57 protein-coding genes and 3 riboswitches (2 of these 60 only partly in view) are annotated in these 56,845 nt (G+C 51.3%); of the genes, 30 read left to right on the top strand and 27 right to left on the bottom strand.

What is annotated here, in order from left to right; genetic code table 11:
- Positions 1–731, top strand: partial view of an MBL fold metallo-hydrolase gene (locus tag OEL90_RS01890; protein ID WP_291402196.1) — the 3' portion only. The gene continues 94 nt to the left of window position 1, outside the view; 731 of the gene's 825 nt are visible here — the last part of the coding sequence; the start codon falls outside the window, past its left edge; its stop codon occupies positions 729–731.
- 100 nt (positions 732–831) lie between these two features.
- On the opposite strand, the gene OEL90_RS01885 is transcribed toward OEL90_RS01890, so the two are convergent.
- The 7 genes from OEL90_RS01885 to OEL90_RS01855 all read right to left on the bottom strand — a co-directional run bounded on the left by OEL90_RS01885 (position 832) and on the right by OEL90_RS01855 (position 7,030).
- Positions 832–1,608, bottom strand: a complete 777-nt coding sequence (locus tag OEL90_RS01885) for a UPF0280 family protein (protein WP_300686870.1) — start codon at positions 1,606–1,608, stop codon at positions 832–834.
- Between the two features lie 3 nt (positions 1,609–1,611).
- Positions 1,612–2,031: an NIL domain-containing protein gene (locus OEL90_RS01880; protein ID WP_291402200.1), complete on the bottom strand. Its 420-nt coding sequence runs from the start codon at positions 2,029–2,031 to the stop codon at positions 1,612–1,614.
- Positions 2,031–3,209 carry a homocysteine biosynthesis protein gene (locus tag OEL90_RS01875; RefSeq protein WP_300686868.1) on the bottom strand — a complete coding sequence of 393 codons (1,179 nt, stop codon included), beginning with the start codon at positions 3,207–3,209 and terminating at the stop codon, positions 2,031–2,033. Before OEL90_RS01875 ends, OEL90_RS01880 begins: the two co-directional genes overlap by 1 nt.
- 140 nt (positions 3,210–3,349) lie before the next feature.
- Positions 3,350–3,449, bottom strand: a riboswitch (SAM riboswitch).
- Positions 3,450–3,525: 76 nt separating this feature from the next.
- Positions 3,526–4,491, bottom strand: coding sequence for a hydroxymethylglutaryl-CoA lyase (locus OEL90_RS01870; RefSeq protein ID WP_291402204.1), 966 nt, complete (start codon positions 4,489–4,491; stop codon positions 3,526–3,528).
- A gap of 156 nt (positions 4,492–4,647) precedes the next feature.
- Entirely contained in the window at positions 4,648–5,625 is a 978-nt protein-coding gene (locus OEL90_RS01865) for a Gfo/Idh/MocA family protein (RefSeq protein ID WP_300686865.1), read from the bottom strand.
- A 210-nt stretch (positions 5,626–5,835) separates the two neighbouring features.
- Positions 5,836–6,678, bottom strand: a complete 843-nt coding sequence (kduI, locus tag OEL90_RS01860) for a 5-dehydro-4-deoxy-D-glucuronate isomerase (RefSeq protein WP_300686861.1) — start codon at positions 6,676–6,678, stop codon at positions 5,836–5,838.
- Between the two features lie 121 nt (positions 6,679–6,799).
- Complete coding sequence (locus OEL90_RS01855; RefSeq protein WP_291402210.1) at positions 6,800–7,030, bottom strand: hypothetical protein; 231 nt, start codon at positions 7,028–7,030, stop codon at positions 6,800–6,802.
- A 338-nt stretch (positions 7,031–7,368) separates the two neighbouring features.
- Between OEL90_RS01855 and OEL90_RS15275 the strand changes: the two genes are divergently transcribed.
- From OEL90_RS15275 to OEL90_RS01780, 16 genes are all read left to right on the top strand, one after another.
- Entirely contained in the window at positions 7,369–7,557 is a 189-nt protein-coding gene (locus tag OEL90_RS15275; protein WP_422652873.1) for a transposase, read from the top strand.
- A gap of 172 nt (positions 7,558–7,729) precedes the next feature.
- Entirely contained in the window at positions 7,730–8,122 is a 393-nt protein-coding gene (locus tag OEL90_RS01850) for a hypothetical protein (protein WP_291402212.1), read from the top strand.
- 402 nt (positions 8,123–8,524) lie between these two features.
- Positions 8,525–9,205, top strand: a complete 681-nt coding sequence (locus OEL90_RS01845; RefSeq protein WP_291402214.1) for a GntR family transcriptional regulator — start codon at positions 8,525–8,527, stop codon at positions 9,203–9,205.
- Between the two features lie 180 nt (positions 9,206–9,385).
- The gene (locus OEL90_RS01840; protein ID WP_300686857.1) at positions 9,386–10,564 is read left to right on the top strand and encodes a M24 family metallopeptidase; all 1,179 of its coding nucleotides are present in this window, start codon (positions 9,386–9,388) and stop codon (positions 10,562–10,564) included.
- Between the two features lie 45 nt (positions 10,565–10,609).
- Positions 10,610–11,152, top strand: coding sequence for a TRAP transporter small permease (locus tag OEL90_RS01835; protein WP_291402219.1), 543 nt, complete (start codon positions 10,610–10,612; stop codon positions 11,150–11,152).
- Positions 11,153–11,235: 83 nt separating this feature from the next.
- The gene (locus OEL90_RS01830; protein WP_291402221.1) at positions 11,236–12,504 is read left to right on the top strand and encodes a TRAP transporter large permease; all 1,269 of its coding nucleotides are present in this window, start codon (positions 11,236–11,238) and stop codon (positions 12,502–12,504) included.
- A gap of 26 nt (positions 12,505–12,530) precedes the next feature.
- The gene (locus tag OEL90_RS01825) at positions 12,531–13,721 is read left to right on the top strand and encodes a M20 metallopeptidase family protein (RefSeq protein ID WP_300686852.1); all 1,191 of its coding nucleotides are present in this window, start codon (positions 12,531–12,533) and stop codon (positions 13,719–13,721) included.
- 120 nt (positions 13,722–13,841) lie between these two features.
- Positions 13,842–14,891, top strand: a complete 1,050-nt coding sequence (locus OEL90_RS01820) for a DctP family TRAP transporter solute-binding subunit (protein ID WP_300686849.1) — start codon at positions 13,842–13,844, stop codon at positions 14,889–14,891.
- A gap of 195 nt (positions 14,892–15,086) precedes the next feature.
- Positions 15,087–16,976 (top strand): aldehyde ferredoxin oxidoreductase family protein, encoded by a 1,890-nt coding sequence (locus tag OEL90_RS01815; RefSeq protein ID WP_300686848.1) that lies wholly within the window; start codon positions 15,087–15,089, stop codon positions 16,974–16,976.
- A gap of 36 nt (positions 16,977–17,012) precedes the next feature.
- Entirely contained in the window at positions 17,013–17,228 is a 216-nt protein-coding gene (gene thiS, locus OEL90_RS01810; RefSeq protein WP_300686846.1) for a sulfur carrier protein ThiS, read from the top strand.
- Positions 17,229–17,311: 83 nt separating this feature from the next.
- A complete protein-coding gene (glyA, locus tag OEL90_RS01805) occupies positions 17,312–18,535 on the top strand; it encodes a serine hydroxymethyltransferase (RefSeq protein ID WP_300686844.1) in 1,224 nt (407 codons plus the stop codon).
- A 587-nt stretch (positions 18,536–19,122) separates the two neighbouring features.
- Positions 19,123–20,295, top strand: a complete 1,173-nt coding sequence (locus OEL90_RS01800) for an ATP-grasp domain-containing protein (protein WP_300686842.1) — start codon at positions 19,123–19,125, stop codon at positions 20,293–20,295.
- 138 nt (positions 20,296–20,433) lie between these two features.
- Positions 20,434–21,189: an esterase family protein gene (locus OEL90_RS01795; RefSeq protein ID WP_300686840.1), complete on the top strand. Its 756-nt coding sequence runs from the start codon at positions 20,434–20,436 to the stop codon at positions 21,187–21,189.
- A gap of 222 nt (positions 21,190–21,411) precedes the next feature.
- A complete protein-coding gene (locus OEL90_RS01790; RefSeq protein WP_291402238.1) occupies positions 21,412–21,870 on the top strand; it encodes a GyrI-like domain-containing protein in 459 nt (152 codons plus the stop codon).
- An 80-nt stretch (positions 21,871–21,950) separates the two neighbouring features.
- Positions 21,951–22,457, top strand: a complete 507-nt coding sequence (locus OEL90_RS01785; RefSeq protein ID WP_300686839.1) for a nucleotide triphosphate diphosphatase NUDT15 — start codon at positions 21,951–21,953, stop codon at positions 22,455–22,457.
- An 81-nt stretch (positions 22,458–22,538) separates the two neighbouring features.
- Positions 22,539–23,327: an SDR family oxidoreductase gene (locus tag OEL90_RS01780; protein ID WP_307730777.1), complete on the top strand. Its 789-nt coding sequence runs from the start codon at positions 22,539–22,541 to the stop codon at positions 23,325–23,327.
- Between the two features lie 254 nt (positions 23,328–23,581).
- Here the strand turns inward: OEL90_RS01780 and wrbA are convergent, their stop codons facing one another.
- Entirely contained in the window at positions 23,582–24,193 is a 612-nt protein-coding gene (gene wrbA, locus OEL90_RS01775) for an NAD(P)H:quinone oxidoreductase (RefSeq protein ID WP_300686837.1), read from the bottom strand.
- A 332-nt stretch (positions 24,194–24,525) separates the two neighbouring features.
- Here wrbA and OEL90_RS01770 point away from each other — a divergent pair, with 332 nt between their 5' ends.
- Positions 24,526–24,828: a hypothetical protein gene (locus tag OEL90_RS01770; RefSeq protein ID WP_291402246.1), complete on the top strand. Its 303-nt coding sequence runs from the start codon at positions 24,526–24,528 to the stop codon at positions 24,826–24,828.
- A 182-nt stretch (positions 24,829–25,010) separates the two neighbouring features.
- On the opposite strand, the gene OEL90_RS01765 is transcribed toward OEL90_RS01770, so the two are convergent.
- A complete protein-coding gene (locus OEL90_RS01765) occupies positions 25,011–25,346 on the bottom strand; it encodes a hypothetical protein (RefSeq protein ID WP_291402248.1) in 336 nt (111 codons plus the stop codon).
- Between the two features lie 280 nt (positions 25,347–25,626).
- Positions 25,627–25,824, bottom strand: coding sequence for a 4Fe-4S binding protein (locus tag OEL90_RS01760; protein WP_291402249.1), 198 nt, complete (start codon positions 25,822–25,824; stop codon positions 25,627–25,629).
- 386 nt (positions 25,825–26,210) lie between these two features.
- Between OEL90_RS01760 and OEL90_RS01755 the strand changes: the two genes are divergently transcribed.
- Positions 26,211–26,549, top strand: coding sequence for an arsenate reductase family protein (locus OEL90_RS01755; protein WP_291402251.1), 339 nt, complete (start codon positions 26,211–26,213; stop codon positions 26,547–26,549).
- Positions 26,550–27,079: 530 nt separating this feature from the next.
- A riboswitch (cyclic di-GMP riboswitch) is annotated at positions 27,080–27,170 on the top strand.
- Positions 27,171–27,243: 73 nt separating this feature from the next.
- Positions 27,244–28,122: a copper amine oxidase N-terminal domain-containing protein gene (locus OEL90_RS01750; protein ID WP_291402253.1), complete on the top strand. Its 879-nt coding sequence runs from the start codon at positions 27,244–27,246 to the stop codon at positions 28,120–28,122.
- A gap of 408 nt (positions 28,123–28,530) precedes the next feature.
- Here OEL90_RS01750 and OEL90_RS01745 read toward each other — a convergent pair whose 3' ends face one another.
- The 10 genes from OEL90_RS01745 to aroF all read right to left on the bottom strand — a co-directional run bounded on the left by OEL90_RS01745 (position 28,531) and on the right by aroF (position 39,325).
- Entirely contained in the window at positions 28,531–29,628 is a 1,098-nt protein-coding gene (locus OEL90_RS01745) for a spermidine/putrescine ABC transporter substrate-binding protein (protein ID WP_331488091.1), read from the bottom strand.
- Positions 29,629–29,635: 7 nt separating this feature from the next.
- Positions 29,636–30,382 (bottom strand): ABC transporter permease, encoded by a 747-nt coding sequence (locus tag OEL90_RS01740; protein ID WP_334305964.1) that lies wholly within the window; start codon positions 30,380–30,382, stop codon positions 29,636–29,638.
- 56 nt (positions 30,383–30,438) lie between these two features.
- Positions 30,439–31,263, bottom strand: coding sequence for an ABC transporter permease (locus tag OEL90_RS01735; RefSeq protein WP_300686831.1), 825 nt, complete (start codon positions 31,261–31,263; stop codon positions 30,439–30,441).
- Positions 31,256–32,353, bottom strand: coding sequence for a spermidine/putrescine ABC transporter ATP-binding protein (gene potA, locus OEL90_RS01730; RefSeq protein WP_300686829.1), 1,098 nt, complete (start codon positions 32,351–32,353; stop codon positions 31,256–31,258). Before potA ends, OEL90_RS01735 begins: the two co-directional genes overlap by 8 nt.
- Before the next feature lie 289 nt (positions 32,354–32,642).
- Entirely contained in the window at positions 32,643–33,413 is a 771-nt protein-coding gene (aroD, locus tag OEL90_RS01725; RefSeq protein ID WP_300686827.1) for a type I 3-dehydroquinate dehydratase, read from the bottom strand.
- A gap of 18 nt (positions 33,414–33,431) precedes the next feature.
- On the bottom strand, positions 33,432–34,253 hold the full coding sequence (locus OEL90_RS01720) for a shikimate kinase (protein WP_300686826.1): 822 nt from the start codon (positions 34,251–34,253) through the stop codon (positions 33,432–33,434).
- Positions 34,254–34,367: 114 nt separating this feature from the next.
- Complete coding sequence (locus tag OEL90_RS01715) at positions 34,368–35,486, bottom strand: bifunctional chorismate mutase/prephenate dehydratase (protein ID WP_291402266.1); 1,119 nt, start codon at positions 35,484–35,486, stop codon at positions 34,368–34,370.
- A 99-nt stretch (positions 35,487–35,585) separates the two neighbouring features.
- Complete coding sequence (gene aroA, locus OEL90_RS01710; protein WP_300686825.1) at positions 35,586–36,848, bottom strand: 3-phosphoshikimate 1-carboxyvinyltransferase; 1,263 nt, start codon at positions 36,846–36,848, stop codon at positions 35,586–35,588.
- A gap of 229 nt (positions 36,849–37,077) precedes the next feature.
- Positions 37,078–38,232 carry a prephenate dehydrogenase/arogenate dehydrogenase family protein gene (locus OEL90_RS01705; RefSeq protein WP_300686824.1) on the bottom strand — a complete coding sequence of 385 codons (1,155 nt, stop codon included), beginning with the start codon at positions 38,230–38,232 and terminating at the stop codon, positions 37,078–37,080.
- Positions 38,216–39,325 carry a 3-deoxy-7-phosphoheptulonate synthase gene (aroF, locus tag OEL90_RS01700; protein WP_291402272.1) on the bottom strand — a complete coding sequence of 370 codons (1,110 nt, stop codon included), beginning with the start codon at positions 39,323–39,325 and terminating at the stop codon, positions 38,216–38,218. The genes OEL90_RS01705 and aroF overlap by 17 nt, the downstream gene beginning before the upstream one ends.
- Positions 39,326–39,969: 644 nt before the next feature.
- A riboswitch (FMN riboswitch) is annotated at positions 39,970–40,087 on the top strand.
- Between the two features lie 231 nt (positions 40,088–40,318).
- Between aroF and ribD the strand changes: the two genes are divergently transcribed.
- The 5 genes from ribD to OEL90_RS01675 all read left to right on the top strand — a co-directional run bounded on the left by ribD (position 40,319) and on the right by OEL90_RS01675 (position 44,473).
- The gene (gene ribD, locus OEL90_RS01695) at positions 40,319–41,419 is read left to right on the top strand and encodes a bifunctional diaminohydroxyphosphoribosylaminopyrimidine deaminase/5-amino-6-(5-phosphoribosylamino)uracil reductase RibD (protein WP_300686823.1); all 1,101 of its coding nucleotides are present in this window, start codon (positions 40,319–40,321) and stop codon (positions 41,417–41,419) included.
- Between the two features lie 36 nt (positions 41,420–41,455).
- Positions 41,456–42,100, top strand: coding sequence for a riboflavin synthase (locus OEL90_RS01690; protein WP_291400709.1), 645 nt, complete (start codon positions 41,456–41,458; stop codon positions 42,098–42,100).
- Positions 42,101–42,203: 103 nt separating this feature from the next.
- Positions 42,204–43,415 carry a bifunctional 3,4-dihydroxy-2-butanone-4-phosphate synthase/GTP cyclohydrolase II gene (locus tag OEL90_RS01685; RefSeq protein WP_291400707.1) on the top strand — a complete coding sequence of 404 codons (1,212 nt, stop codon included), beginning with the start codon at positions 42,204–42,206 and terminating at the stop codon, positions 43,413–43,415.
- Positions 43,412–43,876, top strand: coding sequence for a 6,7-dimethyl-8-ribityllumazine synthase (gene ribE / locus OEL90_RS01680; RefSeq protein WP_291400705.1), 465 nt, complete (start codon positions 43,412–43,414; stop codon positions 43,874–43,876). The genes OEL90_RS01685 and ribE overlap by 4 nt, the downstream gene beginning before the upstream one ends.
- Before the next feature lie 309 nt (positions 43,877–44,185).
- Positions 44,186–44,473: a nucleotidyltransferase family protein gene (locus OEL90_RS01675; RefSeq protein ID WP_291400704.1), complete on the top strand. Its 288-nt coding sequence runs from the start codon at positions 44,186–44,188 to the stop codon at positions 44,471–44,473.
- A gap of 184 nt (positions 44,474–44,657) precedes the next feature.
- On the opposite strand, the gene OEL90_RS01670 is transcribed toward OEL90_RS01675, so the two are convergent.
- From OEL90_RS01670 to OEL90_RS01660, 3 genes are read right to left on the bottom strand one after another with little or no spacing between them, the layout of a single operon-like run.
- Positions 44,658–45,536 (bottom strand): ABC transporter permease, encoded by an 879-nt coding sequence (locus tag OEL90_RS01670; protein ID WP_300686822.1) that lies wholly within the window; start codon positions 45,534–45,536, stop codon positions 44,658–44,660.
- Positions 45,523–46,251, bottom strand: a complete 729-nt coding sequence (locus OEL90_RS01665; RefSeq protein WP_291400698.1) for an ABC transporter ATP-binding protein — start codon at positions 46,249–46,251, stop codon at positions 45,523–45,525. The genes OEL90_RS01670 and OEL90_RS01665 overlap by 14 nt, the downstream gene beginning before the upstream one ends.
- The gene (locus tag OEL90_RS01660) at positions 46,248–47,213 is read right to left on the bottom strand and encodes an ABC transporter substrate-binding protein (RefSeq protein WP_300686820.1); all 966 of its coding nucleotides are present in this window, start codon (positions 47,211–47,213) and stop codon (positions 46,248–46,250) included. The genes OEL90_RS01665 and OEL90_RS01660 overlap by 4 nt, the downstream gene beginning before the upstream one ends.
- A 115-nt stretch (positions 47,214–47,328) precedes the next feature.
- On the opposite strand from OEL90_RS01660, the gene OEL90_RS01655 reads away from it, so the two are divergent.
- Positions 47,329–48,309, top strand: a complete 981-nt coding sequence (locus OEL90_RS01655) for a prenyltransferase (protein ID WP_300686819.1) — start codon at positions 47,329–47,331, stop codon at positions 48,307–48,309.
- An 87-nt stretch (positions 48,310–48,396) separates the two neighbouring features.
- Here the strand turns inward: OEL90_RS01655 and OEL90_RS01650 are convergent, their stop codons facing one another.
- Complete coding sequence (locus OEL90_RS01650; protein WP_300686818.1) at positions 48,397–50,016, bottom strand: hypothetical protein; 1,620 nt, start codon at positions 50,014–50,016, stop codon at positions 48,397–48,399.
- Positions 50,017–50,213: 197 nt separating this feature from the next.
- Between OEL90_RS01650 and OEL90_RS01645 the strand changes: the two genes are divergently transcribed.
- On the top strand, positions 50,214–50,528 hold the full coding sequence (locus OEL90_RS01645; RefSeq protein WP_291400693.1) for a hypothetical protein: 315 nt from the start codon (positions 50,214–50,216) through the stop codon (positions 50,526–50,528).
- 75 nt (positions 50,529–50,603) lie between these two features.
- On the opposite strand, the gene OEL90_RS01640 is transcribed toward OEL90_RS01645, so the two are convergent.
- A complete protein-coding gene (locus OEL90_RS01640) occupies positions 50,604–51,113 on the bottom strand; it encodes a flavin reductase family protein (RefSeq protein WP_300686817.1) in 510 nt (169 codons plus the stop codon).
- A gap of 330 nt (positions 51,114–51,443) precedes the next feature.
- Here OEL90_RS01640 and OEL90_RS01635 point away from each other — a divergent pair, with 330 nt between their 5' ends.
- Entirely contained in the window at positions 51,444–51,956 is a 513-nt protein-coding gene (locus OEL90_RS01635) for a 4Fe-4S binding protein (protein WP_291400691.1), read from the top strand.
- A complete protein-coding gene (locus OEL90_RS01630) occupies positions 51,953–53,701 on the top strand; it encodes an aldehyde ferredoxin oxidoreductase N-terminal domain-containing protein (protein WP_291400689.1) in 1,749 nt (582 codons plus the stop codon). Before OEL90_RS01635 ends, OEL90_RS01630 begins: the two co-directional genes overlap by 4 nt.
- A 113-nt stretch (positions 53,702–53,814) precedes the next feature.
- Here the strand turns inward: OEL90_RS01630 and glnA are convergent, their stop codons facing one another.
- A complete protein-coding gene (gene glnA, locus OEL90_RS01625; protein WP_291400686.1) occupies positions 53,815–55,254 on the bottom strand; it encodes a type I glutamate--ammonia ligase in 1,440 nt (479 codons plus the stop codon).
- Positions 55,255–55,469: 215 nt separating this feature from the next.
- On the opposite strand from glnA, the gene OEL90_RS01620 reads away from it, so the two are divergent.
- Positions 55,470–56,453 carry a D-2-hydroxyacid dehydrogenase gene (locus OEL90_RS01620; RefSeq protein ID WP_291400685.1) on the top strand — a complete coding sequence of 328 codons (984 nt, stop codon included), beginning with the start codon at positions 55,470–55,472 and terminating at the stop codon, positions 56,451–56,453.
- A gap of 126 nt (positions 56,454–56,579) precedes the next feature.
- Here the strand turns inward: OEL90_RS01620 and OEL90_RS01615 are convergent, their stop codons facing one another.
- Positions 56,580–56,845, bottom strand: the 3' portion of a protein-coding gene (locus OEL90_RS01615; protein ID WP_291400683.1) for a hypothetical protein. 232 nt of this gene lie beyond the right edge of the window; the window shows 266 of its 498 coding nt (coding positions 233–498); its start codon lies off the right edge, out of view; its stop codon occupies positions 56,580–56,582.

Raw genomic sequence — 56,845 nt, 5'->3', positions numbered from 1 at the left:
GCAATGTCCTATATTTGGACACCGAGCAGGCTGCGCGTGTGGCGCTGCTTACCAACGCTGCACCTTATGATCATGTGGATGTGGTGCTTGTGACCCATCACCACAGGGATCATTTTCACGCAGAAGGGATTCTGGCCTTGTTGGAGGCACAGCCAGGGGCGCATCTGGTGTCCAGTCCTGAGGTGATTCGGCGGCTGAAGGCCGCCTCTGTGTCGACTTTATCCGGGGAGGCCTTTGAGTCGGGCTCAAGCACAGTCCCGGGGAGCGACCGATGGACAGCGGTTGAACTAGAGCTTTACGAGCACACGGAATTGACCTGCAATGGCGTGACACTCCAAATCTTCAGGACGCTGCATGACGGCGAGGATTACGCTGATGTGACGAACCTGATGTTTGTCATAAAGTCGCCCTCCATGGTCGTGGCGCAGCTTGGCGACAGTGCGCCGGCGGACATAAATTTTGAAGGGATCCTTTCGAAAATTGGTTCACCGCTGGATGTGGTCATAGCCAACTTCCCCTACATTGCGATTCCCGCCGCGCGAAAGCTTGTGGAGCGCTGCTTGACACCTGCGTCCCTGGCGGTGCTCCATTTTCCGGATCCCACCGGGGAAGCTGCGAGATGGACTGAGGTAGCGAAAAAGAGTTTCGCCCGAGTCAAAGAAATTTATCTGCCCACGGTGTTGCTCGAGACCCTTGGAGAGACAGTATTTTTGCCGATGGTTGCGGATTAAGGAAAGAAACTCGGTGTCAGCGGCTTTGGCCTATCGACCCCGAGTTTCTTCATCAAAAAAAGAAGCCACTTGAGGACCTCAAGTGGCTTCTTTTCCTTTTTCACTTCTTCACCGGCTTAAGATCCAGCTCACCCCACATACCCAAATGCGCGTCCAGGATCACTAAGACGCCTTTAACGCCTGGGATGGCCGCGGCGAATTTCACTGCGGTGTCAATATCCTCGGGGGTGTTGACCCGGTTGGCGGTGGCGGTGGCGACGGCATCGGCTAAAGCGGTGTTTTGAGAGAGGATGACCGCGGCATGAGCTCGTCCAAAGCTGAGGGAATGTCCAAAGCGGCCGGAGGAGGTGCAGATGCCAAGTGGGGTCTCCTCGGGTTTGATGTGGAGGGCCAGACGGCCTGAGAGGGGAGAGTCTCCGGCATAAATCAGGACGCGGCGCGCGGTGGAGAGATCCAGGTAGAGATCGCCGCCATTTTCTACGATAACGTCCGCATTCCGCTGGCGCAGAGAAGAACCAACGACCTCGGCCACAGCGCCGGCGACGGCGGCCATGGGTCCCACACCGGCAGCTAAAGCGGCCTGTTTCATCTTCCGAATCATAGACGGATCCTCAGCCCGAGGCTCAAGAGGGTCCAGGCTATCCAGAAACTCAGGCTCTGACTCAATCTGTGAAACCAGAATGCTTCGGCACTCTGCCAGCACGTCCTCGACACCGTTGATCTCTGACGACACATAGAGGTCAAGGTCAGATTCCCCCTGGGTGACATTGAAGCGCCTGAGGGGATGCTGTTGCTGGCCGCTGGTCCAGTCCCTGTAGAAGCGGGGCTCGTAGGGAGGTTGGGTGATGTGACCATCGGCAGGGCCTTGGTTTTTCATTTTTTAGAGCACCGGCTCCGGCACCAGGCCTGAAATGGCGCGGGACGGGCAGACCGGGATGCAGTGGTTGCAGCCCACGCATTTGGCCGGATCGAAATTGAGCTTCCAGTCCGGCGCGGCAATAGTGAGCGCCTTGATGCCGCAGACGGAGGTGCACAGGCCGCAGTCCGTGCAGCGGTTCTCGTCAATGGTGATCACGGACGGGATCAGGTCCACGTTGAGGCCCAGATTCTGGAGATACTCAATGGCTTCCGAAATGGATTTGGACGGGCCTTCAATGTCGTAGAGGAGGGAGCCCATGAGGTTGAAATCTATGTTGGCCTTCAGGATGTTGAGCTTCAGGTCAAAGCGCTTGATGAGCTCGTAGGTCACCGGCGTGTTGGTGAGCGTGGCAGGGAATGTCATGTACATTTTCGTTTTCATTACTCCAGCACCTCCGCGTTGGCCATTTTTTTGACGCCTTGATTTTGGGTGAAGAGTTTCACTGGCGCCTGCAGCTCGAAGCTGCCGCTCTTTATTTTTTCCTTTAAGATGTCAGCGATTTCACGGGCCTTGCGCATGCTGGTGGTCGGGGAGGTCTTGACCATTTTGCCATTGATTTCAATCTGTCCGCTTTGGAGTTCCGCGTAGTTGACTTTTCTTACTGTTGGTCTTGACAGGTGCGGCACGGAATAATCGATGAGGTTCGTTTCGATGTCCTCATTGCGCACCGCGCAAAAGCGCAGCATCTCCCGGTCGAGGAGGGGAATCGGAATGCCAATGCCCACATTGAGGGAGGTGCCGTAGGCCTTGAAGACCGCGGGGCTGATGTACTTGGTGTCCATTTGTTTCAGGTCGCCAATGACCGCCAGCGTCGCGCCGGTGCCAATTGGGGTGCCGTTTGCGTTTCGTGTCGGAGCGGTGTTGCACTGGGTGCCGTTCCAGGACACGTAGCCGACCGCGCCGCCAACGAGAATCCTGGTCCCCATGCCGATGGTCCTGAGCTCCGGATCATTCAGCAGCGGGCTCAGGGCGCCTGAGGTCGCGTAGGTGACGTTGCCGTAGTTTGGAAGCAAGGTGCCCATGTAGGTGTAAACCGCTTTGCCGGAGCCGTTGGTGGCAGCGGCGTAGTTCTGGTAAGCGTTTCTAGGATTGAACAGATAGGCTTCATTTAGGTCTTCCAGCTTGACGGCGGCTTTAACTTTTTTGCCAGGGTAGCAGTCTGTCCCTTTGCTGGTGGCTTCGAGGACGACTTCTTTGCCGTCAATCAGGTCACAGATGACGTGGGCGCCGCCGTATTCATAGCCCTGGTCCTCGGATTCAGCGGTGGCGCCTATGTATGTATCCACAGCGGCCAGTCCGCCGTAGGCCTCGACCTTGTTGAGGGTCAGCTTTTCAAGGCGCGTTGGAGGATCGGAGTGCCCAAAGTTCAGGAAAGCGCCGGAGGAGCACATTGGTCCAAAGGTCGCGGTGGTGACCACGTCTACGGCCTCGAAGACCGCTTCTTCGCCGTCTCGGTCGATCATTTCCAGGATTTCTTCTGCCGTGCAGACGACAACTGTGCCGTTTCTGATTTTTTCATTGATCTCATCAAAGGTGCGTTTTTCTCTTTTGTCGCTCAAGGTGTGTCCCTCCGTCTCGGTTTGTGTTTCGATTTCGATTTCAATTTCAATTTGACTTTCTATTATATTGCTATTTCGCAATTGAAGAATCCGGCCATAAAAAAAGCCCCGCCGACGGCAGAGCTTACGTAATCACGCATTCCTCATCTTTCGGTTAAACCGCTGGATTTGGCACCACGCCTCAATGGGCAGGTTGCCGGACTTCATAGGGCCAGTTCCCTCCGTCTCTCTGGATAAGCGTCATCTCTATTAAGAGGTGACATATATTTAATTGAATTAATTATAGTGATCTGCCGATGGTCTGTCAAGTGACTTTTCATTTGTTGAGCTGCTTTCGCGCTGTTTCTGAGGTTAAATCCTCGCATCGGCCGCCCCTGAGGACTGCGCTGGCGCCGGGATGGCCAACTATAGCTTCCGCCAGGCGCGCGGTATCCATGGCCTTTGTCAGGTCGACGCCGGTGTCGATGCCCATTTCGTGCATCATGTGAATGACGTCCTCTGTGGCAATGTTGCCGGAGGCACCTGGGATGTACGGACAGCCGCCGAGCCCGGCAAATGCGCCATCGAAGGTTCTGAAGCCGGCCTGTAGGCCGGCGACAATATTAGCCATGGCCATGCCGCGAGTGTTGTGGAGGTGGAGCACCCAGCGGACTTCCGGGAAGGTTTCGATCATATGGCTGCCCAGCTCGAAGATAAGTCTTGGATTGGCCATGCCGGTGGCGTCGGAGAGGGAGAGCTCGGTGATGCCGAGGTTGAGATACTGACGGGTGATCTTTTCGAGCTGTTCGACGGGAATTTTCCCTTCAAAAGCGCAGCCCCAAGCCGAGGACATGGCCCCTGAGACTTCAATATTGTTTTTAGCCGCGAACTCAACGCAAGTCTCAAAGCCTTTCATCATTTCCAGCGGTGTTTGATTGAAGTTGTTGATGCAGTGGGACTCACTGACAGAGACTGTCAGCTTGGCTTTTGTCAGCCCGGCAGCATGAGCCCGTTCAAGGCCTTTTAAGTTGGGCACCAGGACGCGGTACTCCACGCCGGGAACTTTGGTCATGCGGGAAGCCAGCTCCTCGATGCCGGCCATTTGTGGGACCGCTTTGGGGTGGACAAAGGCGCCCAGCTCGACGATTTTAACACCGGAGTCGACCACAGCGTTTAGAAGCTGGAGCTTCTCATCTACGGTGAGGATTTTAGGCTCGTTTTGAAGTCCGTCTCTGAGCCCGACCTCGCAGATCGTGACTTTGTCTGGCCAGAGCAGGACGGGTTTGATTTGTGGGATTACCAAAGGGGATTCTCCTTTCGAGGCGAATTTGCGAATTGTGTCTGAATTGTAGTGAGTACCTGTTGCTCAGTTCAATCTTGTACCAGAGCTTGGTGTAAATTTACACCTTAGGGGAAGCGGTTGTCAGCGGCCTTTGGCCTATTGACCTAGGTTTCCCGATTACCGCATGCCAGCAGCTAAGTAAATTTTGTCGATCACACGCATGTTGAGAATCGCATCTTCAGCAGGGAGGATAGCCGATGGTCGCCCTTCCAGCACACATTCACTAAAGTGCTCAATTTGTGCAGCATAGGCGTTGGTTTGATACTCGAAGACGCTGGTGCTGATCTTGCCATTTTTAGTTATGCTGACTTTGGGGTGCTGGTAGGGAAACTCTATACGCATCAAGCCTTCGGTACCGGTGATTTCAATGGACTGGTTATAGCTGCCTGCGAAAGTACAATCAATTGTGGCGAGCCTGCCACCGGGAAATTTCATGGCAACAGCCATGGCTTGATCGACAGCGCCATTAGGTGTCATCTGAGGGATTGCTGCAACAGACTCCGGCTCCCCGCCCATAATCAATCGAATGCCTTGTATGCAATAGCATCCAATATCATAAAGGGCGCCTCCCCCATAAGCGGCGTTTAGCCGGATGTCATCTTCTTTAAGGACCTGAAAGGAATAGCGAGCGGAGACATTTTGGATGGATCCGATTTCACCTTGATTGAGCAGTTCGCGAATTTCCTGCCATTTTGGATGACAGCGGAATGCAAAAGCTTCCATAAAGAGCACGTTATGTTTCGCGGATACCTCAACCATTTGATGCGCCTCAGCTTCGCTTAGCGCCGCGGGTTTTTCACATAGGACATGTTTGCCAGCAGCTGCGGCTTTCTGTGTCCACTCGAGGTGCAGATGATTTGGTAGTGGAATATAGACGGCATCTATTTCTGAATCGTCGAGTAAAGTTTCATAAGAGCCGTAAGCCTTCGGAATGCTGTGGGCCTTTGCCATCCGGTCGGCTTTCTCCTGCGAGCGGCTGGCTATTGCGATGACTTCAGCATTTTCAGCTTTTTGAATGGCTGGTATGACGCGTTCATTGGCGATCCACGCCGCGCCCAGGATGCCCCATTTGACTTTGTTATCAATATTTTTCATAGGATAGCCACCTTGCGATCATGCAAATTGTTTGGAAATTGTAGTGAGTGCCTGTTGCTCAATTTGGATTGGTGCCAAAGCTTGGTGTAAATTTACACTTTGAGAAAACTGGGTGTCTGCGGCCTTTGGCCTATTGACCCCCAGTTTCACTTCCACAAAAAGAAACCGGTTCGCCGGTTTCTTCCTTTTTACGTCTGTTTCTCGTCCACCTTATCTCAAATCCATCACCTTAATATGATCCATGTCAGTGAACGTTCTATTTTCACCGGCCATAGCCCAGATAAAGCTGTAATTGCTGGTGCCGCAGCCAAAGTGGACGGACCAGCTCGGGGAGATGACGGCTTGCTCGTTCTGCATGGCGATGCTTCTCAGCTCCTGAGGCTGCCCCATGTAGTGGAAGACCAGGTTGTCTTCAGGAACATCGAAATAGAGGTAGACTTCCATGCGGCGTTCATGGGTGTGGCAAGGCATGGAATTCCAAACACAGCCGGTGTCCAGGATGGTGCAGCCCATGGAAAGCTGACAGGTCTCAAGAACTGCCGGATGGATCAGCTGGTAGATCACGCGCTTATTGGAGGTTTCGAGGCTGCCAAGCTCTACTTTGTTGGCGGTTTCGAGAGTGATCAATTTGGTTTCGAACCTGGTGTGGGCTGGGGCAGAGGTCATGTAATACTTTGCAGGTTGGGAAGGATCATCGCTTTTGAAGAGGACTTCACGGGTTTCCTTTCCAATATAAAGGGCATTGAGGCGGTTTAGGGGGTAGGCGTGACCATCGGCAATTACCGTTCCTGGTCCTCCCAAATTGATAATGCCCAGTTCACGGCGCTCCAGGAAAAAGCTGACACCCAGGTCCTTTTCAGGGTCAACGTTCTTCTGAAGGTCGAGGGTGGCGGTCAGGGGCATGGCACCCAAGGTCAGGACGCGGTCGATGTGGGAGTAAACCGCCGTCACGTCATCAGGGACGAAGACCTGCTCAAGGAGAAACTCAGTTCTAAGTTGGGTGGTGTCATAATGTTTGGCATCTTTTGGATTGGCGCCGTAGCGTACGTCCATTTGTAGACCTCCTTGCAAATAGGGGTTGTGATTGTCTGAGTCTATGCATGCAGAATGCCTCTGGCAGCGGGAGACCGCTGCACGGAGGCACTCAAGTTGAGTGTACGTAAGCAAGCTTTGGTTAATCAAAGATTTTTTCGCGTTCGAAGAGCTTTGGTTCTGCTTCATCTGTGGAGATAGGTCCTTCGTGCTCGACATTCCAGTGTTCAAGCACTTCCGGATCAGGGTCTGCAGAACTCTTATAGGCTTCTTTTGCAAGCCTGATGTCTTCCTCCAGCTGTTTTAGTTCCGCGAGCAGAGCTTTTCTTCGGTTGTTAAGGTCAGCGACTTTTTGGAGCATAGTTTCGCTCATTAGAACACCTCCTCATTTTAGCATTAAACTTATACCCTGAAAAGGACGGGAATCACACTTAAAGGATAGAAGTTAGGGAGGAAGTTTGGGAAAAGGATGCGGTTAATAATAAATGGCTCTGTTAGCTGTGTGTGTTGATAATGGAAAACGACATAATCGAATCCACATTCGGCTAAAATCAAGACAGTTATATCTAATCTCATTAAGAGGTGATAGATATGACTGCAAATGTAAATGAAATTAGAATACTGCTGAATTTGCTGTCATGAGAAGATTTAGAGCAAATAAATGCAGAAATTATAGATCAGTTAGAAGGCTATATTGGTCTTCCTGACTTTTTGAACAAGTGTGCAGAACAAAGATTTGCCGATGGATTAGTCTGTCCTAATTGTGGAAAGAAACATATTGTCAAGTTTGGTAATGCCAGAGGAAAGCAAAGATTTCGCTGCAAGGATTGTGACAGGACTTTTACTCCCTATACTAAAACTATCCTTGCCGACAGCAAACCAATACATAGGAAACTATAAGTATTGGTTTAATTGGTCGGAGAGAAACAGTAGGATCAGCAGATACAGACAAGTCAAATCCTTGTTCTATGAGAGCATTTCAAGTATGCTGATACTGACAAGAAAAGATATTAGAGAAACAAAACCGTTCGGTGTTATCAAATCATAAACTCGAATTAGGAGGTGTCATTATATGAAGAAGAAAAGTATTGTTATAATTGTAATCTCAGTAATAGTTGTTCTGACTTTCTCCTTTTTAGTTGGAACAGGCTTTACCGAAAGAGCTGATGTGATATTGCTCGACTATTATGTATCAGAGGAGGGCGCAAAATTGACTTTTAATACCACCATTCTATCGTCTATGGGTTATACAAGAGGTTTTGAAGATAAGAGTGGTGCATTAAAACCGCATTATCTTGTCTTTTATTCTACTTTTGGTGGCTTGAATAGTTCATTTAGGGCAAAAAGTGAGTTTGAACTAGTTTTGGGGGAGAATGACACAGAAATCTATTTCAATCGTGCAGACGGTGGGTATGAACTTGTCTTGCAAAAGAATATCGAGACAGGAGAATGGACAAGACCGTAAGATGGATTTTGCTTCATCAACACACAAGGCTAAAAGAGCCAAATAAATTACAGCAGATGATACACCGCTCCGCGCCAAACCTTGCTGTGCTCGGTTCAGGCTGCGCTGCATTTTAAGATAGATGTACTCTATGATCAATCGGTTGCTAAAGGTACAGTTTTGGTTGCCAGCCGTGCACCTCGCTCCGCTGCGCTGCGCTTCGGTCGCGGGCTGCGCCCTATACAAAGTCATATGATTTCACGCGCCAGAGAGCAAGCTCTCTAACGCGCAAAATCATATGACTTTGTGCACGGCTTTAGTTTTTCGCAATTATCTGAAAAAAAGGATTGTAGATTGTCGACAATCTGCTATAATAGGTTTATAGACAACAGAAAATTCTCCTTAGCAAAGGGGTCATGCCCAATGGCAGAAGCGATAACTGAATATCAACGGGACAATTTGTGTTCCGTTGTCTCCGATTATATTAAAGAGCTAATACTTGTGGGAAAGTACAAAGCCGGAGACCATGTGCTGGAAGCGTCAATTGCTAAAAATCTCGGAATCAGCCGTTCGCCGGTGAGAGAAGGGATCAAGGATCTCGAAAAGGAAGGTATTGTCGAAATTGTTCCCAGAAAAGGGACTTACGTTACAACTTTCAGCATTAAAGACGTCCATGAGGTCTTTGATATTCGAATTCTTCACGAATATGACATATTAAGGATCCTGATCCAAGAGAACAAATTAAACGATGAGGATTTTAGAATTTTGACCAGTCTGGTAGACCGCATGGTCTATATTGTTAAGAGTGATTTGAGCGATCAGGAAAAAGTCATTCAAATCAACAAAATGGATATGGATTTCCATATATATTTATGGAACAAATCTGACAGCAAGCGTCGGATCAAAATTCTGAAAGACATGTTTTTTCAGTTAAAAATGGCAATGATGTACGACACAAATGAAACAGGGGATTTGATGCAGACCGCTACGGATCACTATGAGATCATTGAGCATCTCAGGAACGGGGATCTGGAGAAGTGCAAGACAGCTTTCCTGAATCACATCAACAGTTATAAACAAGGCAACTTTGAGAATCCCTATTAAGGCTACCGACTAAAGAGGAGGTTGTCTCCTTTTTAATAACAATTGTCGACAATCGACACAAAATCTTACATTTAGGATTTGTCACAATGAAACACAATGAAATATCATCAACAGCACTAATTCACTAAGAAGTTAATGTTGTTCAGAAGTAGCAATCAAAGGACGGAGGTTGAAAGAGAAATGAGTAAGACGCTGTATTTCGAAGTATCGGAATATCAGGAAAGACTTAGCCGGACGCAGAAAAGCATGGCTGAGAAAGGGATTGACGCACTAATAGTCACAGATCCTGCCAACATGAATTATCTATCTGGATTTGACGGATGGTCCTTCTATGTCCATCAATGTCTGATCGTGTTTGTGGATCAAAACAAGATCATGTGGGTCGGACGCGGACAGGACGGTAACGCTGCCAGACTGACTACATGGTTGGAAGAAGAAGATATCCGGGCTTACACGGATGACTATGTTCAATCCCTTGTTAAGCATCCTATGGATTTCGTATCAGATATCCTTAAAGAGAAGGGCTACGACAAAAAAGTCGTCGGAACAGAAATGGATACATATTATTTCACGGCGAAATGTCAGGAGAGCCTGATGAAAAATTGCCCATCGGCAACTTTCATTGATGCTACTAACCTGGTGAACTGGGTTAAGATCATAAAATCCGACAACGAAATTGCTTACATGAGAAAAGCTGCACGTATTGCCGAGCACGTTATGGAAACTGCTTATGAAGCCGTGGATATTGGTGTCAGACAATGTGATGCTGCAGCCAAGGTTTCAGCGGCCCAGGTTTACGGGACAGAAGAATTTGGCGGGGACTATCCTTCCATTATTCCGCTCATGCCAAGCGGCATTCGAACCTCAACACCGCATCTCAGCTGGACAGATGAGCCTTACAAGGACGGCGACACGGTCATTCTCGAGCTCTCCGGTTGTTACAGACGCTACCACTGCCCACTCGCAAGAACTATGATCTTAGGCAAAGCGCCTCAAACGGTCATTGATTTGGGCAAAGTCGTGGTAGAAGGGATTAACGAAGCCTTAAGTGTCATCAAGCCAGGCATCTATGCTGAAGATGTGGAGCGCGCCTGGGCGAAGAGCATAGCCAAGAGCGGATTCATCAAAGACTCCCGCATTGGTTACTCCATGGGACTAAACTACCCGCCTGATTGGGGCGAGCACACTGCCAGCTTAAGACCTGGAGACAAGACCGTGCTTCAACCAAATATGACCTTCCACATGATCCCAGGCATCTGGTTGTCGGATTGCGGCGTTGATATCAGCGAATCATTCCGCGTCACAGAAACGGGTGTTGAGACCTTCACGAACTATCCGAGAAAACTGCTCGTGAAATAATCCAAAAGCGCGAGAAACTCGCGGTTTTGAAAGGAGTGAAACGGGTTGAAGAATATCTTTAAATTCATCACAAGATTTGAAGAGTTTGTGTTAAGCTATTCAATTTTGCTGATGGCATTTATCCTCATCGGCAGCGTGTTAAGCAGAACGTTCCTGAACTCCAGCTGGACCTTCGCAGAGGAAGTGGGGCAGAGCTTAACCATCATCGTCACGTTCATGGGCGTCGGGTATTGCGCAAAGAAAGCAAACCACATCACCATGTCAGCGGTTTTCGATCTGCTAAATCCTAAGTTCAAGAAAATTTTCATGATCGTCATCTCAGGTGTTTCTGCTGTCATGATGCTCTACATTGCCTTCATCAGTTTTCAGTACACAATGAAGGTTCTGGAGCTCGGCAGGGTTACCCCTTCACTGAGAATACCTATGTATCTGATCATTGCGATTGTACCAATAGGATTCATCCTGGGCGCAATCGAGTACGCCAGGACTTTTATCCTGAACGTGACAAGAAAACAGCTCTATCTTTCCACTGAAGTAGTGCTGGATACGGACCTTAAAATCATCCCGCCTTCAGATGCCAATGCGTGATGAGATTCCCAACTGACTGAATTTGGCTGGCGAAGGTTGGCAGTTAAAAGACTGCCGCCCGGTCTGGCCAGGGAGGTGTTGACTTGGTACTTTTATTAATGGCCATCATGGTGGCGCTCTTGCTGCTGAATTTTCCAATGTTGTTGACCATGATCGTGGCACCACTGACGATCTTGCTCAATTATTTTCCTAACGTCAATCCAATTCTGGCAATCCAGCAGGTTGTTGCCGGTGTACAGCCCTTCGTCCTGCTAGCGGTTCCAATGTTTATTTTGGCAGCGGACATCATGTCTGCCGGGCAAACTGCAAAACGGCTCCTGGACTTTGTTCAGACTTTTGTAGGGCACATCCACGGCGGTCTGGGAATCACGACCGCGGCAACCTGTACATTATTTGGCGCCATTTCCGGCTCTACTCAGGCTACAGTTGTCGCCATAGGGAAACCTATGAGAAACCGGATGCTGGAAAGTGGTTATCGCGATTCTGATACTATCGGCTTGATTATTTCATCAGCTATTATCGCGCTTTTAATCCCGCCTAGTATCTCCATGATTATGTACTGCGTCGTCACAGGCGCCTCCGTCGGAGACCTATTCATTGCAGGCGTCCTTCCGGGCTTATTGATTCTCGCCTTTTTCTCGGTCTTCATCTATTTCGATGCCCGAAGAAAAAACATACCCCTAAGCAACAGACTTACATTTAAAGAGCGTATGGTTTCTTTCAAAAAAGCGATCCTGCCGCTCGGTTTTCCGGTCATTATCTTTGCTGGGATCTACTCTGGGTTTTTCAGCCCGACTGAAGCTTCCGCCATTGCTGTGCTTTATGCGCTGATTTTGGAAATGCTGATTTTCAAGACGATCAAGCCTAGAGATTTGCCTAAGATTGCGCTGTCTACCGGTGCCGTCACGGCTTCAGTCTTTATTCTGGTCGCAGCTGGTTCACTCTTCTCCTGGGCGATTTCATACGCGAGAATTCCGCAGATCATAACTGCTGCTATTCTCGGTGTCGATCCAAGCGCGCTTAGAATCCTTATTACTGTGACTTTCGCTTACTTTATTGGATGTATGTTCGTCGACTCAATCGTTGTTATCATCATTTTGACGCCAATCTTTTTCCCGCTGGCAATGGCAGCTGGAATTCACCCAATCCACCTTGGCATCGTCGTCACACTTCAAGCCGCGATCGGTTCCATTTCTCCACCGTTTGGCTGCAACATCTTTACCGGTATAGCGATCTTTAACAGGCCGTTCCTTGAGGTCATAAAAGGACTTCCGCCTTACATCTTTATGCTGGTGATCATTTCGGTGCTGATCATTGCCTTCCCACAAATTTCGCTGCTGCTGGTGCCTTAAGACCTACGAGACAAGGAGTATGAAGGATGGACACTATTAAACAAGCTGTACTGGCGCTGGAGTCCGAACTGATTGAACTCAGACGGGATTTTCACCGGCATCCGGAGCTGGGTTATCAGGAATTCAGAACATCTGGCATAGTCAAGAATTACCTCGAAGCGCTTGGTATTGAGACCCAGGTTGTGACCGGCACTGGAGTTGTTGGCCTCTTAAAAGGCGAGAAGGACCCAGGCTCTGCCGATGGTCCCACAATCCTCCTCCGCGCCGACATGGACGCTCTTGCACAAGAGGAAAAAAGCGGTGTCGACTACACGTCACAAACGCCTGGCTTGATGCACGCCTGCGGACATGATGGTCATACTGCCATGCTCTTGGTTGCAGCAAAGATCCTCTCTGGTTATAAAGACCAACTTAAGGGCAACGTCAAATTTGTATTCCAACCTAACGAAGAGGAAGCAGGTGCCCTCAACATGATTGAGGCAGGTATCCTTGAGAATCCAAAGGTTGACGCGGCTTTCGGTGTTCACATCTGGACCCCGGTGCCGAGCGGAAAAATTGGACTCTCAAACGGACCAGTCATGGCAGCCACAGAAGAATTTGAGCTTGCCATTATTGGACAACCAGGGCATACTTCAACACCCCATACGGCAAAAGACCCAATTCTGGCGGCTTCAACGATTCTACAGCTGCTGCAAAGTATTCAAACCAGGGAAATAGATCCTTTAGTGCCTATCACCATCATGGTAGGCAAGATTAAAGGCGGCAGCGGTCGGAATATCATTGCAGACCGCGTCGAACTGGGGGGCACCATCCGATTCATGTTCGCCAATGAGCCTGTCGAGAAAAAGATCCTAATGGAGAAGTTCGAGCGACTGATCAAAGGAGTTTGTGAGGCCCAGGATGTGGGCTATGAGCTGAAGTACATTCCGAGCAATCCGACACTGATGAATGATGAGCGCATGGTTCAAGTGCTGAGGGAGGCGGTGGTCGAAACTATCGGCGGACCTGAGGGCATTATTGAGCATCGCTGCATGGCAGGTGAGGATTTCGCGGAGTTCACCCAGAAGGTACCCAGCGCGTTTTATTTCCTTGGAACGGGCAATGCGGAGGTGGGCAGCCAGTATCCGCACCACCATACCTGCTTCAACATTGATGAAAGCACACTCAAAACCGGCGTGGAGATTCACGTCAGAACTATTATGAATATGCTGAAGTAACACACTGTACCAACCCACTGTACCAACAGCGGACGGGCGAAGCGGCAATAGCCAGAAGCAGCTGCGAGCCCAAAAGCTGAGGTCATACACTAAGTTGAAGAGACTAAGGGAGGATTCATTGTGAAGAAGCTTATTACATTGTTAATGCTGATTGTACTCGTAGGGGCTGCGGCTGTCGGCTGCGGACAAAAACCTGTGGAGGCCCCTGCGGCAACCGGTGAAGAGACTTATAGCTGGCGTTTTGCCCACGAGGAAATCGACGGCAGCGTTCAGGATCTTTATGTCAAGAAGTTTAAAGAAATCATTGAAGAAAAGTCCGGCGGCAAGATCAACATCGAAATTTATCCTGTAGGCCAAATTGGCGATGCGCTCCAACAGGCTGAGATTCTTCAAAATGGCGGCATTGAGTTCGCAATTGTATCTCCGGGCAACACTGGTACCGTCGTTCCTGAGAACCAATTATTCTCACTCCACTTCCTCTTCTCAGATGATATGGACAAGAATGCTGAAATCTTCAAAAACAGTGTGGCTTTAAACGAAATGCTCAGCGCCAAATATCTTGAAAAGAACATTCAAGTCCTGGCTTACTGGACAGAAGGCGCAATGCAGTGGACTTCCAACAAACCGGTCACAACCCCGGCTGAATGGCAGGGCATGAAAATGCGTACCATGCAGTCTCCTATGATCGTCGCAGCCTACGAAGCATACGGTGCGAATCCTACGCCGGTTCCATACATGGAAGTTTACTCCGGTCTCCAGCTCAATATGATTGAAGGTCAGGAAAATCCACTCTTCGCGATTGAAGAAATGAAGTTCTACGAAGTTCAAAAGTACCTCACACTTGCCAGCTCCAACCTGTTCATGACAACAACGGCAACCAATCCAGATTTCTTTAACGGACTTCCTGCTGATATTCAACAAATGGTTCTCGACACAATTGATGAGCTTCGTCCTTACTCCTTTGAAATTCAGGCAGACCTCAATGGTGCTGCCCTCGATAAAATCAAAGAAGCGAGCGATATTGAAATTGTCGAACTTACACCTGAGCAACGCGAAGCTTTCCAAGCAGCCAGTGCTGCCGCGTATGACCGTTACGCAGCTGTCGTCGGCGCTGACGGCAAAGCGATCCTCGACAAACTGATCGAAGAAGTTGCGGAAATGACGAAGTAATAAAGTTAAAATTAATAGTTAAATAGGATGTGCCTGGAGTACGGCGCTCCAGGCGCATTTAAATTTAAGCTTAAGCCGGATACTTTAATGAACGTTGCAGGCAGTCCCAGTCTAATTGAAGAATGTCGACAACCTCAGAGTATCACAAGCGAAACGTGCGGGTGATACTATTTATCCCACTAAAGGAGGATGGAAATGGTAATTTTTCCAGAAGCTAAAATCCTGGAGATCGATCTCACATCCGGTACCATCAATAGAAAAACCCTTCCAGGCGAAATCTACCGTTTGTATCCAGGTGGCTCAGCTCTTGGGCTTTACCTGATGATGCAGGATTACATACCAGGCACGGAAGCACTCGATCCAGGCAATGTACTCGTTTTCAGCGTCTCACCTCTGACGGGGCTGCCAATCAGCGGCATCAGCAGAATGAACGTCACTGCCAGAAGTCCGCTCACCGGCACTGCAGGAGACAGCCAGTCCGGCGGCTTCATTGCCTCTTATCTGAAGATGAACGGCTGGGATGCCATCGTCTTTAAGGGCAAATCTCAGAAGCCGGTCTATCTCGTGATTGATGGCAACAAGGCTGAGCTGAAGGACGCGTCCCATCTGTGGGGCAAAGTGACCGGCGAAGTGGAGTCTTCTCTTCAGGACGAACTTGGAGACAAGAATATTGAAGTTGCTCAAATTGGCCCGGCGGGCGAGAATCTCGTCAAGTACGCCTGCATCATCAACAAATGCAGCAGGGCCAATGGCCGCAACGGTATGGGTGCCGTCATGGGCTCCAAGAATCTGAAAGCCATGGTCGTCAAAAAAGGCCGGCCGATGGTCGCAGCTGACACAGAGGCGTTCATGGCATTGGCGCGAAGCTCCCGGAAACGACTTGAAGAAAACGAAGGCGTCGCGGGACTGGGCCTGAATGGCACAGATGGCGATCTGGAAGGTTTCAGCGACTCGGGTTTCCTGCCGACGCGAAACTGGAAAACAGGTTACTTCCCTGAAGGTGCCACAAATATTACTGGAACGACCATGTATGAGACAGTACTAAAAGAGCGTGATACTTGTTATGCTTGCGCGGTGCGCTGCAAGCGCGTGGTCGAAATTCCAGGCCGGGTGGATCCTGTCTACGGCGGTCCTGAGTATGAAACCTGTGCAGCCCTGGGTTCGTATTGCGGCGTCACAGATCTGGCAGAGGTATGCGAAGCCAATATGCTCTGCAATATGTATGGGATGGATACCATCTCCTGTGGCGCGACAATTTCCTTTGCCATGGAGTGCTTTGAAGAAGGACTGTTGACTTCAGAGCAAGCAGAGGGCCTGGATCTGAAGTTTGGAAACGGTGCAGCGGTCAATGCGCTGATCAAGAAAATTGCTCTGCGCGAAGGCCTTGGGGATTTGCTTGCAGAAGGCAGTGCCCGCGCTTCTGAGAAGATAGGCGGCGGGTCTGAAAAGTTCAGCATGTCCGTCAAGAAGCAGGAGATGCCGGCCCATATGCCGCAGTATAAACCCGCTGTTGGCCTGGTTTACGCCGTCAATCCGTTTGGCGCAGATCACCAATCCAGTGAACATGACGTTTTCCTGGTTATGCCACCAGACAGTCGTGAGCGTGAGCGCCTCAGCAAGCTTGGAATCTGGAAGGGTTATGATAACCCTTATGAACTGGACGCAGAAAAGGTCCGTTTCGCGCTGGATACGCAAAAGTATTTCTCAGTGCTTGACTCCTTGAGCCTTTGCCAGTTTGTCTGGGGTCCGTCCTGGGAACTTTATGGTCCGGATGAATTATTGGAGCTCTGCCGCGCGGGGCTTGGCTGGGAGACCTCCCTTTATGAGCTGATGATGGCTGGTGAGCGCCGGATCAACATGATGCGGCAGTTTAATGCCCGCGAAGGCTTTACCGCTGCGGATGACACGCTGCCGGCTCGTCTCTTTGAACCTTTTACCGATGGTCCCGCAAAAGGCATTCATGTCGACCGTGACGCTTTCGAAGCAGGAAAGAAGCTGTACTATGAAATGGCGGGCTGGGATCCGCAGACCGGCAATCCGACGGCTGCAACTTTGAAGAAGCTGTCCCTGGACTGGCTGCTATAGACGACAAATTTGAGTGACAAAAAGGAGGGACAGGCTGTGGGTGAGACAAAGAGAGTCAGCATTACGCTGAATCATAAGCCGTGTGAAATCGATGCGGGCATGACCGTCAGCGAACTCTTGAGCTTCAAAGGTTTCCCCAAGTCTGTCGCCGTCTTTGTCAACAAAACGCCGCTTCTCATGAAGACGTATCCAACTTATGAGCTGAAGGAAGCGGATACAGTAATTGTTTTCAGGCCGCTTGGGGGCGGATAGGGCAGAGGTGGGGAAAGGTGACCATCGGCAAAAGCTCTTAAAACGCTTGAAAACGAAGCAACGGAAAATAAGGAGGAAATGTTATGTTCAAATCCCTTGGAGATTTGGATGCGTTATTGAAGCAGCACGATGACTACAGAAACAACTGCTTGAATCTGATCGCGTCTGAAAATTACACCAGCATGAAAGTGCGCAGCTATCTGGACAACGATTTTGGCAACCGTTATGGGTGCTATGCGACGTTGAACCCATCTGTGCGTGATTATACAGGAAATAAATATATCAATGAGTTTGAGGTTCAGACCCATGAACTGATGAAAGAGGTATTTCATGGGGAATACGTGGATCTGAGACCAATTGGCGGGCACATGGCGGGGATGTCTGTGGTGCTGGCGCTGCTGGATCCGGGGGATCTGGTCATTGAGGTCAGCCTGGAAAACTGGGGGCATGGTCTTGTGGGACCAATGTGCCAAGTGAGCCATTTCAATAAGACGATTAATGTTAAATACATGGCTTTTAATGAGGACCGGGCGGTGGATAACGCGAAGCTTGAAGCGCAGATCCGTGCCGAAAAGCCGAAGCTCGTCATCTTTGGCGGGTCTGGGACGCTTTTTCCGGAGCCGGTGCGACAGTTCAGGGCACTTGCGGATGAGCTGGGCTTCTATATCGCTTACGACGCGTCCCATGTGACGGGCTTGATTGCCGGTGGCGTGTTCCCGAATCCTTTGGATGAAGGCGCAGATATCATGTTTGGAAGTACCCATAAGTCTTTTCCGGGACCGCAGGGCGGGTTTGTGACTTCAAACAACAGGGAATTGATGAAGAAGGTTGGGGAGACTTTGTCTCCATCTTTGGTGACGAGCCATCACCTTTTCAGAATTCCGGCTCTGGCGGCATCCCTGCTCGAGATGAAATCCTTTGGTCCTGCCTATGCGAAACAGATTGTGGCGAATTCAAAGGCGCTTGCTGTGGCGCTGGAGAAAGTTGGTTTTAATGTCCTTGGCAAGAACCGGGGATTCTCTGAGTCACATATTATCCTGGTTGACGCAGGCGCTCAGGTGCAGGTGGGTCCTGCCAAGCATCTGGAGCAGGCAAACATTCTTTGTTCGGATGACTTTTCAGGCGCAAGCCCGGAAATTAGGATTGGCACCTCTGAAATCACCCGCCGGGGTATGAAGGAAGGCGATATGGATCAGATCGCCCAGTTGATTTATCGCTCACTGATTCTTAAAGAAGATGCGGCTGTCATTTCAAAAGACGTTGAAGCTTTAGTATCGAAATTCCAAGGGGTCGCGTTTTCGTTTTAGGTTGGGGACGCGGACAACTTCAAGGTGGGGACGGTAATGATTCTGTAATATTATGGACCAGGTACACAGTTGATTGACGTACCTGACCCCAAACGCATCTTTGAACCTGACCCCAATATCAGTGAGCTAGCTCCCTGATCTAGATGATTTTAATGTTCATCTCACATTATCAGACGTGCACCTCGCTTCGCCTTTTGCGGAATGTACATTATTCGCTATCAGCCATGCACCAGAGCTTCGCTCTGGTCACGTGCTGCGCCCTATATAAACAAAGGTGACAACGTGAGTCCGAAAGCAAGCTTTCTCCCACACCGTGTCATCTTTGTTTTGCACGTCTGTTAGCCTTCGCGGATTTCCCCCTCCATTTGCCAAAAGGTACGGCTGCTTCGCTTCCAAACGCGCAGCGGCGCTCCTTTTGGCCTTTTCTTTTTGAATTCCTTCAAAAAATTGCCTATTTTTCTCGATATCCCCGAAACCTCACCGCCTTTTCCTTTATTTCGCCCCCATTCTATGTTAAGATAGGTTAACAAAAAATCATGAAATGATTTCAATTTCAGAAGATTTCATCAATCAGCGAGGTGACGACCATGAATTATGTTTTTGTATCACCGTATTTCCCATCCAATTTTAAATATTTTGCGATCCGCCTGAAGGAAGAGGGGGTCAACGTCCTGGGCGTCGGCTCTGAGCCGTATGACAAACTGGACCCGGAGCTCAAAGATGCCATGACCGAATACTACAAAGTCGACAACATGGAAGACTACAACCAAATGCTCGAAGCCTGCGGATTTTTTACTTACAAATACGGTAAAATCGACCGGATCGAGTCCCACAACGAATACTGGCTCGAACAGGACGCCCAGCTTCGCACGGACTTCAACGTCTTTGGCTTCAAAACCGAGGATATGGCTAATGTCAAATTCAAGTCCAAAATGAAAGAAGTTTTCAAAAGCGCCAACGTCCCTGTCGCCCGCGGCAAGGTCATAAAAACACCGGAAGAAGCCAAAGCCCTCATCAAGGAAACCGGCTACCCCGTCTGCGCCAAGCCGGACAACGGCGTGGGCGCCGCCAACACCTACAAAATCAAGAATGACGCCGACCTGGACAGATTCTTCGAAACCAAGCCGGACACGGATTACATCATGGAAGAATTCATTGAAGGGGAGATCCACACCTTCGACGGCCTCGTGGACCGCAACGGCGACGTCGTGTTCATGAACTCCTTCATCTTTGACAAAGGCGTCATGGAGACCGTCAACGATCAGCTGGACATGTTCTACTACAGCCAGCGCGAAATCCCGGAGGACCTCAAAAAACTGGGCCTCGCCGCCGTGAAAGCCTTCAACCTGAGGGAACGCTTCTTTCACATTGAATTCTTCCGTCAGAAGGACCAGAAGCTCATTGGCCTCGAAGTCAATGTCCGACCGCCGGGGGGCCTCTCTATGGATATGTTCAACTTCTCCAACGACCTCGACTTTTACAGCCAGTACGCGAAGCTCGTCGCCGGAAATCCAGTGGAGATCGACGCCAAGCGCCCTTACTACTGCGCCTACGTGGGCCTCAAGCAGCGCGGCCTGATCCGCCACAGCCATTCCACGGGAGACTCGCTGGACAAATACGGCGACCTGGTTGTCCACCACGGCCCAATCGCGTCGATCTTCGCCGCGGCCATAGGCGACTATGCCATTGTCATCCGCTCGCCTGAGATTGAGCCGTTGAAGGAAGCCAGCCGCTTCATTATGGCCCGGGAGAACAGCTAGAGCAGCTGTAAACAACAATAGCCAAATCAAATTTCCACCCAAGACATTTAAATTCTGCCGATGGTGACCCACCCCAGCCACCGCATCAGGGTGTGCGTGATGCGACCATCGGCAGAGATTTTAAGGAGGGCATCAAGCATGCAAGTCGATTATCATCAATTCTACAGCTCACGACTGGGGCGTTACATGGAATTCAAAAGCTACGGCCACGCGGGCAAACCCATGATCGTGTTCCCGTCCAGTGGCGGACGCTTCTTCGAATACGAGGACTTCAAAATGATCGAGGCAATAGCGCCCTTCATTGAAAACGGCCTGATCCGCGTCTACACCCCGGACAGCATTGACGCCGAAACCTGGCTGAGCAAGTTCGGGTGGCCCGGGGACCGCGCCCGGCACCACAACGCCTACGACGCCTACATCATTGAGGAGCTGGTGCCTTTCGTCCGCCACCACGCCAACTGGAAGGGCGGCATGATCGCCACGGGCTGCAGCATGGGCGGCTACCACAGCGTCAACTTCTACTTTCGCCACCCGGACGTCTTCGACACAGTCATTGCCCTCAGCGGCATCTACGACGCCCGCTTCTTCGTTGGCGAAAACATAGGCGACTACGACGTCTACATCAACTCGCCGGTGGATTACCTGAAGAACATGGAGGACAATCATTACCTGGAGGCTTACAGACGGGGCAATATCATCATCTGTACCGGCCTGGGGCTGTGGGAAGAGGACACCATCCGCGACACGCGGGCCATGGAAGGGATCTTGAAAGCGAAAAGCATTCCGGCCTGGATCGATTACTGGGGCTATGATGTGGATCACGACTGGCCTTGGTGGCGGGTCCAGATGCCGCATTTCCTGGGAAGGTTAAAGGAACAGGGGAAACTGAGATAAAGGTGAAATGGGTATCTGAAGGCCTACATACGGCGTTGGATACCCGTTTTTTATTTTTTGGGACTTAAGACGACAGAAGATCATTTTCTCGAAAACACCTGCTTTTCAAGGTTTTCGCCCCGCTCCAACGGGGTAATAAATCATTGATTAGGATTGTTTGACAGCATGTCGTCTGTGGAATGCCTGCAACAGGCATGAGTGTTTTGGAATGGAGGAAGTTGTATGTATTATGGAATCGAGTTGTTCGAAACAGCCGCTCAGCCGGTGCTGTCTCAGCGGCATGTGACCTCTGTGGACCAGCTTCCGGTGGTGATTGGAAAAGCCTATGAAGCAGTCTTCAGCTACCTCTACGAGCGCGGCGAGCAGCCTGCGGACATGCCCTTCGTGGCTTATTACAACATGGATATGACCGCCCTGGAGGTGGAAATTGGCGTCCCTGTTGCCCGCGTGTTTGACGGCACCCCGGAGATCCAGTCCGGCGAGATTCCGGCCGGAAAGAAGGTCGCAGGCATGTATCAGGGGCCATACGCAGGCATGACCGCCATCTATGACGCCTTGAACCAGTGGATGGCCGAGCGGGCTATTGAACCGACCGGGGTCGTCTATGAATATTATTACAACAGCCCGGAGGAAGTGACTGAGAGCGAGCTGCTGACCAAGGTGGTCTTTTTGGTTAAGTAAAACCGAGAACTTTTTTTTAGCCGATGGTTGTGGTACCGTCACCATCGGCAAATTCTATTCCCTGGAGGTGGTGAACTCCCATGAGATACCAGCATTGCCCCAAATGCGGCGGGAACCTGTCCCTGGAGGAAACCCAGGATGTCAACCGGCCCAAGTGCACGTCCTGCGGCTTCGTTTTCTTCCAGAACCCTGCGGTCGGCGTCGCCGCAATCCTGATTCGGGATCGTAAAGTTCTGCTGGGCCGGCGCATAGGCAGCTACAGCGGCACCTGGTGCATTCCCTGCGGTTACGTGGAGTATACCGAGGACGTCCGGGACGCCCTTGTCCGTGAAATGAAAGAAGAGACCGGGCTGGACTTTGAGCTGGGTGACATCTTCGCCGTTCATTCCAATTTTCACAATCCTGCCCAGCATACCGTGGGCCTCTGGTTCCTGGCGCAGGCTGAGGGGGACCCAATCCCCCTCGACGACCTGGATCAAGTTGACTTCTTTTCCTATGAGGAGCTGGAGTCCTCGAACATGGTCCTGGCTTTCCCGACGGACGGCCTGGTGCTGAAGTCCCTGAAGGATAAGGATTTTATTGATTGATTAAATAGACGCGCCCACACGTGACTTCGGGCGTGGGTGGTAGAGCCATAGCCTTACAGGCGAAAGGAGCAGGTGATTGTTTTGGATTTAGGACTCAAAAACAAAACGGCCATTGTACTGGCCTCAAGTGATGGCCTCGGCAAAGCCATAGCCACTGAATTTGCCATGGAGGGCGCCAATGTCATGCTGTTCAGTTCGTCAGAAGTGAAACTGAAAGCGGCAGCGGACGACATTGAGATTCTGAGCGGGCGCCGGCCGCTGTATTGTGTGGGTGATTTAAGAAAACCCGAGGACCTCTCGCGCCTGGTGGAGGAAACTGTCAAAGCCTACGGCTCTATTTATGCCCTAGTCAACAATGCAGGCGGACCACCTGCCGGCACTTTTGAGCAGTTTGAGGATGACGTCTGGCAGAATGCCTTTGAGCTGACGCTGCTGTCCTATGTCAGGATGATCCGCCTGGTGCTGCCGCACATGAGAGCGGGCGGGGGAGGGCGCATTCTGAATTCTACCTCCTCGTCCGTGAAGCAGGTCCTGGAAAACCTGATCCTCTCCAACACCTTCAGAAATGGTGTGGTGGGCCTCTCCAAGAGCCTCTCTCAGGAGCTTGGTGCCGATGGTATCCTCGTCAACGTCATAGGCCCTGGCCGCATAGGGACTTCTAGAATTACCTACCTGGATCAAATCAGAGCAGACCGCATGAATGTGTCCGTGGAAGAGATTGAGAGAGAAACCTTCAAGAACATTCCGCTGGGCCGCTATGGCAAACCGTCTGAGTATGGGAAGCTTGCTGTATTTCTGTGCTCAGAGGCCAACACGTACATCACAGGCCAGACGGTGCTGGTGGATGGCGGGTTGACGAAGGCGTTGTGAATAAGGAGAAAAGACAGGATAAAAATGGATGAGACGTCCATTTTATCCTGTCTTTTTGTTGGAGAAACTTCAGGGCGATAGGTGCTAGTTGCAAACATCCGCTTCGGTGAAACTCGGGGTCAATAGGCACCAGCCGTGATGAAACTCGGTGTCAGACACCCAGTTCTCGAAAATCCCCGCAGCGCTGGGCGCCGCAGGGATTTTTTTGGAGGAAAATCGATGTTTTTTCGGATTGAACTTTTTCGTCAGTGGGTTTAGGCGCGGCCGTTTTTAATCCAGCCAGCAGTTTCGATGAGTCGCTTTGTTTGGTGGGCAACCGCATCTTTAACATCCTCAACCGGCTTGCCGTCCTGTCCTTGTGTAACAGAGGTGCCGTAAGGGTTGCCGCCGGCTTTGAAGATGGAAGCATCGGTATAGCCAGGCGCGACTATGATGGCGCCCCAGTGCATCATGGAGGTGTAAAGGGAGAGGATTGTCGCTTCCTGGCCGCCATGCGGGTTCTGCGCGGAGGACATGGCGCTGACGGCTTTATTCGCCAGTTTGCCTTGTGCCCAGAGGCCGCCCTGGATGTCGATGAACTGTTTCATTTGTGAAGCCATGTTGCCAAAGCGGGTTGGGACGCTGAAGAGGATGGCATCGGCCCAGTCGAGGTCATCTGAAGTCGCGGTTGGGATGTGTTTTGTGGCTTCGGCATTGGCTTTCCAGGCCGGATTGCCTTCTATAACTGCTTCCGGAGCAAGCTCCTGAACTTTTACGAGACGGACTTCTGCTCCTGAGTTTTTTGCGGCTTCTTCTGCCCACTGGGCGAGCTGGTAGTTGATCCCTGTTGCGCTATAATAGACGATTGCTAATTTTGTGTTTGTCATTTGAAATACCCCTTTCAAGTGGTTGTTTATATTTGAATGATGTTTTGTGTTTGATAACTGTTCTCATTATAACACAATTATTACTAATTGGAAGTACTTTTTTAAAAATAATTCTAATTAGTAGTAATTTGTGGTGGTTTGACAGTAGTACTTCGAAGGTTGCCGGGTTTGGGAGAGGTTTTCTTGGAGCGTTACCATAATCAGAGCAGCGTTGCTCGATTTTGTGGAAATCTTGACAAAGGGGTTTACCTGAAAGTCATCCTGATTTATAATGGATGAGACAAAGGCGTTATGTATACAAGGCGCAGTGACATTGATTCGGAGGGACTTAAATGAGTATATTTGAAATTGTGATGCTGACATGCTTTGGCTTTGCGTGGCCAATTTCCATACATAAATCCTGGACCAGCAAGAGTACAGGCGGGAAAAGTCCGGTGTTCTCCTATGTTATCATCATTGGCTATCTGAGTGGACTGACCCATAAGTGGCTCAACAGCCGGGATCTTGTCATGGTGCTGTACGGCATCAATATGGTTATGGTGACTATTGACCTTTTGATCTATTATAGGAATAGAAGGCTGGAGGCGGCGAAGACCATCGGCAAAGGTCTTGAAACGGCCAAGCTGAATGGGTAAGTGTTAGAGCGGATGACAAACGGGAAGAGGGTGTGAAGCGGCTGTGGCTGTGGACGCCGGCTTCCCGTTTTTATTTGGGCATAGGAGTGAAGGTGGTTCGGATTGGATTTGGGACAGTTTTGGCAAATAAAAAAGCTCCGAGGCAGTTTGCCTGGAGCTTTGCGGTTTTTTGGGATTTTGTTTTAGGAAGCGATTGGGTGGTTGTAACCGAGCCAGGTTTTGACATCATAGAGGTGATAGTCAAAAGGGAGGTCGTCGATGACTAGTTTAGCCAGGTGGTTTTCGCCGGTGCTGAGTTTGGAGGCCAGGAGGTCGAAGGCGTCGGTGGTGAAGATGCCATCGGCTGCGCCGGCTGGGGCTGATGCATCTACGATGGTGACGCAGGTGCCGTTTGCGTCGCAGTGAATGGAGATGCTGCCGGTGTCTGAGCATGAAATGCTGCCAAGGACGTTGGCGGTCTTGCCCTCAAAGTTTCCGTTGATGACCATGCCGTTGTTGAGTACGATGTAGCCTTTCATACTTATCCCTCCGTTGAATATATATACAATCAATGTGATATTTAATCTTTATCTGTTATAAATAATAGCACATATTAATAAATAGTCAAGGTGTTTTTGGAAGTTTTCTGTGTTGGATTTATATGGACGGTGTGGTTGGAGGCGAGGGAATGGGGTGTGAGGCCGGATCTGAGGAGCTGGTGTTTGAGGTGAATTTTGTAAAATAAAAATACCGCTGATTTTTGGTTATGAATCATGCGGCACTTTGGATAAGTAATTTTTGAGGCCTTAAGGGTGCGCCCTATTTCATTGCGACGGCGCCATGCGGACAGACAGTGACGCATTTCTTGCAGCCTATGCAAAGGGCGGCGTCTATGACGGGATGTTCTGCTTTCAGAAACTTTCTTTTTTGAGTCACAGCGCCTGTCGGGCAGACGCGTTTTACTGGGCAAAATGGAGACTGGTCGCATTTATTTTTGACTATAAAGGCTTTTTTCAAGCGTGGTGGCCCCTTTCTGGACCCCCCCTACAGGAGGGGGTTGTTATTAACACTATACCCGATCCACGAGTGGGTGTCAAGAATGTTGAGGGGGGATTTTAGGGCGAAAGGGTATGTGAAATTTGTGTGGGTTTTGTGACGGGATGCAGAATGGTATAAAGGTGAATAATTTATATTCATGCGAAAGCTCTGGCACTGTTTTTGAGTTGGTGACAGGCACTGAACTGGTTTTTGTCCGCGTCCCCAAAGTTGAAGTTGTTCGCGAGTGTTATGTCAATTTGTCAACAAGTTAAATTGTGATAATTGCCGAACCCGCCGCTTGAATGACGTGGCGGATCGTGAGACAATGGAAAAAACTTAAGAAATTGCAGTTGTGGAGGCTAATTATGAACATCCAAATTTTCGGGAAGTCGAAATGCTTTGATACGAAAAAGGCGGAGCGCTATTTTAAAGAGCGGGGCATTAAGTTTCAAAAGATAGATCTGCTGGACAAAGGACTCAGCAAAGGGGAACTAAACAGTGTCGTCGCCGTGTTGGGGCTCAATGTTCTGTTTGACATGGAATCACCACTTTACAAAGAACTCAATCTGGACCGTATTGGCGGCCACGAGCTTCGGGCGGAGATTCTGCTGGATCATCCCAAGCTCTTTAAGACACCTATAGTTCGAAATGGCAAGCAAGCGACGCTTGGATATTGTCCCGAGGTCTGGAAGACTTGGGTGTAAGGCTGTCATGTCGGTTATGAATTTACGTCATTACTTTAGTGATTAATCTATTAAACAGGAGGTTACACATGAACGCATCCTGCACCTCTGTATGGCTAAACCATTTCCTAAGAGAACGCGGCGGCGTCATGACCATCTCCATGCGCCTCACCACCCATGGCTGATGAGCAGCCTTTATCTGTCCTGCAGGTCTTGCAGGCAAACCGGATGCTGATGCTGGTTATTGCAGAGTTAATGTAAATAGTGAATTTGCATTTTACATTGATGAAAAGATTATGGGCGAAAATCTCAGGGATCGCCGACTCGGATTTTACATTGAAGGCTATGGTCGATTCGAGCTGGAATTTGAGGCTAATGGTTAATACTGAGTTTAAGCGTTCGAATGTTTAACCTGTTTTGGCAGAGGGACTGTTGTATGGTTCAAACACCCTGATTTTCCCAAAAAATATTGTCCTCATAACCTGCTTCAAGCCGTTGACATCACCTGTACTAGGATTATAATGAAGCTATACAATTACATAAGCAGATCATCTCCGAAATGGCAAACCGGTTGAAAAACCGGGACGCAAAGTGACGGACCTAAAGCATCTGAAAGGATGCCATGGTGGCCGCACCGCCGAAGGATGACTTCACAGGCACAAGCAACGTTCCTGGAGCATGATTCTGCAATTCCAAACCAAAGGGAGGAATACAGATGAAACGCAACAGAAACAAGGGGTTAGTGCTTTTTTTAATGCTCGTTTTAATTCTCACTATGAGCATCATGCCGTCCGCAGCCGCAAAGCCTGAAAAAGAAGTAAAGGTTAAGCCCGTGGTCACAGAACAAATTAAACCGGAGAAGGTAGTTCGGGATGCGGCGTGGGAAGCTGCAAAAGATGCAGCTGAGACGGAGAAAGATCGACTTGAAGTCGCAAAAGATCTGATAGAAGCAGAAATTGAAAGGCAAATGTCATTGGGCAACCAGGAAGAAGCTGCTTTACTGGCTGATGATTTTGCGGCAGCTAAAGCCAGCTTTATTGCTGCCAAAGCCGAACTCAAGAGTGTCATAAAAAATGGCTATACAGAGGAAGAGCTCACTACAATTGATGCAATTGGCGTAGCGCTCGTCCAGGCGGATCCAACTATTCAAGTTCTTCCGGTCGAAAATATCATTGTCAAAGGCAAACACCTGGGCTTTGATACGCCGCCAGTTATAAAGGCCGGTCGTACACTGGTACCGGTGAGGGCGCTGGTTCAGGCTTTTGGCGCTGAAGTCACATGGAATCCGGTCAATCAAACAGTGACTATTACTAGAGGTGACCAGAAGATTGTTCTGACACTTGGCGAAACAGAAGTCGTTGTCGATGATAATACTATTCAACTTGATGTTCCAGCTCAAACCATGAACGGCAGAACGGTAGTCCCGCTCAGATTCATTGCAGAGCAAATGGGCTTTGAAGTGGATTATGAGGATGGGGACGTCACGATAGAAGAAGGCGTAGTTCAATCAGCTGATGAAACTGAAGAAGCAGAAGATGCTCTGGAAGAAGAAACAGAATCAACTGAAACAGAATCAACTGAAACAGAGGAATAGCTTCAGGCTGATCGTTAATCGAATAATATACCTGCTGAAATAGTGAAGAGCGGTTGTCAAGGGATCCTAATCCACCTTGCCAACCGCTCTTTTTCACTTTCCGTACCTGACACCAAAAATGAAGTTAATGAAGAAGATTTTGCTGAAATATAGCAATAGCAGACTTGTCAAAAAAATTAAACGTCAGCGTTCCGAAAATCGTGCCAGGTACGGGTAAAACATCCGCAGACGTGGCAAACAATGTTCTAGAAGTCGCGCAATAATTGTATTCAAATGACAACAAGTAAATTACTTCAAAAAGAATAGCGGGTGCCACAGGATCTTCACCATGGCACCCGCTATTCTTCTTCAACCAGAAGTGAAACGGGTTCACCCATTTCACTTACCTTTTCCGTCAACTTTGTCCAATTACCTCGCCGACTTAACCTCCGTCCAAACTCTGTTATAAGCCTCAATGAAATCCCCTAAATCCAGAAGGACCTCTAGGTTGGCTAAGTCCGCATCGTCCGGATAGGCGGTTTTGTCTCCGGAAATCTCCGGATCCAGAAGGGCTAAAGTCTCTTTGTTAGGCGTGGAATAGCCAATATACTCCGCGTTTTTCTGCCCAATTTCAGGGCGGCTGAGGAAATCTATAAACTTGTGAGCCATTTCAACATTCTGGGCGCCCTTTGGTATGACTATGTTGTCAAACCAGAGATTGCTGCCTTCCTTAGGAATGACGTAGGCCAAATCTTCATTCTCTGAGATCATATAGACCGCGTCACCAGACCAGCAGAAGGCTATGGCTGCCTCGCCGCCAATCATCATATCTTTGAGATTGTCGCCGGCATATGCCAGTACTAACGGCTTCTGCTCAATCAGCGCAGCCTTCGCAGCCTCCAGCTCCTCCAGGCTCTTGGTGTTGATGGAGTAGCCCAGCTTTTTAAGCGCCACCGCTATGGAATCCCGCTGGCTGTCCAGCATCAGGATCTGCTTTTCGTACTTTGGATCCCACAAGGCATTCCAGCTGTCGATTTCCTCATCAATCATGGCGGTATTGTAAATAATGCCTACAGTCCCCCACATATAAGGCACGGAGAATTTGTTGCCCGGATCAAAGTCCAAATCTTTGAAGCGGTCGTCTATGGCGGTGAAATTCGAAATTTGCGCCAAATCGATTGGCTCAACCAAATCTTCGCGAATCATTTTCTCAATCATGTAGTCTGAAGGAATGGCAATGTCGTAAGGTGTCCCGCCTTGCTTCAGCTTGACGTAGAGATCTTCGTTGGTGGCGTAGGTATCGTAGATGACCTCTACGTTGAATTCCGTTTCAAATTCGTCCAGGACATTTTCGTCAATATAGTCGCCCCAGTTGTAGACATAAAGCTTTTCTGCAGGCTCGGACGCAGCACAGCCGCTCATAAGCAGCAGGACCACCATCAGCAGCCCAAATACTTTCAATGTCCCACGCGCTCCAATCCGGGACTTTTCTTTTCCATTCGCGTTCACATTCCAGTTTAATTTCACTTCTGTGTCACATCCTTTCCAGAGTGTCGGTTTTCGGCAGGACGACGCCTGCCCCTTTTTCAGATCTTCGGTTGATCACAAACAACAGCAGAAGTACTGTCAAAAACATCAAAGTCGACAGCGCGTTGATCTCCGGCTTGATGCCCCGGCGGGCCATGCTGTAAATCTCTATGGACAAGTTGCTGACCCCGCCGCCGGTGGTGAAGAAGCTGATGACGAAGTCATCTATGGATAATGTAAAGGCCATGAGAAACCCTGTTATAATCCCCGGCATGATCTCAGGCAGGATCACCTTGCGAAAAGCATACCAGGGCGTCGCGCCCAGATCCAGGGCCGCGTCCAGCATCTCACTGGAGAGCTGCTTAAACTTAGGCAGCACGGACAAAATAACATAAGGGGTGCTGAAGGTGATGTGGGCCATCAGCATGGTCATGAAGCCCAGCCGCGTTCCGGTGAAGACAAACAGCGACATCAGCGCGATCCCCGTTACTATGTCCGGGTTGAGGATGGGCAGGTTGTTGACTCCCAGCACGAAGCCCTTAAACCGCCCGCGCATCTGACTCAGCCCAAAGGCCGCAAAGGTGCCCATCACTGTGGAAATCAGAGAGGAGATCAAGGCAATCGCCAAGGTGTAGTACAAGGCACTCAGGATCTTGTCATCCTGAAACAGCTCAGCGTACCAGCGCAGGGAGAAGCCCGACCAGTTCGACGTGGATTTTGAATCATTGAAGGAAAACACGATCAGTACCGCGATAGGTGCGTAAAGAAAGGTGAAGATGAGGAAGAGGTAGGATTTTTGCAACCATCGGCTCAAAAAAAGCTCACCCCGCTTCCGTTTTTATCTGTCTTGCCCAGAATCCACATGGAGACCAGGATCAGCGCCATCAGGACCACAGAGATGGAGGCCCCGAAGTTCCAGTCATAAACGCTCAGGAACTGGTCCTTGATCAGGTTGCCCACCAGGTTGACCTGGGAACCGCCCAGGAGGTCGGAGATGACAAAGGTACTGACGGCCGGCATGAACACCATCATGACGCCGGACACCACGCCCGGCAGCGACAGCGGCAGCGTAACCCGCCAGAAAACGTGCAGCCGGTTGGCGCCCAGGTCCTGGGCCGCCTCAATGACGCTGCGGTCCATGCGGATCAGCACCGTGAAAATAGGCAGCACCATGAACGGCAGAAAGTTGTAGACCATGCCCAAAAGCACAGCCCCCTCATTGAAGAGCAGGTTCAGGGGCGGTATGCCGATGGTCGCCAGAAGTCCATTCAGCAGCCCGTTCCGGCCGAGGATGGGGATCCAGGCGTAGGTTCTCAGCAGAAAATTCATCCACATAGGTAGAACGATCATGGTCATGGTTGTCCTTTGGGCACTGGGTTTCAGACCTGACATAATCATGGCGAGGGGGTACCCTATGACGAGACAGAGGACGGTGGACTGAAGCGCGATCCAGACGGACAGCCCCAGCACCTTGAGGTACAGGGGATCCGTGAATTTGATGAAGCCGTTAAGGGAGAATTCGGGACCACCGGGTCCCGTTCTGATGAGGCTATAGCCCAGGACCATGACGAGTGGGACCACGATCAGGAGAAAGCTCCAGAGGAGGTAGGGGGCTGTACTGAGGCGTTTAAGCATGGACGGCCGCCTCCCCCGCTTCCTTGAATGGCGCGCCTTCGTGAACTGGCGCGGCGCTTTTTTTCATGATGTGAATGTCGTCCGGCGTGATCCGCAGGCCCACCTCCGAGTCCTCGGGGGCCAGGTCAGTGCTGTGGACCAGCCATTCGCGGCCGTCCACCAGGACCACCATTTCGTAGTGGACACCCTTGAAAAGGGCAGAGTCGACGACACCATGCAGGAGGCCTTCGCCAGGCGCGACCAGGTCAATGTCTTCCGGGCGGATGACGACGTCCACGGACTCGTTTTGCGAGAAGCCGGCGTCCAGGCAGGGGAAGGTTCTCCCGGCGAACTCGACCCAATAGTCTTCTTTCATGACGCCTGGGATCAGATTGCTCTCGCCAATGAAATCCGCTACGAAGGCGTTGGCCGGTTCGTTGTAGATGTCCTGGGGCGTGCCGGTCTGCTGGATCCGTCCGTGGTTCATGACGATGATCCGGTTGGACATGGTCAGCGCTTCTTCCTGATCGTGTGTGACGTAGATAAAGGTGATGCCCAGGTCTTGCTGCATATATTTCAGCTCGAGCTGCATTTCCTTTCTGAGTTTGAGGTCCAGTGCGCCCAGGGGTTCGTCCAGGAGCAGCACCTTGGGCTCGTTGACCAGCGCTCTGGCGATGGCAATCCGCTGCTGCTGGCCGCCGCTGAGGGAGCTGACAGCTCGCTTCTCAAAGCCTGTCAGGTTGACCAGCTCCAGCATTCGGGCGACGCGCCTTTTAATTTCGTTTTCATCTGTTTTTTTGATTCTGAGACCAAAAGCTATGTTTTCGAAGATGTTGAGATGGGTGAAGAGTGCGTATCTCTGAAAAATGGTGTTGACCGGCCGCTCGTAGGGCGGCACTTGAATGATGGATTTCCCCTCAAACAGGATATCGCCCTGTGTAGGCGTCTCAAAGCCGCCAATCATCCGGAGGGTCGTGGTTTTGCCGCAGCCGCTGGGTCCGAGGATGGTCATAAACTCCCTGGAATCCACGTGAAAGCTGATGTCGTCTACGACGCGATCTTCACCGAAGACTTTGACGAGATGATTGACCTGAATCATTTTGTCTTCCAATCTACATGCCCCCAAATAGAGCCGGCCTGTTGGCGGCGTTTTTCAATAGCGGTTTTCGTGTAAAACATTATTTCAAACATTAAAAATAATACCCGGGTTTACTTTCACTAAACTTCTAGACACAAAATATTATACAAAAAATTTGGGGTAAATTGAAGCGGAAACTTGGTGTCTGCGGCTAGCGCCTATTGCGTCTGGTGCCTATTGACCCCGAGTTTCTTCCAAAAAAAGTGAAGGCCAGCGCGCCGCGCCGGCCTTCACTTTCCTTTTCAAAATCACTTTTCTTCCTCTACCTCAAATGCTGCGCCAGCAGCATCATTGGACCACGCATGTCGTCCGCCGGGACCTGGCCTGGAGCGGAAACGCCCTTGCCCGCGCAGAAGGTGATGACGGAGTGGCTGAAGCCGGCTGCGAGGCGGGTGATGAGGCCATCGCCGCTCATGGAGATGGTGACGGCGTGGGTGGCGTCCGGAAGATCGTTGTAACGCACGGAGGCCAGCATGAGGTTCAGGACGTCTTCCCGGGATTGCGGCATGACTGCCAGCTTCACCACGTCGGCGCCAAGGGACTGGGCTTTAACGAGGCGGGCCACCATGTCGTCAACCTCAGGCGTTGCCTTGAAATCATGGCTGGACAATATCAATGCGACGCCTGCACTTCGGGTAAGCTCACGTACAGGCTCAATAAGGGTTTGCGGGCTGGCGGCCTCGATGTCCACCAGGGAAACCCTGCCTGCATCGACTACCGCTTTAATGACCGCAAACCGCGTCTCATCTGTCAGGACCTGTGCGCCGCCTTCCAAGGCACTGCGCAGGGTGAAGAGGAGGGGGATGCCCCCGAGACCATCGGCTAAAGTAGTTAGTCCTTCCAGGGCTAGGGCGGGGTCTTCGATCCCTTCAAAATAATCCGCGCGCCACTCCACCAGGTCTGGCTGGTGTTCAAGGGCGGTGCGGCACTCTTCCGCCAGCGCCTCAATGGTTTTGCCCACAAAAGGCATGGTAATCAGCGGACTGCCGCCGCCGAGGACTTTATTCCCGATCTGGATAGGTGCTTTTGTCATAGTGTTCCCTCCTAAGCGCTATAGGCTGCTGACGTCCCGAAGAGGCAGAGGGCGGTCGATTTCCAGCTGCATCAGGCGGTCGACGATCTCCATGCAAATCTCTTCTTCGGTCTTGTTATCTGTAATAATAGCAATATCCGCCGCAGATTCATAGAGGGAAAGTCGCGGATCCATCAGGGTGCCAATTTTGTCCACGGACATGTTGTCCTTGAGGAGCGGACGGGTGTCGTCGGTGGCGATGCGGCTGTAGATCTGCTCCGGGCTGGCTTTCAGCCAGACGACAATGCCGTTGTTTCTCAGGTTGTCCACGTTGGTCTTGTTCAGCACGACCCCGCCGCCGCCGCACAGGATGATGACGTTCTGATGCTGGCTCAGCTCCTCCACGGTCTTCGACTCCAGCTCCCGGAAGTAAGGCTCGCCGTACTGGGCGAAGATGTCGCTGATTTTCATGCGAGCCCGGGTCTCAATGACCTGGTCCACGTCGATCTGGTCCATAGCCAGCATTTTAGAAAGCGCTTTGCCGATGGTCGTCTTCCCACTCCCCATAAAGCCCACCAGCGAGATGTGGTAAGGGAAGAGGAGGCGGGACTGGATCCGCCTGCAGCTCCTGAGCACGTGAGTCTGGATGGTCTTGATCTCTTCGCGGAAAGCCGGGTCATGGACATAATTACCTATGTTTTGTATGATGGCGCGCTCTCGGTCCTGGCTAAAAATAGGCATACCAAGGGATTTTTTTTCTTCCATGATGTCGAGAATAATACTGAGACGTTCTTCGAGCAGGGTGGCCAGCGCGCGGTCGCAGTGGTCGACCTGGCTTCTGAGCTCTTGAAGACGGTCCATAGTAACAGCTCCTTTCGGGTTTACTGTGTAGGTGAAACTGGGTGTCAGCGGCTAGCGCCTATTGCGTCTTGCGCCTATTGCGTCTAGCGCCTATCGACACCCAGTTTTTTTACGCTAAATGACACCGCGTTTGTATGTACCTAAGAATCTAAAATAAGGACAGTGTTTTCTGGCGGCGTCAATGGCATTCAGGAATGAGTCGGTATCTGCGCGGCCCTCGGCATCCAGATAGATGAAGTATTCCCAAGGACGGTCGGGGACGGGCCTGGATTCAATTCGGAAGAGGTTGATCTTCTCCTGGGCGAAGTATCCCAGGATTTCGTAGAGGGAGCCGGCTTCATGGCGGGTGGTGAGGACCATGGAGGTGCTGTCGGCTTCAGGGCTGGTTTCTGGGGTTTTGGTGAGAATCACAAAGCGCGTGGTGTTGACGGCGCTGTTTTGGATGGCCTTACCTATAATCTCAAGTCCGTAGAGCTGAGCGGCCCGCTCGCTGCCTATGGCGGCAACACTGACGTCGTCCTGCTGGGCCACATACTGGACGCTGACAGCAGTATTTTTCATAGGCACCTGCTTAATATTGAGGGTGTTGAGGAACAGGGTACACTGCTCGAGGCCTTGGGCGTGGGAGCGGACCTCGCGGATGTCTTCCATCTTAACGCCTTTATGTCCGATCAAATGATGAACGATTGGGACAAGGACTTCACCCGTGATGAAGAGGTCTTTTTCTCTAATGAGATCATAGACCTCGTTGATGGCCCCGGTGGTGGAGTTCTCCGCCGGCAGGACGCCATAGTCTAGCTCGCCGGAAAGGACAGCATCACAAACCTCGTGGAAGGTAGCGTAAGCCCGGTAGTCCTTGTTATGACCGAAGTATTTGAGAGTGGCCGTTTCGCCGTAGGAGCCCGGGATGCCGGCGTAACCGGCGGTGCGATGCTCGCCGTGCGGGAAGTGCTGCGGCAGGACATCTTCGAGATGGCTGTCCTGCAGGGCGCGGCTGGAGGCCAGGATGGTTTTCATGATGCTGAGGATGCGCGTCTGGTGGTCCGGGTGCTTAATTTGTGAGGAGAGACGGGCGAGAAGTTTTTTCTCCCGCTCGGGGTCGTAGACGCGCATGCCTATTTCTTTCTTTATATTTCCAATTTCTTCGACGATGGTCATGCGGCGCTCCAGGAGCTCGACCAGTTTGTCGTCGAGCTGATCGATTTCATTTCGGTAGTTGTCTAATAAGTGCATGGAAATGGCTCCCTTCGAGTCTTGAGTTGTGTGGCTGGGTGGTCGTTGTGTGACCATCGGCAGAGAAAATGGCTTTTGGTTTTTTGCTTTTGGTTTAGATTAGGCCTTTGAGACGTTGCCGCCGATTCCTGCGAAATCTTCGAAGAAGTGTGGGTAGGATTTTTTGACGGCGCCGCTGCCTTCGATTTCGATGGTGCTGCTGGCTTTGGCGGAGGCTATGGCGAGGCTCATGACGATGCGGTGATCGTTCCAGCCTTCTGTCTGGCCGCCGGTGAAGCCTTCCACGCCTTCGATGATGAGGCCTTCGGGCTCTTCGGTGATGTTGGCGCCGAGCTTGTTCAGCTCAGTGCGGATGGCCAGGAGTCGGTCGGATTCTTTGAGGCGGACGCGGGCGGCGTTGATGACATGGGTCTGACCCTCGCTGACTGCGGCTAAGGTCGCGCAGATTGGGACCAGGTCAGGGCACTGTGAAGCGTCGATGACAGCACCATGGGTTTTTGAAGGGCGGACGATCAGGTCGCCGTCTTGCCATTCTATGTTACCTCCCATGTCCCGGACGATTTGGAGGATGCGCTGGTCGCCCTGCTCGGAGTGCTCGGAGAGGTCTTTGAGGATGAGGCCGTCGCCCATGAGGCCGCCGGCGATCCAGAAGGCCGCCTGGGAGTAGTCGCCTTCCACGCGGTAATTGGCGGGTTTGAAGGCTTGATTGCCTTTGATTTTGTAGTGCTCCGGGGTGACGGTCTCGACCTGGATCCCGAAGATTTTGAGGATCTGGAGGGTAAGGGTCACATAGTCCCTGGACTCGAGAGGCGAGGTCAGGATGATCTCGGAGTCGCCGTCCAGGAGCGGTAGGACGTACAGGAGGCCTGTGACGAACTGGGAGCTGATGTGGCCTGGCATTTCGAAGGTGCCGGCTTTCAGTTTGCCGTGGACGGTCAGCGGCAGCTGGCCCGGGTAGTCGTATTTAATGCCTTGACGGTCGAAAAGGTCGAAGTATGGATCCAGCGGACGGGTGGTCAGCTTGCCTTCACCTGTGAAGACCACTGGGGCGTCGAAGAGGCCCGCGAATGGGATCAGGAAGCGGAGGGTTGAACCAGACTCGTTGCAGTGGAGGGGTTCGGTTGGCGCTTTTAGCGTGCCGCTTCTGCGGATAGTGAGCTTGTCGCCCTCCTGGATGGCTTCGACGCCCAGGGCTCTGACCGCTTCTGTGGTGGCTATGATGTCCTCGGAGAAGATGAGGTTCTCAATGACGCTTTCTCCCTCTGCCAATGCCGCTGCCAGGACTGCGCGGTGGCTGAGGCTTTTCGATGGCGGGATCCTGAGGGTGCCGCTGAGTTTTGCCGGTTCTATACGTCTGATCATGAGTTGGGCTCCTTTGATGTTTAGATTTGGGTTAGGTTTGGGGGTGAACGTCACTTCCGGCTTACATACGTGCACCTCGCTTCGCTTTGCTGCGCTTCGGTCACGGGCTGCGCCCTATACAAACAGCGACAACCCCGTACTTCAGAGAGCAAGCTCTCTTCAGTTCGGTATTCTCTCTGTTTGTGCACGTCTGTTAGCCTTCGCGGATACACGTCTGTTAGCCTTCGCGTCAGTCTGTATCAACTACCCCGATCCCAATCCCTGAAGCTTTCAGCAGCGACGCAGCCGTCAAGCGGTCGGCATTTGAGGCGAAGCTGAGGGTGAAGGCGCCGCGCTGGTTCTCTCTGGAGTGATCCAGGGCGAGGTCCTTGATGTCAAGCTGGTGGTCTGCAAGAAGCTTGGTGACTTCTGCCAGGATCCCCGGTCGGTCTTCGAGCTCGAGTCGGAGGGGATAAAGAGACACCTCTTCGCTCGGGCGGATCGTGATGAGTCCTGAGCGAAGGCGCTGGGCCTCGCCCAGTGTCTCGACAATGGCTTGGTCCTCGACGTCCTGCAGGTTTTTTTTAAACCGCATCAGCCCATCTACCAAAGTGTCAATACTCGAAATGACTTCTGAGCGGTTGTGGACGAAGATGTCCCGCCAGAGCGCCGGATCACCCATGGCTATCCGGGTGGAATCCCTGAAGCCGCCGCCGGCGAACTTCAGCTGATCCGTCGGCAGGGAAGCCGCAAAGACCTCGACCAGAATAGAAGCGGTGAGATGGGGCAGATGGCTGAGTCGTGCTGTCAAAGCATCATGTGCTTTTGGTTCGGTAATCACCGGAAGTGCGCCCAGCTTCAAGATCATCTGCTTCAGCAGATCCACCGGCTGTACCCCGCGAACCAGACCCTCAAAATGCGCATCCGGTGTCAGGAAAAAGTAAGCGTTTTCAAACAATATAGGCGATCCGGCGTTGAAGCCGCCTTTTTCAGAGCCTGCCATAGGATGTCCGCCCACGAAGACAGCGCCTGTCCCTGTCAAGATCTCCACTGCCGTTTCATGGACGGTGCCTTTGACACTGCCCACATCCATGACCACGGTGCCGGGACCGATCAGAGGCAAAGCACTGACCATGGCTTCCCTGACCTTGCCAAGCGGCACTGCGATCACCACGAGTTCGGAAGCTGTACCAGACGAGTTAGCAGCAGGCACCGCATCCACCATCGTAAACAATCCCGATTGCCTCGCCTGGACCAGTGTCTGGGGATCCGGATCAAAACCGTTCAATCCCCCCAGAAAGCCCTTAAGTCTGAGGGCTTTGGCGAGAGATCCGCCAATCAGCCCAAGTCCTACAATGCTGATGCTTTTAAAAAACGGAACCTCTTCGTTATCCGATGTTCGCATGCCTAAGCCCCACCTTATCGTCAGCTTTCTTATTGTTTAGCACTTTTACTTCTATAACAATTGGCTTATCACTATATATCTGATCCTGCAGCCTGCACAGGTTGTGAATCTGATTAAGCTGGTGCATCAGGATTTCGAACTCCCGCGGCCTGAGTGACTGCGGTCCGTCGGAGAGCGCTTTTTCCGGCTCGTGATGAACTTCGATCATGAGACCATCGGCACCCACCGCGACAGCGGCTTTGGACAGCGGCCCCACCATTTCACGCCGCCCTGTGGCGTGGCTTGGATCCACAATAATTGGCAGGTGGCTCAGGGTCTTGATGGCTGTGACCACGGACAGGTCCAGGGTGTTGCGCATGTGCGGCTCGAAGGTCCGGATGCCGCGCTCGCACAAAATCACGTTTGGATTGCCGCTGGCCAATATGTACTCCGCGCTCATGAGGAAATCCTCAATAGTCGACGACATGCCGCGTTTGAGCAGCACCGGCTTCTTCGAACGTCCGGCCCGCTTCAGGAGGGAGAAGTTCTGCATGTTTCTTGCGCCAATCTGCAGGATGTCCGTGTAGGCCTCGACCAGGTCGAAGTCCTCGGTGCACATGACTTCGGTGACAATTGGCATGCCGTTCGCCGCACCTGCATCCTTCATCAGCTTCAGCCCCAGCTCACCCAGTCCCTGGAAGCTGTAAGGGGAGGTGCGTGGTTTGAACGCGCCGCCTCTCAGGATTGTCGCGCCCGCAGCACTAACTGCCTGGGCAATGACATCGATCTGTTCCCGGCTCTCAATGGAGCAGGGCCCGGCCATGACGGTCAAATCCCCGCCGCCTATGCGAAGTCCACCGACCTCAACCACAGTGTCCTCCGGGTGGAATTCCCTGCTGGCCAGCTTGTAAGACGATTTGATGCGCTTCATGTCCTCGACATGGGGGTGGAAGGAGATTACCGAGAAGTCCAGGCGGTTTATGTCGCCGGTGAGTCGGAGCTCTCTGGCATGGCCTCGCTGGGCGAGTTCAACTTCTAATCCGTGCTGCCGGATCACATCCATGATGTGTTCGCATTCCTCGTGAGTGGTGGTCGTTTTGAGCGTTATAATCATAAAATTGGCCTCCTAAGGTTTTATAAGTTTTGTTGTTTTTGCCGATGGTCAAGTTTAAGCCACAATAACCATAAAAGCCGTCTTCGCTCATGCCACCACCTCCTTTCGAATATAAAAAAACAGAGCGCCCCTTTACTTAAAGAGACGCCCTGTCTAAGTTCTATCAGGTTTAAGTCACTTGCCGGCACATCAGGCCGCAGCCCTAAGTCCGATCTTTAAGCAATTTGAGGTTCTATCCGATTTGCCGTACGCCAAAAAGCCGAAGCCATAAAAGTAAAAGCTCCAGCTAAAGTAACCAAAATATTCGGCTGTAAGTTTAAGCGTACGTTGGACCAGAGTCATCTCAAACCACCCATTCCTTAATTGACTGAGGCGCCTGTTCTCCCATAAAAGAGCAGTTGCGCCTGTGAAGAATTTTTCTCAGTGTAAACCCTGCAGAACCAGATGTCAACCCGTATTCAGAAAATTCCCGAAAAAAAGCCAAAGCTTTCGCAAATGAGGCGGAGAATGTACTACAAAATTTTATAAAGTATTTTTGGGAGAACAATATGCCGCGATGAACTCTTAATGTTCGTGAATTGAAAATCGATTAAGATAAAGGTTTGACATGGCGCTGGATTCATATTATCATGTTAGTAATTTCATAACATCTTCAGGGCAGGGTGAAATTCCCGACCGGTGGTACAGTCCACGAGCCGCTCCCGCGGTTGATCTGGTGCAATTCCAGAACCGACAGTAAAGTCTGGATGGAAGAAGATTGATTTTTTGCCGATGGTGCTGTTTCCCCGCACCCTCGATCAAAGCTGTATTGTCAAACCCTGAAGAACAACGCTTCAGGGTTTTTTATTTTCAAAAAAAGCTGAAGTTGGGGAAGAAACTCGGTGTCAGGGAAGAAACTCGGTGTCAGACACCTGGTTTCATTTGGGAAGAAACTCGGTGTCAGCGGAAAACGCCTATCGACCCCCAGTTTCATTTAAAGAGGAGGGAACACTGATGAACGCCTATCATATTCAGCACATGCAGCGTGCGCTTGAGCTGGCAAAACTCGGGGCGGGAAGGACCAGCCCGAATCCTTTGGTCGGAGCGGTTATCGTCAAAGAGGGCAGGGTTATTGGTGAAGGGTATCATGCCATGTACGGCGGGCCTCACGCAGAGGTGAATGCCATTGAGAATGCGTCTGAGTCTGTTGAGGGCGCTGAAATCTATGTCACCCTGGAGCCGTGCTCCCACTATGGCAAAACCCCGCCTTGCGCCTTAAAGCTGATTGAGAACCGCTTCTCAAAAGTCTATATTGCTATGGAGGATCCGAATCCCCTTGTCGCAGGCAGGGGCATCCAGATGCTGAGAAAACAGGGCATTGAGGTCGAAGTGGGACTGCTGGAAGAAGAAGCAAAAGCCCTCAATGAAGTCTTCATCAAATACATCACCACTAAAAAGCCTTTCTGCGTCATGAAGGCAGCCATGACCCTGGATGGAAAGATAGCCACGGTCACCGGTGAATCACAATGGATTACCTCTGAGGCTGCCAGGGAATATGTGCATCAGCTTCGTCACGAACTGAAGGCTATCATGGTGGGCATTGGAACGGTCCTCAAGGATGACCCTAAGCTGACCACGAGGCTGAAAGGCAAGCAGGGCAGAGATCCAATCAGGGTTGTGGTGGATTCGACCCTGAAGATTCCGCTGAACGCCAAAATACTGCATCTGGACTCAGACGCGCCGACCCTGATCGCGACCACAGACCGTGCGGACAGTGAAAAGGCAACCGCGCTTCAGTCCATGCCGGGCGTAAAGCTGATCATTACGCCTCAAAAGGACGGTAAGGTCGACCTGGACTATCTCATGTTTGTCCTTGGAGAGCAGGGCATTGACAGTCTGCTTCTGGAAGGCGGCGCGACGCTGAATGCCTCAGCCCTGGAAAGCAAAATCGTGGACAAAGTTCTGATGTTTATAGCGCCCAAGATCCTGGGAGGGCAGAATGCGCCGACCCCGGTAGGCGGAAGCGGTATAGAGGTTCTCGAGAATGCGGTTCGCCTGAAAGGGATGAAGGCCGTCGAAATAGGAGATGACCTGCTGATTGAGGCGCGAATTTGAGTGACCATCGGCAAAAATAAAAAGGGGTAGTGGAAGATGTTTACTGGCATCATTGAAGAGATTGGCGTTGTCGAAGGAATCGCACGGTCGGGTCCTGCGGCGCAACTGACCGTGCGGGCGTCGACGGTGCTCGGGGACGTGAGAAATGGGGACAGCATCAGCACCAACGGGGTGTGCCTGACGGTGGTGCGGTTCACGAAGGACACGTTTACGGCGGACGTCATGCCGGAGACGCTGCGGTATTCGAACCTCGGGGCGCTGAAAAAGGGCAGCCCGGTGAACCTGGAGCGGGCCATGAGCGCGAACGGCCGCTTTGGCGGGCACATGGTGTCCGGGCACATTGACGGCGTGGGCGTGATCCGGGCGCTGCGGCAAGAGGGCAACGCCACCTGGATGACGGTGGAGCCGCCTGAGGCGCTGCTGCGCTACATCATTCAGAAGGGGTCCATAGCTATGGACGGCACCAGCCTGACGGTGGCCCAACTGGAGGGCGCGGCGTTCAGCGTGTCGATCATTCCGGTGACCAAGGATGAGACGATTCTCCTGCGGAAGCGGGTCGGCGACGAGGTGAACCTTGAATGCGACCTGGTGGGCAAATATGTGGAGCGGTTATTGCAGTTCGCGCCGGAGAAAAAGAGCCCATTGACCATGGACTTTCTAAAACAGAATGGATTCGCATAAAAGCTTATTAGAAGCTTTTTGCCGATGGTGACGTTAACGTGACCATCGGCAAAAACTAAAGTCTTTGGTTTATGAACGATTGAAAACGGGAGGTGTCCTGCCAATGGGATTTTGTACGATTGAAGAAGCGATAGAGGCCTTAAAGGCTGGGGAAATGATCGTCGTCGTGGACGATGAGGACAGGGAAAACGAAGGGGATCTGCTCATGGCCGCCGAAAAGGCGACGCCGGAGGCCATCAACTTCATGGCCAAGCACGGACGGGGGCTGATTTGCGTGCCTATGCTCCGGGAGCGTCTGAACGCGCTGGGCATTTACGACATGATCGACCGCAATACGGATCCGAAGCAGACAGCGTTTACGGTGTCGGTGGACTCCATGCGCTGCACCACGGGCATTTCCGCAGGGGAGCGGGCCATGACGATCCAGCACTTGCTGGAGGAAGAAGCAAAGCCGGCGGACTTTATGCGTCCGGGGCACATCTTTCCACTGGTGGCCAAGGAAGGCGGGGTACTGCGACGTGCGGGTCACACAGAAGCCGCTGTGGATCTGGCGAAGCTGGCGGGCTTTCAGCCTGCGGGCGTCATCTGCGAGATCATGAATGACGACGGGACCATGGCACGCGTGCCGGAGCTGATTGAGTACTCCAGGAAGCATGGCCTTAAGATGATTACCATTGAGGAACTGATTCGGTTTCGACGCAAGTCGGAGGTTTTGGTGGAACGGGTGGCAGAGGCAGACATGCCCACGAAGTATGGCGATTTCAGGATGATTGGGTTCATCAACCGTTTGAATGGCGAGCACCACGTGGCGCTGGTCAAGGGGGATGTGGCGACGGAGGAACCGGTCCTGGTCCGAGTGCATTCGGAGTGCCTGACGGGGGATGCCTTTGGGTCACTGCGCTGTGACTGCGGCGAGCAGTATGCCGAAGCCATGAAGCGCATTGAGGCGGAGGGCCGTGGAGTGCTTCTGTACATGCGCCAGGAGGGTCGCGGCATTGGCCTGATCAATAAGATCAAAGCCTATGCGCTGCAGGACCAGGGGTATGATACGGTGCAGGCCAACCGCATGCTGGGCTTTGAGGATGACCTCAGGGATTATGGCATTGGGGCGCAGATCCTGATGGAGCTTGGGCTTCACAAGATCCGGCTGATGACCAATAACCCTCAGAAGATTACGGGGCTGTCCGGCTATGGGCTGGAGATCGTGGAGCGTGTGCACATCCAGCTCAATCATAATGAGCGGAATGAGTTTTATCTGAAGACTAAAAAAGAAAAAATGGGCCACGAGCTTAACTTTGAGGAGGAAAAGAAATGAAGGTTTATGAGGGCAAATTAGTATCTGACAAACAGCGATATGGGATCATTGTTGGGCGGTTCAATGAGTTTATTGGCGGCAAGCTTTTGGGCGGCGCTCTGGACGCACTGAAGCGACATGGGGCTTCTGAGGATCAGGTTGAGATTGCCTGGGTACCGGGGGCCTTTGAGATTCCTTTGATTGCGAAGAAAATGGCGTCAAGCGGCCGCTATGACGCCGTAATTTGCCTGGGCGCGGTTATCAGGGGTTCCACGCCGCACTTTGACTACGTTTCCAGCGAAGTCACCAAGGGTGTTGCCCATGTGTCCCTGGATACGGGGATTCCGGTGATTTTTGGGGTTCTGACTACGGATACCATTGAGCAGGCCATTGAGCGCGCCGGCACTAAAGCGGGGAATAAAGGTTTCGATGCTGCTGTTACTGCCATTGAGATGGTAAATTTGATTGAGCAGCTGAAGTAATTTTTGCTTGGGGGCGATAGGCGCCAGCCGCAATAGGCGCCAGCCGCGCGGACAACTTTTAGTTTGGTGACGCGGACAGGTTTGAAACCGGGGCCAGAGCTTAAGTGTTCAGTAAGCCCGGGAGAGCATGAGCCGCAATGGATTTCGAGATTTTTAACAAAAAGATTTAAGCGAAAAAACGAAAACAGGCTCATCCGCACCTCAAAGCTGTCTTGGGGTAGGTATGGGCCTGTTTTTATAATGTTCAATTATGTACTTAAAGGGGTATAATGAATGTAATGTAATAAGAAGCGAAAACGAGGTGAGTTTATGTTAAATCTGCCACAAATTGAAAATGTAATTAAAGAAGTTGCCGAAGAGTACAAAGTCAAAAAGGTTTCAATTTTTGGTTCTTATGCTGATGGATCAGCCACAGATAAGAGCGATTTGGACTTGTTAGTTGAATTTCATACGCCGGAAGTTTCACTCTTTACAATAATTGACTTTAAATATAGCATTGAAGATCGCTTGAACATGAAAGTGGATGTTGTGCACGCTCCTCTGGATAAAAATGCTTTGATCATTCCTAAAAAGGTGGTCAGAGTGTATGGACAATAATTTTCTTGAAAATCGAGATCAACAAATACTAAAGAAAATTCTTAGTGAAATTGATCTAATTGAGACCTGGTGTATCACTTTAGATAAAAATCTGTTCTTAGAAGATGAATTAATACAGCGCGCTATACAAATAAAGATGACGCCACACTTCAGAGAGCAAGCTCTCTGAAATGCAGCGACATCTTTATTTATGCACGTCTGTTAGCCTTCGCGTAAGCCGTGTCCACCGGCACCAACGGGCCTCCAGGAGGTCAATCCCTTTAAACAGCAGAAATCCCATCAAACTCAGGGCCAGAATCCCGCTGAACATTTCCACGTAGTCGGCCATAAGCCAGCTGTTCATGATGAAATAGCCTATGCCGTAGGTTGTCGCATAGTTTTCTCCAAAGAACAAAATGGAAATGCTGACCCCCACGCAGATGCGCAGGGCTGTCATAATCTTGGGCAGCGTCGCCGGCAGGATCAGATGCCGGTACAGCCCGCTTCGGCCAATCCCCAGAGACAGCACTGAATAGTACAGTTCCTTGGAAATCTCCCGGACGCCGTCTCTGGCCGCCACCAAAATCTGAAAAATAATAATGATGATAATCAGCATTATCTTAGAGGTTTCCCCCAGTCCGAACAGAATCATCAGCACCGGCAGAAAAGCAATTTTGGGCAGAGGGTACAGCAGATAGACCACGGGGCTGAGCCAACGGTCCGCCCGCTCGCTGACCCCCATCCAAAGTCCTAAAGCGCCGCCAAGCACCAGTGAGACCAGCAGCGCCACAGAAATCCGCCCGAGGCTGACCAGCAGGTGCTTGCTCAATTCTCCCGGAAAGATCCTGAGAAAATGCAGGATCGCTGTATGAGGCGCCGGAATGGCCGCGGAGCCCACCGAAATATGCATCACATACCAAAACAGGAGGATCGCCAGCATGCCGTAGAGGGTCTGCAGCCAACTCCCCCTCAGACTGGCACTCGAGCGCAAACGCCGTTGACTCTTGTCGTCGCTCTTCGTCCTGTCGCCGCTCTGCGCCCTGTCTCCGCCCAGCTGCCGCATTTCGCCCTTAAGCCTGCTCATACAACCGCCTCCGAATCTTCAGGCTCATCTCAAAAAAAGACGGATGATCCCTGAAGTCCGCCTCTCCAAAATATGGATTGTCAATTTGTTCCTGAACGCGACCATCGGCCATCACCAGGATGCGCTGTCCCAGGAATACCGCTTCCTCAATGTTGTGCGTCACCAGCACCAGGGTAAACTGCCGCTCCCGGTGCAGCCGCAGCACCAGATTCTGGATCAGCTCCTTGGTCATGGCGTCCAGCGCCGAGGACGCCTCGTCCATGAGCAGCACGTCCGGCTCCAGGACCAAAGTCCGGCCGATGGCTACCCGCTGCTTCTGACCCCCGCTGAGTTCCCCCGGCAGCCGGTGTCCGAGGCTTTCCAGACCTAACTCCTCCAGCATGGCGCCCACCCGCTCGCTCGTCTCCACAGCGCCAAAGCCCCGCGCCTTCAGCGGAAATGCCAGATTATCCCGCACGGTCTTCCATGGCAGCAGGCCATAGTCCTGGAGCACAAGCCCTGTCTCCTTGCGGATCCCGCTGACGGATTTGCCGCCAATGACTATAGACCCGGACTGGGGCCTGACCAGCCCCGCCAGCGCGTAGAGCAGCGTCGTCTTGCCGCACCCGGAAGACCCAATGACAGCGCAGGTCGAGTGCGCCGGCACGCTCAAATTAAGTTCTTTCAGAGCAATGTCCTGATCATAGGCCACTTCCAGGTCGCGGATCTCTATCACTGCACAAACTTCCCTTCAATCAGGTCTTCGTACCCGAGCTCGATTTTTTTGCCCAGGACGCGCTCGTTCCAGTCCATGATGGTCTTGAGATAAGCCTCATCCGGCACCCGCGCCAGGTGGTACTCGGGCATGAGGATCTTGTCGGTGATTTCAGGCTTCAGCTTCAGCACTTCGACGAGGAGCGCCCGGGCTTCGCTGTCATCCTTCTGAATGTCAGCAATGGCCTTGTTGTAGGCATCGTGAAACCGCTGCACCGCCGAAGCCTTGTCGCTGATGGCTTTACCTGTAAACACCATGACATCCGGCGAAAACGCGTCCGGATTCTCAATGAGCTGCTTCGTCAGGCCGTTCAGTTCCCCCATAGACGCCATAGGCTCCGGGATGACCGCCATGTCCAGTTCGCCCTTGCCAATCATTTCAAGGCGCGCCGGGATCTCGTTGATATAGATTTTCTCAACGTCGTAACGGCCTTCCAGGCTTCTGTCTGACAGGTAGTTCGACACGCTGACTTCCATCATACCCACTTTGACAGCGCCGCCGTCCCTCAGCTCGCCTTTAATCAGGAAGGGGAACGCACCGTCTGTGCTCGTGGTGACTTTGATGTCAAAGCCGTTCTGGACGTTGTTGACCAGGGCGATCATGTCCGTCATGGCCCCGTCCAGCTCGCCGCTCTGGAGTGCGCTCTGGCGGTTCATGGCATTGGTGTAGACCTGGACGTCCACGGTCAGGCCAAGTTCTTCGAAATAGCCTTTTTTCGCGGCTAAAAAGATAGGCGCGGAGTCTACGGCAGGCATGACCCCAATTTTTAAGGTAGCCGGCTCATTTTCAGTGCTTTCTGCCGATGGTTCCGAAACCGCCGGCTCAGCAGGTATTTCAGCTTCAGGTTTCTGACAGCCTGTGACTATAAGGGCGGTGACCAGCAGGAATGCCAGCAGGAGTGATAAGTACGATGATTTTTTCAAGTAGGATCCACCTTTCTTGCTCGAATTAACACTCCTATTGTATAATGGCTTTTGGATTGTTTCAATATTAACAATATAACCAAATTTCCAAGACACTGGTGTCATGAGGTATACTATGGATTGTGACAAAAACTTATCGAGTAAGGCGGGCGACAAGACAATGAAATATACAGAGACAATAGAAACAAAAGAGAGAATTTCGAAAAAGAAAATTGTGAAAGACCTCTGGATCGCGCTCAGACCTCTTTCGCTGACTCTGGCGGTCAGCTCGACGACCCTTGGCATTCTGGTGGCGTGGCGCGGCGGGATGCTGATTGAGGACGGCGCGGCCCTGATTTGGGCGAGGATTGCGCTGGTGACCATCGGCGGCATGCTGGTTCAGGCGTGCGCAAACCTTGTGAATGATTTTTATGAGGGTTCGTTCAAATACCATCGGCCAGGAGAAAGGACTTATAAATTTTTGAAATATGAACGGACGGCTTTTGATCTCGCGGTGTATGGGTTCAGCATGCTGTGTCTGGCCGGGACCGGGCTGATTGGGCTTGTGCTGATGAAGCTCAGCGCGCCGAGCCTCATTTATGTAGGAATAGCGGGTATGGCGGGGGCGTATGCCTATACCGGGGAACCGTTTGTGTACAAGAAGCGGGGACTGGGGGCCGTGCTGTCTTTTGTGCTGATGGGGCCGCTCATGGTGCTTGGGGCTTATGTCGCGGTCAGCGGGGCGTACAGCTGGGAGCCGGTGGTGCTGGCCATGCCGGCCAGCCTGATGATTCCGCTGCTCATGATGTCTAATGAAATTAGAGATGTTGAGAGGGATGGTGCGTTGGGCATACGGACATTGACAGTCATGGTGGGAATCCGGGCTGGAAAGGGGATCTATCTGGGGCTTCTGGCGGTGGCTTACGGTATGACAGCGGGGATGGTGGTGCTCGGACGGCTGCCTGCAGCTGCACTTGCGGTCTTCGTGACGCTGCCGCTGGCCGTCAAGTCTTACAATAAGGTCTCGATGCCAAAAACCAGTGGGATCCGGATTACCAACCTGCTGCACATTGCTTTTAACAGCATTATGATTGCAGTGCTTGCACTGGCGTCATAACCATATAAAACAGGCGCAGCGACAGTTGGGAAACTCGACTGTCGCTGCGCCGTTTTTTTGTATGGATTCGTATTATACAGATTGGTGCTATGGCGTTTGCCGAGGGCGACGGCCCTTAAGGGCTGCATACATGCCTTCAAGCCGCCTCAGCACAGCCTTTCGTTCGGTGCCGTTAAGCCGGACTTTGCCGGTGATTTCGGTGGTAAAGTCGAGAAATGCCGCAGTAAGACGGCTTTCATTGATGGCGAAGAGCACGTTAGGGGCATTGTCTTTGATCACCAGAACGCCCACGTTTTCGCGGATGTATACAGTACAATCTGATGAATAGCTGTCCTCCAGCAAGATCACGTGATAGTTTGGATAGGTTTTCATCAGGTGAATTGTATGAGCCAGGTGTTCGCGGTATTCCTGGAGAGTGTAGAAGACGTCCGACAAACCCACAAGTCCCAGGAACCTCAGGCGAAGTGCGTCCGGTATTTTGTTTGTTTCGGGATCTTTATGCAATCCGTTTGCATCTGCAGCTTTAGCCAGCTCCAGAAGTTCCTTTTTGTCCGGGAGCAGCAGCAGATCTGTATGATCAAAAACCTCAAGCTGTTTTAAAAGTCTCTCATGCCGTTTTCTTTGAATCCCGGCCATATACTGGATCTGCTGTGGCTCGAGACCGGATCTGTTCATTATGGATTCCGCGGTGGCTATGGGCATTGTTAAGGAAGGCAGCCCCTCCCTGAGGGTTATGATATTGGAAGCCTCCGCCTCGAACTCCTCGATCATTTCCAGAACCGTGCCGTTGTGTTTGACTGTTATGATCTTCATTAGAGGTCGGCAGAGGTTCAGGTAATCCTGAAATTCGTTCTGATAATGGGCAACTGTCCGCGGCTCGTTGAACACGTGGACGATGGGCGGATTTGTTGAGCGGCTGACTGAGCGGCTGATCAGCGCGGTCTTCTTTTCAAGAATGAAAAGTGTATGCTTGTAGACATCATCCCGCGTTCTCGGGTAATAGTAGGGCTCAATTGAGCCTGTCATATAGAGGGGCAGCCATTCGCGAATGGCTGTCAGCATCTCGTCCAGGCCACGGTTGACCGTATGAACAATGACTATTTTGTGCCCTTTTTGAATGACCTTTGACATCAGCACAGACCATTGACTCGTGAATTTTTTGTCCCCAATAAGCCACTCCATGGATTCGTCACTGTAAAGGTAGAGGGTTTCATTGCCTTCGCTCATGAGTGCTGTCGCCAGCAGCGTTAATACCGCTTCGCGTTTGCCGCTCAAGTCTAAGTAGGTGCTTGTTTCCTTTGGATTCAGTGTCCCAAAAAGTGAAGCCAGGTCAAAGACCGCATTTGAGGTGGGAAAAGTAAAGTGCGAGACCTGTTCCAGCAGCTTGCCGATGGACTTTGTCTCCAACACCTTCTGATCGTACAGCCAGCCGAGGATCATGGCGCTTGCAGGTTCAAGGTCAATGGGAATCTGGGACGGCGGGGTCTGAAGCGCATGACAAAGTCCTGACCTAAAGGTGTCAACGGCCATAAACTTCGCGAAATACTGGCTGATGGCCAGCAAGTAGTTCTCGTTTTTTGAAGGTGCTCGGTCGCCGCGTCTCAGGCGGCTTATGTAAGAAGCGTCGAGGTTTATATGTCTGGCCAGCCCACTGTTTGAGGTGCCGGACAAGTTCATGAGCAAATCGAGTTTTTCAGAAAATAACAAGTCCGTCATCCTCCCTGGCGAAGCTGGATTTAGTATAAGTCTTGAAGAACAGGTTAATGTATTTTCCTAATACCCATTTTTTCGAATGACTTTCATGTTTTGTCACGAAACGTGACATAAATTTGTCATTGACAAATGTTGACACACTGATGACATAGAAATAATTAGGTGTATTATGGAATCAAGGAAGGCTGGTGATGGCGATGACATTGACAATGGCATGGAAAATCAAGCTCAAAGAGGGTTTCTTTAAAACAGTCGACTGTGAACTGACTTTGGATGAAACGCTGCTGATCATGACACCGCTTGAAGATCTTCACCATCCCTCTGTTGAACTGGAGCTGGATGAGATTGTTGGAATTACTATGAATAGAAAAGATCAGATCAACACGGAAATTGAAATTAGGACGAAGCAATTTATCTTTGTGGCGCAGTTGCTTGACTCTATGTTTGAAGAGGCGCTGATCCTGGAACTTTATGGGGTGTTTCAGTCGCGTTTTCAGGTGATCTGAAATAGTAAGAAGGTGCAGAGAAACCCAGTCCCCCGGGTTTCTCTGCACCTTCTTTTTTTTGAAAGCCCATCCACATCATTCTTTGCTGAAGACTTCCATGATTTCAGCAACATACATCGTATGGAAGTCGCGGGTCGGATAAATCTTGTCAATCAGCTCTGTCTCAATAAAGCTCTCCGGCGTCAATGGCTGGGCAAACAGTTTCTTGCAGCGGAGCACCAGGTTGGCTTCTTCAAAGTAGGGCGTACCGTCCAAATGTTTGATGGTGAGGCCGGACTTCGCAATTTTGTCTTCGTCTTTACCGGAAACACTGCCCAAATAACTGAGGGTTTTGCGGTGCTCTTCCCCAAAGAAGGTCAGCGTAAAGGTATCCGCCTGATCGACAAAGGACTTGGTGTGACGCTGAGGGCGGATGAACACATAGGCGACGTTTTTGTTCCATAGGATGCCAAGACCGCCCCAGCTGGCTGTCATGGTATTAGCCTTGCCGCCTGCCTCTGCGGTGACCAGCATCCAGTCTTTCCCGATCATTTCAAAGGCGTTTTTCTCAATGGTTTCCGGTGGAATCGATTTAAATGAAGTCATTGGTTGACACTCCTTTAGTATTGGATATTTATTATGGTTTATAGGCCTTAAGTCAGCAAAGCTTTACAACGCGTATGTAAAGTGTAACATTTTCAGGTGGGTTTAGACAAGTTTGGGGGTTGGTGACGCGGACAGGTTTTGAGTGAGTGCCTGTCACTGAAGTTGAGTGAGTGTCTGACACCAATCCTGAACGAGTGTCTGACACTCATCTCAATTCGGGGCCAGACACTCATCACAACTCACTTCACCTGCATTAAAAACTTTTTGAAGCTCTTCACATTCGACAGGGTAGAAATTACACGGAAGAAAAAACGAGAGGTGGGATCCACTGTGGCAAAGCGTCTGCGCTACAACATGAATGCCTGCATTGGCTGCCAGACCTGTTCGCTGGTGTGCTCAACACTGCTGGGGCAGCATTCATTGAGTGAAAGTGCGATCTACATAAAAACCAAAGGGGGCCTTCAGAGCCCTTACGTCTGCGTGGTTTGCGTCGCCTGCAAAGAAAACATTGCTTGTCTTGAGGCTTGCAGAACCGGTGCCCTGAGAGCGAGGCCCGGAGGCGGGGTCCTCTTTGACAAGAGCAAATGCATCAGCTGCAGACTCTGCGTCAAGGCCTGCGCTATTGGCGCGGTCCAGTACAGCGAAAAGCTGGATCAACCGGTCATTTGCCGGCACTGCGGCACCTGTACCAGATTTTGTCCCCATCAGTGTCTCTGGATGGAAGAAGTTGAAGAGATTGCAGAGGTTGTGGAGGCTATAGAGGCTGAAGCGCTCGAAACGTCAAAAACATCTTCGCCAACCCCTGAGACAACACACCCGAAAGAAGGGGAGGCAAAGTCATGATCTATCAGGATTACATAAGAGTACTGACCATTGACCTCACAGAGGAAACCTATGTCATCAGCCAGCGCAAGGACCTGAAAGCCTTCCTTGGCGGCGTCGGCATTGCCTCAAAGCTTCTGGAGGAGCATTTAAAAGAAGACAAACCGGTGCTGGATTCTGAGCAGTGCATCGTATTCGCCATAGGCGCCCTCTCCACCATTTTCCCCATAGTCACCAAGACGGTGGCCATGTTCTGGTCGCCGCTGACAGGCGAGCTTGGAGAAAGCTACGCCGGCGGCCGCATGGCCCTGACCATGTTCATGGCCCGCTATGATGCTATTGTCATAAAGGGCCGCGCCAAAAAGCCCATTTACCTCTCCATCAGCGGACACAGTGTCGAATTCAAGGACGCAGCAGCTATGTGGGGACTGGAGTCGGACGAAGTCGGCCGAATCATCCGGGAACGGGAACCGGGAGCCGGCAAGCGCAGTATCCTCAGAATTGGTCCGGCAGGCGAAAACCTCGTCCGCTACGCCAGCGTCTGCGTGGATACCTACCGTCACTTCGGCCGCCTGGGGCTGGGCACCGTCATGGGCAGCAAGCACCTGAAAGCCATCTGCATCTATGGAAAGGGCAGTCATGAAATCAAAGACCGCAAGGCCTATTTCAAGGCTTTCAGCGACATTCACCAAAAGGCGCTGACCACCGACCTCATGAAAAAATATCACGACCTGGGTACGCCAATTGGCGTCTCAGGCATGAACGCCAACAAGAGCATTCCGACCCTGAACCTTCAGACCACCTTCTATGAAGACATCAGCGCCCTCACCGGTGAGGCCTTTGCCCAGCGCAACCTCATAAGAAAAACCGCCTGCGCCGGTTGTCCGGTGGGCTGCATCCACATTGGCCAGTTCCGCCGCGAGTTTGGTCCGGGGTATGAATACGAAGCCATCAGTGTGAGCTACGACTACGAGCTCATCTTCAGCCTGGGCACCTTCCTGGGCCTGAAGACCAGCGACGAAGTCCTGGAAATGATCGAAGCCGTTGAAGCCTATGGCCTCGATGCCATCTCCGCGGGCGTCGTCCTGGGCTGGGCTACGGAAGCATTTCAAAAAGGCCTGATCACCGAAGCCCAAACCCTTGTGCCCCTGGCCTTTGGAGACCAGAAAAATTACTTGAAAGCCTTGAAGCACATCTCCGACCGGACAAACGATTTCTACACTACACTTGGCGACGGCAGCGCCGCAGCTGCCAAACTATACGGCGGCGAAGATTTTGCCATGCAGCTGGCGGGCAATGAGATGGCCGGCTACCACACCGGATACGGCTCTGTGCTGGGCGCCGCGGTTGGCGCGCGCCACTCCCACCTGTGCAACGGCGGTTACGGCTTCGACCAGGCAGACGACTTCAGCATGGATACCCTTGTGGATCGTGTCTTTGACGAAGAACTCCACCGCTGTCTCCTCAATTCCATGATTGCCTGTCTCTTTGGGCGCCGCCTGTACGACCGCGGGACCATCGTCACCGCTATGGCGTCCATAGGCGAAACCCACACGGAAGAATCCTTGAAGCAGGCAGCCGCAGAAATCTACAAAAATAAACTCAGACTTAAAAAGCGCATGGGCTTCGATCAGACCGCCATGAAACTTCCAAAACGATTTTTCGAGACCCCGGGCGGCGGCACTCAACTCGAAGAAGACGTCCTGAACCGTCTCATCCGCGACTACGACGAAAAATGTCAGACCCTCTTCACCAAAGCAGAATAACTTTTGCCGATGGTCATGGCACCTCCACCCCATTCACAAACAAAAGACCTTGCGTCCGCTGAGTTACAACAGACGCAAGGTCTTCCTTACCTACATTTCATGGCAAATTTCAATTACAGTTCATAATACAATCTGAATTCCTCAGGATGCGGCAGGGCGCTGATCTGATAATGCTCTTTCGTGAGCCGCTCAATTTGGTTTTTAATCAAGATCTCAGAAAAGACACCGCCCTTCAGCAAAAACTCTTTGTCTGCTTCAAGTGCCTGGCAGGCCTCAATCAGATTAGCCGGAAGCCCTTTGACTTTGCCTCGCTCAGAATCAGGCAGCTTGTAAAGGTTGACATCAAACGGACCATAGCCCTCTGCCACCGGATCAATTTTGTTCTCAATGCCATCAATAGCTGCCATAAGCATAGCAGTAAACGCCAGATAAGGATTGGAAGTGGCATCCGGTGAGCGCAGCTCAAAGCGTTTGGTATGCGGCTCCGTAGCATAGCCGGGGATCCGGATGACGGCACTGCGGTTCGCGGTACCGTAGCAGATGCTTACAGGCGCCTCGTAACCCGGCACCAGTCGCTTGTAGGAATTGGTGCTTGGATTGGTAAACGGCATCAGTGCCGCGGCGTGCTTCAGAATCCCGCCTATGGCGTATAGGGCTGTTTCGCTCATCTGGCTATAGCCATTTGGGTCGAAAAAGAGCGGTTTGTCGCCGTCAAAAAAGTGCATATGGATGTGCATGCCGCTGCCGGCCTCATTCCAGAAGGGCTTAGGCATGAAGGTGGTCGTTAAGCCAAAAAGGTGAGCGTTATTTTTAAGAATATATTTGAGCTTCATGGTGCGGTCGGCCATTTCCTTAAGCGTCGCGAATTCCACTTCAATTTCGACCTGACCCGGTCCGCCATTCTCAGAGTGATGATACTTCACGGGGACACCATGTTCTTCCAATAGTCTGACCGTGTTGCTGCGGAAATTGTAGCTGGAATCCATGGGTAAATCCACGTGGTACCCGCCATGAGGCGGCACCTTGGCACCAAGATTTTGATATTTTGTATTGCCTGTGTTCCAGTCTGCCTGCTCAGAATCGATGCGCACCTCCATATGGTGGGTATCAGTCCGGTAGGAGATGTGGTTCAGGACGTAGAACTCGAATTCCGGGCCAAAGAGCGCTCGGTCGCAGATACCTTCTGCCTTTAGATAGTTCTCGGCCTTCTCGGCCAGGAAGCGCGGGTCGTCTTCAAATCTAACCCGCTCCCCGTCTTTCAGACGGTAAATGTTCGCAATGAAGACCAGTGTCTTCTCATCCGCGAAGGGATCCACAAAACCGGTGCTGAGGTCGGGAATGAACACCATGTCGGATTTTTCGACAGTCAGAAAGCCATAGCTGGACCCGTCAAAGCCTATGCCTGAGGTTAAGACACTGTCATTAAAGCGTTCGAAGGGAATGGAGAGATGGTGCCATCTGCCTTTCATGTCAATGACCTTGAAGTCGATGATCCGGATGTCCTCCTCGGCAATAAACGACTGGACCTCCGCCACGTTTTGGAATGCTTTCATATTGTGCGCCTCCTTGAAATTTTGGGTACAAGGGTAGTTCGATGCACTTGCTGAAATTCCAATTAAATTGAGCACTTATAATTTAATTCTAAACTTTGTTAGAAAAGAGTCAAGAGCAATGACTGTAAATCCGTGGGAATAATTTCGTTCTATGGAATATTGAAACCGGGCTTACAGCATGACACGTTCAGCTATTACGTTAGGAGGTAAATACTATGCCAGAAAAACCGCTAAACATCGTCGTCCTCGACGGCTACACCCTGAACCCCGGCGACCTGAGCTGGGACGGCTTCGCCAAGCTTGGAAAAATTACTGTCCATGACAGGACGTCACCGGAGGAGATTCGTCAGAGGATTCGTGGTGCGCAAATTGTAATGACCAATAAAACCCCATTGACCGCAGAGACTCTGAACTGCCCTGAAGCTGCGGATCTCCGCTATATAGGTGTTCTGGCTACCGGTTACAATATTGTGGATGTGCAGGCCGCAAAGCACAGAGGCATCCCGGTGACAAATGTCCCGACCTATGGTACAGACTCAGTTGCTCAAATCGTCTTTGCGCATCTCCTCGAAATTTGCCATCACGTGGGTGCCCATGATGCCGCCGTCCGCAGTGGGGAATGGGTAAGCTCCAAAGATTATAGTTTCTGGCACTTTCCTTTAATCGAGTTAGCTGGCAAAAAGCTTGGAATTATAGGCTTTGGCAGGATCGGTGCCAGAGTGGCGCAGATTGGACAGGCCTTCGGTATGGAGATCCTGGTTCTTGACCGGCAGGGGAGAGGGCAGAGAGAGGGTCTGCCTTATAACTTCGTTTCACTCGAGACACTTTACAAGACGTCAGACGTCATCACCCTGCATTGTCCTCAGACGCCGGAAACCCAGGGCCTCATTTGCGCTGAAAGCATCAGCCGAATGAAAGATGGCGTCATTTTGCTCAATATGTCCCGCGGAGGTCTTATCAACGAGCAGGATTTAGCCGATAGTCTCCGCTCCGGAAAAATCGCCGCCGCAGGGGTAGACGTTCTGTCCGCTGAACCCCCGATGGCGGATAATCCGCTGCTTACAGCTCCAAACCTGTTTATCACGCCACATATAGCCTGGGCGCCATGGGAAGCTCGCGCCAGACTCATGGAGATTGCCGTGGAAAATTTGGAACACTTTCTGCAGGGAGATCCGGTGAATGTGGTTTGGGGGAAGTGAAAAAGATGTAAGGGGCTGTTGTAAACTCGGTGTCAGACACCGAGTTTTCACTTGAATTTAAAAAAATAAAAGTCCAGGGACTTGGCGAATGCCATGTTCCTGGACTTCCTTAACGATTTAAGGGTCTTAGCCTTTAAAATCTTCCTTAACTAACTTGCCATTTTCATCCCAGCCCATGCGGGTGATTTTCGCAAGAAACTTGACGTCGTTTTCTTTTGCGCACTCAAGGACTTGGAAAACCTTGCTTTGGTCGATGCCGGCCTTCTTGACGTCGCCAAAAATTTTCATGATGGAGTACGGGTGATCCGGATCCTTAAGGCAAATCATGCCAGTGTCAGGAATCATCATAGCGTCGGAAATCAATTTGCCATAATCAATGTCTTTGAGGTCAG

Origin of the sequence: Acidaminobacter sp. (genome assembly GCF_030247605.1) — a bacterium.
Classification (GTDB): domain Bacteria; phylum Bacillota; class Clostridia; order Peptostreptococcales; family Acidaminobacteraceae; genus Acidaminobacter.
The sequence above is the reverse complement of the archived record's forward strand: the minus strand, read 5'-3'. Positions and strand labels throughout refer to the sequence as shown.

Excerpts from the sequence above, each read along its gene's own strand:
- OEL90_RS01670 (WP_300686822.1), bottom strand. The coding sequence starts at position 45,536 with ATGAGCAGGCTTAAGGGCGAAATGCGGCAGCTGGGCGGAGACAGGGCG.
- OEL90_RS01880 (WP_291402200.1), bottom strand. The coding sequence starts at position 2,031 with ATGAAAACGAAAATGTACATGACATTCCCTGCCACGCTCACCAACACG.
- OEL90_RS01705 (WP_300686824.1), bottom strand. The coding sequence starts at position 38,232 with ATGCGAACATCGGATAACGAAGAGGTTCCGTTTTTTAAAAGCATCAGC.
- OEL90_RS01885 (WP_300686870.1), bottom strand. The coding sequence starts at position 1,608 with ATGAAAAACCAAGGCCCTGCCGATGGTCACATCACCCAACCTCCCTAC.
- ribE (WP_291400705.1), top strand. The coding sequence starts at position 43,412 with ATGAAGGTTTATGAGGGCAAATTAGTATCTGACAAACAGCGATATGGG.
- OEL90_RS01715 (WP_291402266.1), bottom strand. The coding sequence starts at position 35,486 with ATGCACTTATTAGACAACTACCGAAATGAAATCGATCAGCTCGACGAC.
- glnA (WP_291400686.1), bottom strand. The coding sequence starts at position 55,254 with ATGAAAGCATTCCAAAACGTGGCGGAGGTCCAGTCGTTTATTGCCGAG.
- OEL90_RS01770 (WP_291402246.1), top strand. The coding sequence starts at position 24,526 with ATGAGTATATTTGAAATTGTGATGCTGACATGCTTTGGCTTTGCGTGG.
- OEL90_RS01785 (WP_300686839.1), top strand. The coding sequence starts at position 21,951 with ATGAGATACCAGCATTGCCCCAAATGCGGCGGGAACCTGTCCCTGGAG.
- aroD (WP_300686827.1), bottom strand. The coding sequence starts at position 33,413 with ATGACAAAAGCACCTATCCAGATCGGGAATAAAGTCCTCGGCGGCGGC.
- ribD (WP_300686823.1), top strand. The coding sequence starts at position 40,319 with ATGAACGCCTATCATATTCAGCACATGCAGCGTGCGCTTGAGCTGGCA.
- OEL90_RS01865 (WP_300686865.1), bottom strand. The coding sequence starts at position 5,625 with ATGAAAAATATTGATAACAAAGTCAAATGGGGCATCCTGGGCGCGGCG.
- OEL90_RS01815 (WP_300686848.1), top strand. The coding sequence starts at position 15,087 with ATGGTAATTTTTCCAGAAGCTAAAATCCTGGAGATCGATCTCACATCC.
- OEL90_RS01755 (WP_291402251.1), top strand. The coding sequence starts at position 26,211 with ATGAACATCCAAATTTTCGGGAAGTCGAAATGCTTTGATACGAAAAAG.
- OEL90_RS01720 (WP_300686826.1), bottom strand. The coding sequence starts at position 34,253 with ATGGACCGTCTTCAAGAGCTCAGAAGCCAGGTCGACCACTGCGACCGC.
- kduI (WP_300686861.1), bottom strand. The coding sequence starts at position 6,678 with ATGGACGTACGCTACGGCGCCAATCCAAAAGATGCCAAACATTATGAC.
- OEL90_RS01690 (WP_291400709.1), top strand. The coding sequence starts at position 41,456 with ATGTTTACTGGCATCATTGAAGAGATTGGCGTTGTCGAAGGAATCGCA.
- OEL90_RS01845 (WP_291402214.1), top strand. The coding sequence starts at position 8,525 with ATGGCAGAAGCGATAACTGAATATCAACGGGACAATTTGTGTTCCGTT.
- OEL90_RS01750 (WP_291402253.1), top strand. The coding sequence starts at position 27,244 with ATGAAACGCAACAGAAACAAGGGGTTAGTGCTTTTTTTAATGCTCGTT.
- OEL90_RS01765 (WP_291402248.1), bottom strand. The coding sequence starts at position 25,346 with ATGAAAGGCTACATCGTACTCAACAACGGCATGGTCATCAACGGAAAC.
- OEL90_RS01840 (WP_300686857.1), top strand. The coding sequence starts at position 9,386 with ATGAGTAAGACGCTGTATTTCGAAGTATCGGAATATCAGGAAAGACTT.
- aroF (WP_291402272.1), bottom strand. The coding sequence starts at position 39,325 with ATGATTATAACGCTCAAAACGACCACCACTCACGAGGAATGCGAACAC.
- OEL90_RS01790 (WP_291402238.1), top strand. The coding sequence starts at position 21,412 with ATGTATTATGGAATCGAGTTGTTCGAAACAGCCGCTCAGCCGGTGCTG.
- OEL90_RS01855 (WP_291402210.1), bottom strand. The coding sequence starts at position 7,030 with ATGAGCGAAACTATGCTCCAAAAAGTCGCTGACCTTAACAACCGAAGA.
- aroA (WP_300686825.1), bottom strand. The coding sequence starts at position 36,848 with ATGATCAGACGTATAGAACCGGCAAAACTCAGCGGCACCCTCAGGATC.
- OEL90_RS01655 (WP_300686819.1), top strand. The coding sequence starts at position 47,329 with ATGGATTGTGACAAAAACTTATCGAGTAAGGCGGGCGACAAGACAATG.
- OEL90_RS01630 (WP_291400689.1), top strand. The coding sequence starts at position 51,953 with ATGATCTATCAGGATTACATAAGAGTACTGACCATTGACCTCACAGAG.
- OEL90_RS01850 (WP_291402212.1), top strand. The coding sequence starts at position 7,730 with ATGAAGAAGAAAAGTATTGTTATAATTGTAATCTCAGTAATAGTTGTT.
- OEL90_RS01620 (WP_291400685.1), top strand. The coding sequence starts at position 55,470 with ATGCCAGAAAAACCGCTAAACATCGTCGTCCTCGACGGCTACACCCTG.
- OEL90_RS01685 (WP_291400707.1), top strand. The coding sequence starts at position 42,204 with ATGGGATTTTGTACGATTGAAGAAGCGATAGAGGCCTTAAAGGCTGGG.
- OEL90_RS01640 (WP_300686817.1), bottom strand. The coding sequence starts at position 51,113 with ATGACTTCATTTAAATCGATTCCACCGGAAACCATTGAGAAAAACGCC.
- glyA (WP_300686844.1), top strand. The coding sequence starts at position 17,312 with ATGTTCAAATCCCTTGGAGATTTGGATGCGTTATTGAAGCAGCACGAT.
- OEL90_RS01825 (WP_300686852.1), top strand. The coding sequence starts at position 12,531 with ATGGACACTATTAAACAAGCTGTACTGGCGCTGGAGTCCGAACTGATT.
- OEL90_RS01800 (WP_300686842.1), top strand. The coding sequence starts at position 19,123 with ATGAATTATGTTTTTGTATCACCGTATTTCCCATCCAATTTTAAATAT.
- OEL90_RS01795 (WP_300686840.1), top strand. The coding sequence starts at position 20,434 with ATGCAAGTCGATTATCATCAATTCTACAGCTCACGACTGGGGCGTTAC.
- OEL90_RS01675 (WP_291400704.1), top strand. The coding sequence starts at position 44,186 with ATGTTAAATCTGCCACAAATTGAAAATGTAATTAAAGAAGTTGCCGAA.
- OEL90_RS01735 (WP_300686831.1), bottom strand. The coding sequence starts at position 31,263 with ATGCTTAAACGCCTCAGTACAGCCCCCTACCTCCTCTGGAGCTTTCTC.
- OEL90_RS01645 (WP_291400693.1), top strand. The coding sequence starts at position 50,214 with ATGGCGATGACATTGACAATGGCATGGAAAATCAAGCTCAAAGAGGGT.
- wrbA (WP_300686837.1), bottom strand. The coding sequence starts at position 24,193 with ATGACAAACACAAAATTAGCAATCGTCTATTATAGCGCAACAGGGATC.